The organism is Anabaena cylindrica UHCC 0172, from assembly GCF_034931625.1.
Lineage (GTDB): Bacteria > Cyanobacteriota > Cyanobacteriia > Cyanobacteriales > Nostocaceae > Anabaena > Anabaena cylindrica_A.
Genome location: NZ_JAYGGY010000107.1, coordinates 1 through 43,072, shown reverse-complemented (window position 1 = coordinate 43,072; position 43,072 = coordinate 1). Strand labels below are relative to the sequence as shown.

30 protein-coding genes and 2 pseudogenes are annotated in these 43,072 nt (G+C 39.9%); 14 read left to right on the top strand and 18 right to left on the bottom strand.

Features of this window, described 5'->3' with window-relative positions:
• The 7 genes from VB713_RS24120 to VB713_RS24090 all read left to right on the top strand — a co-directional run.
• On the top strand, positions 1–2,433 hold a 2,433-nt coding region (locus tag VB713_RS24120), incomplete at its 5' end, for a Tn3 family transposase (protein ID WP_323314036.1).
• Between the two features lie 752 nt (positions 2,434–3,185).
• On the top strand, positions 3,186–5,069 hold the full coding sequence (mobV, locus tag VB713_RS24115; protein WP_323314035.1) for a MobV family relaxase: 1,884 nt from the start codon (positions 3,186–3,188) through the stop codon (positions 5,067–5,069).
• A gap of 251 nt (positions 5,070–5,320) precedes the next feature.
• Positions 5,321–5,542 carry a hypothetical protein gene (locus VB713_RS24110; protein WP_015214243.1) on the top strand — a complete coding sequence of 74 codons (222 nt, stop codon included), beginning with the start codon at positions 5,321–5,323 and terminating at the stop codon, positions 5,540–5,542.
• Positions 5,529–5,951, top strand: coding sequence for a putative toxin-antitoxin system toxin component, PIN family (locus tag VB713_RS24105; protein ID WP_416242479.1), 423 nt, complete (start codon positions 5,529–5,531; stop codon positions 5,949–5,951). The genes VB713_RS24110 and VB713_RS24105 overlap by 14 nt, the downstream gene beginning before the upstream one ends.
• 379 nt (positions 5,952–6,330) lie before the next feature.
• Positions 6,331–6,621, top strand: a complete 291-nt coding sequence (locus VB713_RS24100) for a DUF2281 domain-containing protein (RefSeq protein WP_323314034.1) — start codon at positions 6,331–6,333, stop codon at positions 6,619–6,621.
• A gap of 7 nt (positions 6,622–6,628) precedes the next feature.
• Complete coding sequence (locus tag VB713_RS24095; RefSeq protein WP_323314033.1) at positions 6,629–7,072, top strand: type II toxin-antitoxin system VapC family toxin; 444 nt, start codon at positions 6,629–6,631, stop codon at positions 7,070–7,072.
• 142 nt (positions 7,073–7,214) lie between these two features.
• Positions 7,215–7,490, top strand: coding sequence for a hypothetical protein (locus tag VB713_RS24090; protein WP_323314032.1), 276 nt, complete (start codon positions 7,215–7,217; stop codon positions 7,488–7,490).
• A 180-nt stretch (positions 7,491–7,670) separates the two neighbouring features.
• Here the strand turns inward: VB713_RS24090 and VB713_RS24085 are convergent, their stop codons facing one another.
• The 10 genes and pseudogenes from VB713_RS24085 to VB713_RS24040 all read right to left on the bottom strand — a co-directional run bounded on the left by VB713_RS24085 (position 7,671) and on the right by VB713_RS24040 (position 20,250).
• The gene (locus VB713_RS24085) at positions 7,671–8,423 is read right to left on the bottom strand and encodes a DNA-binding response regulator (protein ID WP_323314031.1); all 753 of its coding nucleotides are present in this window, start codon (positions 8,421–8,423) and stop codon (positions 7,671–7,673) included.
• Between the two features lie 506 nt (positions 8,424–8,929).
• On the bottom strand, positions 8,930–9,949 hold the full coding sequence (locus tag VB713_RS24080; RefSeq protein ID WP_323314030.1) for a tyrosine-type recombinase/integrase: 1,020 nt from the start codon (positions 9,947–9,949) through the stop codon (positions 8,930–8,932).
• A 458-nt stretch (positions 9,950–10,407) separates the two neighbouring features.
• Positions 10,408–10,872, bottom strand: coding sequence for a hypothetical protein (locus tag VB713_RS24075; protein ID WP_323314029.1), 465 nt, complete (start codon positions 10,870–10,872; stop codon positions 10,408–10,410).
• Positions 10,873–11,051: 179 nt separating this feature from the next.
• A complete protein-coding gene (locus tag VB713_RS24070) occupies positions 11,052–11,903 on the bottom strand; it encodes a ParA family protein (RefSeq protein WP_323314028.1) in 852 nt (283 codons plus the stop codon).
• A gap of 109 nt (positions 11,904–12,012) precedes the next feature.
• Positions 12,013–12,186: pseudogene (locus VB713_RS24065) on the bottom strand (Tn3 family transposase); the annotation flags it as partial.
• A 103-nt stretch (positions 12,187–12,289) separates the two neighbouring features.
• Positions 12,290–12,469 (bottom strand): annotated as a pseudogene (locus VB713_RS24060) (IS5/IS1182 family transposase); the annotation flags it as partial.
• A gap of 413 nt (positions 12,470–12,882) precedes the next feature.
• Positions 12,883–13,848 carry a hypothetical protein gene (locus tag VB713_RS24055; protein ID WP_323314027.1) on the bottom strand — a complete coding sequence of 322 codons (966 nt, stop codon included), beginning with the start codon at positions 13,846–13,848 and terminating at the stop codon, positions 12,883–12,885.
• A 499-nt stretch (positions 13,849–14,347) separates the two neighbouring features.
• Positions 14,348–14,989 carry a 4Fe-4S single cluster domain-containing protein gene (locus VB713_RS24050; protein WP_323314026.1) on the bottom strand — a complete coding sequence of 214 codons (642 nt, stop codon included), beginning with the start codon at positions 14,987–14,989 and terminating at the stop codon, positions 14,348–14,350.
• Positions 14,952–18,734 carry a tetratricopeptide repeat protein gene (locus VB713_RS24045; RefSeq protein ID WP_323314025.1) on the bottom strand — a complete coding sequence of 1,261 codons (3,783 nt, stop codon included), beginning with the start codon at positions 18,732–18,734 and terminating at the stop codon, positions 14,952–14,954. Before VB713_RS24045 ends, VB713_RS24050 begins: the two co-directional genes overlap by 38 nt.
• Before the next feature lie 52 nt (positions 18,735–18,786).
• A complete protein-coding gene (locus VB713_RS24040) occupies positions 18,787–20,250 on the bottom strand; it encodes a molecular chaperone (RefSeq protein WP_323314024.1) in 1,464 nt (487 codons plus the stop codon).
• A gap of 673 nt (positions 20,251–20,923) precedes the next feature.
• On the opposite strand from VB713_RS24040, the gene VB713_RS24035 reads away from it, so the two are divergent.
• The 4 genes from VB713_RS24035 (at position 20,924) to VB713_RS24020 (ending at position 27,745) form a co-directional block, all read left to right on the top strand.
• Positions 20,924–22,168, top strand: coding sequence for a CHAT domain-containing protein (locus VB713_RS24035; RefSeq protein ID WP_323314023.1), 1,245 nt, complete (start codon positions 20,924–20,926; stop codon positions 22,166–22,168).
• Between the two features lie 222 nt (positions 22,169–22,390).
• Positions 22,391–23,872, top strand: a complete 1,482-nt coding sequence (locus VB713_RS24030) for a hypothetical protein (protein ID WP_323314022.1) — start codon at positions 22,391–22,393, stop codon at positions 23,870–23,872.
• A gap of 18 nt (positions 23,873–23,890) precedes the next feature.
• Entirely contained in the window at positions 23,891–26,446 is a 2,556-nt protein-coding gene (locus VB713_RS24025) for an AAA family ATPase (protein WP_323314021.1), read from the top strand.
• A 456-nt stretch (positions 26,447–26,902) separates the two neighbouring features.
• A complete protein-coding gene (locus tag VB713_RS24020; protein ID WP_323314020.1) occupies positions 26,903–27,745 on the top strand; it encodes a hypothetical protein in 843 nt (280 codons plus the stop codon).
• 53 nt (positions 27,746–27,798) lie between these two features.
• Here the strand turns inward: VB713_RS24020 and VB713_RS24015 are convergent, their stop codons facing one another.
• The 5 genes from VB713_RS24015 to VB713_RS23995 are packed head-to-tail and all read right to left on the bottom strand — an operon-like array spanning position 27,799 to position 33,338.
• Complete coding sequence (locus VB713_RS24015; RefSeq protein WP_323314019.1) at positions 27,799–29,274, bottom strand: hypothetical protein; 1,476 nt, start codon at positions 29,272–29,274, stop codon at positions 27,799–27,801.
• A complete protein-coding gene (locus VB713_RS24010) occupies positions 29,267–30,247 on the bottom strand; it encodes a hypothetical protein (RefSeq protein ID WP_323314018.1) in 981 nt (326 codons plus the stop codon). Before VB713_RS24010 ends, VB713_RS24015 begins: the two co-directional genes overlap by 8 nt.
• Before the next feature lie 32 nt (positions 30,248–30,279).
• On the bottom strand, positions 30,280–31,287 hold the full coding sequence (locus VB713_RS24005; protein WP_323314017.1) for a TRAFAC clade GTPase domain-containing protein: 1,008 nt from the start codon (positions 31,285–31,287) through the stop codon (positions 30,280–30,282).
• The gene (locus VB713_RS24000) at positions 31,278–32,411 is read right to left on the bottom strand and encodes a hypothetical protein (RefSeq protein WP_323314016.1); all 1,134 of its coding nucleotides are present in this window, start codon (positions 32,409–32,411) and stop codon (positions 31,278–31,280) included. The genes VB713_RS24005 and VB713_RS24000 overlap by 10 nt, the downstream gene beginning before the upstream one ends.
• 42 nt (positions 32,412–32,453) lie before the next feature.
• A complete protein-coding gene (locus tag VB713_RS23995) occupies positions 32,454–33,338 on the bottom strand; it encodes a TRAFAC clade GTPase domain-containing protein (protein ID WP_323314015.1) in 885 nt (294 codons plus the stop codon).
• A 1,246-nt stretch (positions 33,339–34,584) separates the two neighbouring features.
• Between VB713_RS23995 and VB713_RS23990 the strand changes: the two genes are divergently transcribed.
• From VB713_RS23990 to VB713_RS23980, 3 genes are all read left to right on the top strand, one after another.
• Positions 34,585–38,802, top strand: coding sequence for a DUF3854 domain-containing protein (locus VB713_RS23990; RefSeq protein WP_416242480.1), 4,218 nt, complete (start codon positions 34,585–34,587; stop codon positions 38,800–38,802).
• Between the two features lie 201 nt (positions 38,803–39,003).
• Positions 39,004–39,207 carry a hypothetical protein gene (locus VB713_RS23985; protein ID WP_323314013.1) on the top strand — a complete coding sequence of 68 codons (204 nt, stop codon included), beginning with the start codon at positions 39,004–39,006 and terminating at the stop codon, positions 39,205–39,207.
• A 680-nt stretch (positions 39,208–39,887) separates the two neighbouring features.
• On the top strand, positions 39,888–40,826 hold the full coding sequence (locus VB713_RS23980; RefSeq protein ID WP_323314012.1) for a hypothetical protein: 939 nt from the start codon (positions 39,888–39,890) through the stop codon (positions 40,824–40,826).
• Between the two features lie 163 nt (positions 40,827–40,989).
• Here VB713_RS23980 and VB713_RS23975 read toward each other — a convergent pair whose 3' ends face one another.
• From VB713_RS23975 to VB713_RS23965, 3 genes are all read right to left on the bottom strand, one after another.
• Positions 40,990–41,226, bottom strand: coding sequence for a hypothetical protein (locus VB713_RS23975; protein ID WP_323314011.1), 237 nt, complete (start codon positions 41,224–41,226; stop codon positions 40,990–40,992).
• A gap of 228 nt (positions 41,227–41,454) precedes the next feature.
• Positions 41,455–41,841, bottom strand: coding sequence for a hypothetical protein (locus VB713_RS23970; RefSeq protein ID WP_323314010.1), 387 nt, complete (start codon positions 41,839–41,841; stop codon positions 41,455–41,457).
• A 201-nt stretch (positions 41,842–42,042) separates the two neighbouring features.
• Complete coding sequence (locus VB713_RS23965; RefSeq protein ID WP_323314009.1) at positions 42,043–42,513, bottom strand: hypothetical protein; 471 nt, start codon at positions 42,511–42,513, stop codon at positions 42,043–42,045.
• Positions 42,514–43,072: the final 559 nt, after the last annotated feature.

The following is a 43,072-nucleotide window of genomic DNA, read 5'->3' as shown; positions in this document are numbered from 1 at the left end:
TATTTAGACCAATTACTCGTGGTGATAAACAATGAGGAGGATAATGAAAATGCCACCCTGAATTTATTAAAATCGCCACCTAAAAGTGCCAAACTAAATGGGATGAAACTCCTGCAAAACAAGTTTGATATGCTCATGACTTTTGGAGATGCCAAGCGATTACTACAAAATATTACTCCTACCAAAGTTAGACATTTTGCTGCTTATGCTAGAACTTTAGATATCACGGAATTTCAAGATATTAATTTACCCAAACGGCGGACATTGCTATTATGTCTATTGTACGAGGTACAGGTAAAAACTCGTGATTATTTAGTCGAGATGTTTATTAAACGTATTCTGAAGATTCAAAATAATGCCAAACTGCGATTGCAGGAACTCCGGGATAAACATCTGACAGAAACATCAGAGTTGTTAGCGACATTGGGACAAGTATTACAAGCATCCAAACAAGCCAAGGAAACTCAGGATAATGCTGTATTTGGAGAACAGGTGCAGTCAATTTTGGATGAACATGGTGGGGCAGAATTGCTGATGCAAAAATTAGATGAAATTGCGGCATACAATACCAACAACTATTTACCATTGATGTGGCGGTTTTATGCTGCCAACCGCAAAGCACTGTTTAGTTTAGTGCGTTCTCTAGATATTCTCTCTACTTCTGCGGATGAATCAGTTATTGAAGCTTTGCAATTTGTGTTGGAGCATGAACACAAACGCTCTAAATATTTAACTTTTGATATTAATTTGGATTTTATTAGTAATAACTGGCGGGCGTTAGTTGTCGCCGAAATTGATGGCACTGAGGTTTTGGTACGTCAGCAATTAGAAATTTGCATCTTTTCCAATCTGGCGACTGAATTTAAAACGGGAGATGCCTGTGTTGTGGGGTCGGAAAGCTACGCAGATTTCCGCGAACAATTATTAAGTCCTGTCGAATGTGAACCATTAATAAAAGATTACTGTGACTTAATTGGTTTTCCGGCTAATCCAACGGATTTTGTCGAACATTTACGCTTATGTTTAACACAAGTTGCTTTTGAAGTAGATAATATTTGTGCTGTCGATAAACAATTTACAATTAATAAGGAAGGCAACCCTGTATTAAAGAAACCGCCATCATTTACCCAACCTCCAGAGGTAGATTTATTGGAGTCGAAAATCCGGGCGCTGATGCCGGAACGGAGTATTTTAGATATATTATGCAATGTTGAGCATTGGTTAAATTGGACTAGACATTTTGGTTTAATGTCGGGAAGTGAAGCCAAAATATCTGAGCCTGGGGAACGTTATATTTTTACTACTTTTGGTTATGGTTGCAATCTCGGACCTAATCAAATGGCTCGTCATTCGGGGGGTATGGTGACTGCCCATGAGATTTCTTATACCAATCGTCGCCATGTTAGTGCTGCCAAGATTGAAGCGGCAATTCGGGATATTATTAATGCTTATAACCGTTTTAGCTTACCTTCTTGTTGGGGGACGGGGAAAAAGGCGGCGGCAGATGGTAGTAAGTTTGAGATATACGAGAATAATTTACACAGTGAATATCATATCCGTTACGGTGGCTATGGTGGTATTGCTTATCATCATGTCTCGGATAAATACATTGCTTTGTTTACTCATTTTATTACTTGTGGGGTTTGGGAAGCGGTTTATATTTTGGATGGGTTGTTGAAAAATCTTTCGGATATTCAGCCAGATACGTTGCACGCAGATACTCAAGGTCAATCTGGACCTGTGTTTGCTATTTCCTATCTTCTGGGTATTAAGTTGATGCCACGTATCCGTAATTGGCAGGATCTTAGTTTTGTGCGTCCTGGTGCAGATGTGAGCTATCAGCATATTGAGCCACTGTTTAAGGGGGTTGTCAATTGGAGTTTAATTCAGACTCATTGGTATGACATGATGCGGGTGGTGCTGTCAATTAAGGCTGGTAAGGTGATGCCTTCGACGCTGTTACGTAAGTTGGGGAGCTACAGTCGGAAAAATCGTCTTTATCAAGCTTTTCAAGAGTTGGGTAAGGTGGTACGGACTATGTTTCTGCTGGATTATATTTCTAATGTTACGTTGAGACGGGAAATTACGGCGGTAACAAATGTTGTGGAGATGTACAATGGTTTTCTGGATTGGGTGTTTTTTGGTAAGCAAGGGATGATTACTGAGAATGACCCGATTGAGCAGGAAAAGCGGTTAAAGTATTTGGATTTGGTGGCGAGTGCGGTTATTTTGCAGAATACTGTGGATATGTCGTTGGCGATTCAAACGTTGATGTCACAGGGTGAGGTGATTCCAATGCGATACCTTGCTGCTTTGAGTCCTTATATTACAAGACATATCAAAAGATACGGTGATTATGTGGTGAATTTACATAATATTCCTCAACCTTTGGAGGCGGCTATTAATCTCCCTCCAGAAATCTTTGAAATGTAGATACAGTAAGCGTTTCCAGACCATCTTGTAGGTTTTTACACGTATCTCGGCTCAATACCAAAATAGTTGTACTTACTACGGTTTTTTAGGTTTTTGGCAATGAGCGAGGTTTTTGTAGGAAGTTACTGGCTGTGTTTGGCACAAAAAGCCTATGAGTAGGTTCAGAGGTAGGCTTTTTTAGGTGATTTCTAAAAATAATCTTACCAATTGGAAGGCCAACAACCGTTTACCCATACGGTTCACTCACAATCCAATGGTAATTTCTATTCTGGAAATCTTCTTAGCGATTGCCTATGGCTTAATGCTGCGCTATCGGCACTGCGCTGAGTCCTTCAGACACGATTGCACGTTAGCGAAGCGCTCCGAATCGATCGCTCAAAAAGCCGCAGGCTGGGGTCAGTCGATAGCTTTTTACGGACTGTAATTGGGGTTAACGAATACCTATGATACCTTTTGGGGGGTCTTGTAGATGGTTTTTATTTAGGACTTACGCACACTCGGCGAATTCTTCTAGATGTTCTTGGCGGTTCGATAAATTAAGCTTTTTGGAGATTTTTGCTCCTGTCTTGTTATTGTCTGCGGCGCGTGTCGAAAGGATGGCTTTCATCGCCTTTGAGTTGGTGATACAGGTGGTTTTTATTGCTCGTGAGTGAAAGAACGCAGATAGGTTTGAGTCGGCGTTGTGTTCTACGGATGGCTGTTGTAGCCTCTCTGGGTTTCGTGAGGAACGGAGATGAAAGGAGGTTGGAGATATGGCTGATGCGATGTCTACGGCGGCCAGTTACGCCATCGCCAGAGTGAAAAAATTGAAACGAGCCAATATTGCTGGGAGTGCAGCCCACACTTCAAGGCAGAGAGAAACGCTCAATGCTGACCCCAATCAGAAAAATATTAGGTTTATTGGCAATACTGAAAGAGAGGAAAAGTTAGAGGATTTGGTGTTAGCGAAGATTGGGCAGTATGAGCAGAAGCGGAAAATTCGCACTGATGCGGTCTACTGTGTGGAGATTTTGCTGACTGCTTCTCCTAGTTACTTTCGACCGCTTGACCCCACGGCTGCTGGGTATTATCAAGATGAGAGGTTGGCTGATTGGTTGTCGGGAACTCGACAGTGGCTAGAGGAGGAATATAGCGATCGCATTGTCAGGGCTGAATTGCACTTGGATGAAGTGACACCCCACATTCATGCTTATTTTGTGCCACTGGATGAAAACGGGCAACTGCGGTGCAATCACTTTTTTGATGGTCGGCAGAAGATGCGAGATTTTCAAGAAAGCTACTTTGCATCTGTGCAGCACCTGGGGTTAGAGCGTGGGATTCGAGGTAGTGTAGCTAAACACCAGGACATTAAGGATTTTTATCGCATAGTTGAGTCAGGAAAAGACCTTAATTCTGACCTAACTATTGCACAGATGCGGGCTAAGGCAGCAGATCGAGATAGGGCAGTGCAGAGTAAGAGTTCTATGGAGCGCACTGCTAAAAGGTTGGTGAAGGAAAATGAATCTCTGCGACAAAGGATTCAGGAACTGGAAGCGTCCAAGGAGCAGTTGCAGCAGCAGGTTGAAAAATTAAGTGATTTGCCCCTAGAAGATGTGGCTTGGCATTTGGGACTAGATCAAGACACTAGCAGCTATCGCTGCTGGAAAGGGGGTAAACACATTATCTATATAAATGGCTCTCAATGGAGTCACCTTGCAGCCGATACTCAGAAAATAGGTAATGTTGCAGCCAACTCCCAAAAAACTAGTGCTAGTCCTGGTGCTGTGGCGTTGGTGAAACACGTTAATGGGTGCAATTTTAAAGAGGCTTGCATCTGGTTAAATGACCGATTTGGTGAAGATGGGATGCAGATGGCTGTCACTCACTATACTAGGCAACAGGCGCAAAAGGTTGTTCAAGAGGAACAAGCACCACAGTTTGTCCCACCAGTACCGGACGAATCGAACTGGCATTTAGTACACAACTATTTAACTAAAAACCGGGGATTGCCTCAAGATTTGGTGCAAGAACTATATCAGCAGGGGTGGGTTTATGCTGATGATAAACAAAATGCAGTTTTTTTGTTGAAAAACCTCAATGGTGAAACTAAAGGTGCGTTTTTGCAGGGGACAAGAGCAGAAGATAATACTTTAGAAAAAGACAATACTTTTACAGGGAATGCTACTGTTTTTACAGGATATGCCATTGGTACTAAACGCAGTGATGGTTGGTTTTATCTCCAGTGGGGAGGACAACCTACTGATGAAATTCAAAAAGTGGTGTTGTTGAAGTCACCCCTTGATGTGCTGTCTTTTGCGATGTTGGAAGTTGAAAGACACCGAGGACTACCAGGAGGAGTACCACAAGAAAGAACAATGTACATGACTGTAGATAGTCCCAGGGGTTTACCTATGGAGTTATTGCCAGATATCCCTGAATTAGTTTGTGCTTATGATAACAATGCTGCTGGAGATGAGATAGCAGGTGCTATAGGTGAATTGTTACCCCAAGCTACTAGAGTTAAACCACAAGCGCAGAATTGGCATGAGGAATTGTTGGCACTACTACGGTGGCAACAGAGGGAACGAGAGTATCAACAACCACAAAAGCAACAACGACAACGTGAGCGTAAACGGGAGTCTGAACTGGAGTTATGAGCAGTATCGCTGAATCACAATATTGCACTCGTTTTCTACTACAAAAGTAGTTTTCAAAATACAAATTAATAAGTATAATTGCTTAAATTTTAGTTTGGGTCAAAAGTGGTCACGCGACGAGAAATTGATGAAATAGTGTATAAATTGTATGGGTTAACAGAGGAAGAGATTAGAATAATTCAGGATAGTGTAAAACAGAAATAACTGGCAATTGCTATAATAAACAAAGACTAATTAACTTGTAATTTATCATGGAAAACATTACCATTCAAGTTGAGCCAGAAATTGCCAAAGCGTACCGAGAAGCAGAACCAGAAAAACAGCAAAAAATCCAAATATTTCTCAATATAATGCTGCAAAAAGCAGTCAGTCAAAAACCACTCTTAGATATCATGGAAGAAGCGAGTCAACAAGCCATTGCTAACGGAATCACCCCAGAGATTTTAGAATCAATTCTCAATGATGAAAACTAACCGTTTCGTAATTGATACAAATGTAATTGTTAGTGCATTAATCTTCTCTAAATCTACGACAATGCAAGCTTTTAGAGAAGCCAAACAAAACGGATTAATCTTAATTTCAGCAGAAATTTTATCAGAATTAATTGATGTACTCAGTCGTCCAAAATTTGACCGCTATCTATCGAAAGAAATTCGTGAAGACTTCTTAGCCAGTTTAGCCAGAGAAACAGAATTAATCACAATTAATGAAACAATAGATATTTGTCGAGATCCTAAAGATAATAAATTCTTAGAATTAGCCATTTCTGGAAATGCCACTCATATTATCACAGGAGATAAAGACTTGTTAGAACTGCATCCTTTTCGAGATATCTTGATTGTTACACCTAGTCAGTTTTTAGATAGTTTATCTTCAAATTAAACCCCAAACCAGGAAATAGACACCACAAAATTAGAAATAAAAATTGATGAAATAGTGTATTAATTATATGACTTAGTGTGACTTGTGACTTCGCTATAAGGATGCAGTAGCAAGGGAGAAACAGCAATGACACAGGAACCCGTTTTTGAAGAAAGCAGTGGTAACATAGTTGGGTGTTTTGGGTCAGCAGCGTTTGCATAGTTTTCTTAAAAAAGCTTATGAAGAAATTGGCAAAGCGCAAGTATGGAATGTGGCTCAACCGGCTAATAAATTCTCAGTAGATATAGCCTATTTTGGTAGCCCTCAAAGAAACTATTGTCATAATGAAGATTGATGCAGCTATTCAAGAATGTTCTATCACGTAGAGGAGAGATGAAGAATGATGCTCAAAGAACTACTTCTCCAAGAAATTGAATCCACTCCAGATAGCATTCTGGCTGAAACCCTAGACTTTTTACGCTTTCTCAAAGCCAAGGAAACCCAAACACAGCCCAAAGTAGAAGTAGCTGAAGAACCTACTCACACAAGAGTAAATTCCACAGGTAATTCACTCCTAGAACACTTGAAAACGATTGGTAAATGGGAAGGTGATGATTTACAAGAGTGCCTCCAGCTAGTTTATGCCACTCGTGGCAAGGCCAAATTTGATGACGATAACCCCTTTGAATAATGTACCAATGTACCTACTAGATACAAATCACTGTAGCCTGGCAATCCTCGGTGATGCCAATGTGCTTCGTCACCTTGCTGAGATGGAAAATTCTTTAATTACAACCTGCGTCATTGTTCAAGGTGAACTGATAGATATGGCAGAACGTTCTCAACGCAGGGAAAGTAACTTAGCTCTGATTCACCGTTTTCTACAGGGTATATACATTTACAGTATTGATGGATTTACTGCTACTATCTACGGACAACTGAAAGCCGCTTTGTTCAATCAATTTGCACCGAAAGAAAAAAGCAAGCGGAGAAAAACGAAAATCACTGATTTAGGCTTTGATGAAAATGACCTCTGGATTGCTGCTGTAGCTTTACAACACAGTCTCACTGTCGTCTCAGCAGACAGTGACTTTCAGCGTATTATACAAGTACGACCATTATCTGTTGAATCTTGGCTGTAAATCTGCACAAAAGAGAAGTGAAGGTAAATGAACAGCTTGGCTAAAGAGGAAAAGATAATGAGTGGAGTTTTTCAGATTTTAGAAAAGGTGAGAACTAAGCCAGGAATGTATATTGGTCGTCATAAAGGTGAGCGATTTATTTATGTTTTTGGTGGGGTATGAATGCGCCCGTAGTGAGTTAGGAATTGAAACCACTCAGGAGGATGATGATTTTTATGGTGAGTTTCAGCCTTGGTTACAGCAGAAGTTGGGGATAACAACCGTCAGTTCTTGGGCGAAGATGATTATGGTTTATTGTCAAGATGAAAAGGCAGGGTTTGAATATTTTTATAATTTACTAGATGAGTTTAAACAGGGAGATAAAAGTTTAGATAAAAATGGAGTTAAGGAAATATCTAAAACTGTCAGAAGTAGATAATATCAATTCTGACCCCACATTTAGGGAGAGAAATAATGAGCCTTTCAATTGAGCGATAGCTACGCTCACCGTATCCCTTACCGGACCGCAGGAAAGGTATCGCTCAATTAATGCGGACCCAGGACAGATGACTGAGATCAGTTTTGTGCAGTTTATAGAACAGCCCCAAATTAATTGCATTTACCAAAAATCATCTTCAATAGGGGCTGAACCAATCATAAAATCAAAATTACCTTCACCCTTGCTTTTCTTCAATGTTTCCATAATTTTTGTGGGGTTATCGTGGGGACCATTGACATAGAATGGTTTCCCGTTACGACCACATTCAATACGTATTATCCCATCCCATTCTCCAATATGCGCTCGCGTTTTTTCAAAGTCTTTGTGTGGTTGAAATCCTAAGCTTAGAGCGTATTCGCAAGCACTAAATATCATCCCTTGGGCAACTTCAAGGGGAACCTCTTGTGGTTTTCCGGGAAACAGATTGAATAATGCTTCTACAACTTCTTTAAACTTTATCCTGTCTACTGTACGTGGTGGCATGGCATCTTTAACACCCAAGCACCATATATCTAAAAGGTAACTACAAAGTGTGATTTGATTGTATCGAGCTTCCCTGGCAATCACTACCAATCCTAAACCACGATTAATATCGTCATTGTTTTTTACTCTTATGATTTTTGTCAGCAGATTTTCGATGCTGTTTTCAGATGAGATTTTCGGTAACAATTGGATAAGACTCTCGCTTGCTAAACACTGATATATGGGGTCTAATTCTCCTGAAGCTAATCTATCTAATGTGGTTTGCTCTGCTTGATTTTGAATCGCTGCATTAACTTCTGATACTTTGATACCTAATTTTCGAGCTATTTGTTTGGGTGTTAAATTCAATGCCCGTAAATTCAGGATTTCTTGTTGTTGTGTTGCTGTCATAAATTACTACTTTCTACAAAGCTGCGCTATCACATTTTCGGGAGCATCCACTTTTGGAAGAAACATAATTCTCGTACTCCAAAAACCCTACTAACCCAAGTTGCTAGTTATCTAGTTGAGGCTGGTAAGGGACTAGTACCGCAAGGCGGAAGTCAAAAGTCAAAACGAATACAGCGTAAGTTTTTCAGAGATTTGGAATGGTTGGTTTATTTACGCCGTGCTGTACTAAGTAGGTGGGCATAAATATTTATCGTTGAGACAAGGCAGGAGGCAGAAGGGAAGAGGTTTTTGGGCAAATTTACATTTCGTTGCATACTTTGGTTTTTTAGTGTCTACCTACTTAGCGTGAAAATAAAATACCAGTCGGATAATTGATATAAAAGAGAAAAGTCATAAATGATTGGTACATTATTAAATTGCAAGTCCCTAATGGGGAAAAAGGTAATTGGTGATCAAATCCCAGACTTCATCCTGTTCATCCTTAAATCCTATACCTGTTCTCATCATCACTCCTTATTATTTAACATCCCTGTCAACAATTCCGACATTTCCCATAAATCTTTATTGCGGTTATCATCATAAATCATCAACGTTCTCGGGTCAGCATGACGGCTCAACTTCTGCACCTTTCTAATATTCCCATCAGTGGCATCAAGCGCCGCTGTAATCGCTGAATGCCTGACCCTATGGGGTGACATAGGTTTCTTCACCCCCACCGCCTTAAAACTCGCCGACACAATTTTATAGATCCCATCCGCCGTCAATCTATGCCCAGAATTATGAAAATCCAACGCCGTAAAAATCGGTAAATTCTCCTGCACATCCCCCCTGGCTATCAACCACTGGGCAATGGCAATGCCCACATCCTTGGACATATCCAAATACTCTTCATTCGTTCCCTGACCCTTGCCTAAAATCCGTAACTTACGACCATAAAAATCAAAATCGCCCACATTTAACTGACAAACTTCATGACGACGCAACGCTAAACCCCAAAGCACCATAAAAATTGCATAATTGCGCTTACCAATCAACGTTTCTCTATCAAACTGCTGAATCACCTTGGCTATCGTCTTAGTATCAACACCCCGCGTATCACGATACGCCTTTACCTTTTCCCCCTCCACATCTTCCAGGGAATAATTGCACACCCCCAACTTCCGCCCCATCTTCGCCAAGGACTTAATCGCCGCCAACCGCCGATTAATCGTCGCCTCCCGCACCCCAGATTTAATCAACATCGCCTTATATTTCAGCACCACCATCACCGCTTGCTCTCGCTGCAAGTGCAGAAACTCCAGCACACTATCAGTAGATGGCGGCAAAAGAGTCATTTTTCCGAAAAAATCCCGAATATCCTTCTCATACGCCCTTTTGGTATTGGGATTGCGCTTATCCGCCAACAACTGCGCCAACACATCCGGGTCTTGGTCTAGCTGCGCGTCAAAATACCGAGTAATCTTGGCATCAAAACACGCTTCCAACTGAGGAACGATAATTTCTCCCATCCGTGGATCATTAGACATTTTTCCTCACTGGTTCGTTCGTGATAATGTATGTTTCCAATAACGTCTATCATAAAACAACAGGTCAAAACATTCCCGAAATAACTAAATACTCCTTGCGGAAGTTGTCAGGTGTCATTTGGCAATGCTATGTCTGTATTTACCTATTTTGATATCGAAGTTGATATCAGTTACTATATTTCTGTAAACTTGTTTTCCAATCTGTCAAAACCTTGGCAGAAATGTGTTTACCACGCTCCTGGATTAATTTATCAGCCATTGCTATTACCTCTACCACTGTTTTGTATTCTGTATACACCATCTCCGTTAATAAGCGCAGTGTTCTGGTGAGAGAACTTGTGAGAAATCCGGGATTGAGACAGGGTGGTGGAGTTCCCAGTGAAAGGAAGTAAAATTATTAACCTCACAGCAAAGCTGATTTTGCTCAACCTATCAATTGATCCGTCACAAGCATCCTGCTATTTTTGTTTTTTAGTTAAGTTAGTTAAGTTAGTTAAACGAGTAATGCTGGAGCGAATGTTACCTGCTTCTTTGCGATTTCTCAGTCTTTTTTTAGCTTCTTTTAGGACTTGTTTCATCACGGGATCTTTGTCTTTGCAGGTGATATAAAAAGCCTCTAATAAGGTTTCAATAGTTATTTTCTCTTGAGCGCAAAGTTGGTCTAGTTCTTCTTTTATTGGCACTTCTAATCTGACAGGGATACGTGGGGAAATTTCGGGAAAGCTGGCTAGTTTCTCGGCTAGTTGTTTTAGTTCTGACCCTTGATTATTAACGGTAGAGTTTTCTTCTATTTGAGTATCTGGAGTAATTGGCTGGGTCTGTAATAGTACATCTTGTCTTGTTGGCACTGTGGGTTGAGTGGCTCTGCGGCGGATTTCTTCTAACATATCCATGTTATTAACGTTCTCGTTTAAATTACTCATAAAAATGCTCGGTAAGTGGGAAACTCAGTGGCTTTAGAGAAAGAGAGAGAAACGACACGTAGCAAGATCCCAAAGGGTGCGGTTTAAACTGCTGTGAATCTTAAAATGCGTAACTGTAGCCATCGAAAAGATGGACAATTTTGCAGGATTACTGATGTTCTGCCTTTTAGTAATTATGATTAAGCTATTTCTGTGGGGATTAATTTGGCATATTTTTCTAGCAAGGCTGGTTTTAAACGTTGTGCTAAAATCTGAATCGCATACTCAAGTGATGCTTGTCCTAAGTCAGAAGGGCTAACCCGATAATTGATAGCATTTTTGTAGACATCTGACTCTAATATATGGGGCAACATCAATTCATCTTTCACTAACTGCCGCATGGTATCAATGCTGGATTGGGTGGCTTTTGTCGGATGCAGTCCAGTCCAGCGAGCGCGAAATGGGACTACGCCTAGCAGTTCGCCATAGGGTAGTGCTGGTTTAAATTCTTTGATTAGTTCTAATGTCCGCAAGAGTGATTGCACTCCCTTGACGTTAGATTCTGCGGGAATTACCCACTTATCCCCTGCCCCTAAGGATGTTTGTGCTAAATGCGACCTCTCTGGCGGTGGGTCTACAATTGCCACGCCAAAATTATTGATGATTGGTTGCAGGCGATTTCTGAGGATAAATAAGCTGAGTCCGCTAGATGCCAGTTTGTAATTAGCACTCTCAAGTCCATCATCGGAAGGAATCAAAAACAAGTTGGCATTGCTAATGGTGCGTTCTCCTATTTGTCCGTCTGGGACTGGGGCAATGGCATCAATAATTTGTGTTTTTTCCTCTGGCTGAGTCAAAACTTCCAGTAGTGTTGGCGTATTGGGATCTACTTTTACCCCCAAAAAACTAGTCAAGCTTGATTGGGGATCTGCATCGACAAACAAGACGGGAATTCCTAATTTCCCTAAATATCTCCCTAGCATCAGTGCTACTGTCGATTTCCCCTGTCCTCCAGCTAGACCCAAGGTAACAACTGTTGGCGTGTTTCTCATAGCACAATCACATATAAATACAAAAAAAGTTTTCTATAATTATATTACTATACTTTTGTTTCTTTAAACTAAAGTGCTTTTGTGCTTTTGTACAAAAGTGCAAGACTTATCGTAAAATGGTTGAGGCGGGAAATTTCCCCGCTTTAATTGAAAGAACAACTCGTAACATATCTGGCAAATGAGTCTCAATCAAATCCCAATCCACTACATCAGAAAAGAGACCATCAATATGATGGTAACGAGACTCTTTAGTAGGACGATACAACTTTAAATCATGCCAGTTGGGGTAAAGTTAGGTCGAGGGGGAGTATGATCTCCCGCCCCTCCCAATTAATTAGGGCTTGCTGAAAAAGTCATTCCAAGGAAAGAGAAGAATTGACTAAATAAAATGTTTTGGCTGGTGCGCCTATTTCTTCTGAAAATATGGCTGCATATTCTGATTCAAATTCCGACCAAGGTATCATTTTCGCCATGATTACCCAACGGTTATCTGATGCTAGTTGCTCCTCAAAGGGTAGTTCAAACTTTTCTGGTGCTATTTCCTGTTCTTGCGCTTTTCTATACATATTAATACGCCCTGATGCAAGGGGTTTTACCTATTTTAACTCTTTTTCTTGCACCTTTTTCACCTTCTATCTCCCTCAAATCATTGATTTACACTGGTTTCGTGTTTATTCAGCAAGCCCTAATTAGAGTCGATGCTCCTGTTACCAGGAGACACCTCTCCTTCAGAACGCGGACGTGCAGCTTTGACTGCATCCGGCTCCTAATCTGACACCTAATAAGTCGGGTCTATCCCGCTGTTCGGACTCTCACCCGACCATGAATGGTCTGATGCTGGGCTTAAAGGGGATATATGGATGTAAAAACGCAAGTTATGACCGTCTCAAGTATATGTGCAACTTTGGTTTTGGCTTCTTTGACTTTTAATCCTCTTGTTTCCAAGAAGTTATCAATGTATTCTCGGAGGAGTTTGGAGTCATCTCCGGGTTTCAGTTTCTCCAGAACGAATCGCACTTGCAGGTATCCCGGCTGCACCCCATGGCGGCAGGGTTAGCTTCCATAACTCGGCATCACCACGGGCAAATTGGCTTGCAGCATCATCCCCTTGTCCCAACAATCTCTGAAAACGCTCAGACAAGGCAGTAGCTACATCTTCTAAAGTAGAAGTTAACCAGTTCATCTTTGGTTCAGCCCATACCGTACCCCGCACAGTTATCGAATCAGTTCCCTTGAGCACTTTAAATACAATTGCAAATTTTGCTGTCCCAATTCGTTGTAAATTATCATCATTAATACGCCAGTAACACAGAGAGTTACCTTCACCGTTAGTGATAATTTCTGAGTAACCAAGTTGATAGTCGTAAGCTGGAACAGCAAGAAACGCCTTTAAATTATCCTTAGTTGACACGCTTGCTTTCAGATTATCGGGAATCGATGGTAATAATTGAGCTAACTGAGAGCTATCGATTCCTATACTCCATTCCAAGTCACCACCCAAGCCCACATCCATACCTACACCAAAACTCATCACTGAACGCCATTTATCGGATGGGAATAGGCTTTGAATAATTGGCTCTTTGCTTCCCTCCGTCCCAAAATCTAGCTCGCAGGTTAACCGCCAAAACTGAGCGCCTCGCTCAGGACGTAAATCTACGGTGAAACTCATGTAATAAAAATCGAACTGGTCGCGCATCTGCTGCTTGTAAATGTCAATCAGTACAGTACCGCTATTTTTAAATGTCTCCTCTGTGAGGCGAATTAACTTATCTTGAGGATTGCCAAAGCTAACCTTTGTTTTAAACAGGCTGTCAACAGCTTCCGCCCCAACACCTAGTTTTGTACCGCCAGCGAGAGTTCCTTCCCATTTTTGTACCTCTTTGAGCAGGTCGGATAATAAAGCATCTATCTCTTCTCCTTTTGGAGGGGTTAACTCATCGTTCATCTGCGCTGTCTCCTTTGTTAAAACTTCCGTTTTTACTAAATCAGCATTTGGCAGAATCGACTTCTGTAGATTCTGCGATTCCTAAATATTTCTTGACTCACAAGTATAATTTTTACAATACAAGAAGATTTTGGTAGCAGACGAAAAGTAATAGAAAGATATTTTTAATATTCTAGGACTAGCCCTTTCAAGGTGACTAACGGAAATACTTCATTAATACTTCATTTCATTACTATCATCTTGAACCTTTCGCTCATATTTTGGGTTTTTTGAAGCTTGAAACAACCAATCTTTGTTCCAAATTTCACCACCTTGAAAGGGCTAATATTCTAGGACTTACGCATTGACAAAAAATATCATCCATGTAGTCTAGACAATGGCATTCTTGTCTTTACCCCAAGAAAGGCTTAAATATTTTAGGTGATGATTCAGTCATTTAACTTAACCGACCCGTATTTAAAGGTAACTATGGTAACGGTGAGGAATTAACCAAAAAACATCAGGCACTATCAACTGCTAACTTGAAGTAGGGATAAAAGCGGTGTGGGGGAACACCAACCATTAAAGCTGAATCATTACAGAGATGAATTTCTACATCCCGTTTACGTTCTGTAAACAGACTAGCTTCACTTAAGTGGCGGGGTGTAAGAAAGTGTACAACTTGGTTAGAAGATCCACGCCACCCTTGATTGTCGTTTAATTCTGGGATATATTGACCATCAATAAGCACATCAATGAGAGTCAGCACTTGATCAATAGCTGGGTTAGACTTTGCTCGCAGATGTTCAAGTGTGAATCCAGTATAACAAATGATAGAAATGTCAAAACGTTGACGAAGATGGGCAAATAATTCGCTCAGGGCAGATGCTTGGAGCATCGGCTCTCCGCCGGAGACAGTCAAACCTTCTGTACAAGGAACTGATAGGATGTAATCACCAAGTTGCACAGGCTCGACTAATATGGCTTGTTTTTGAGGAATCCACTCTGGAGAAATGCAGTTGCGACAACTGAAGCAGCATCCCTGAACCCAGATAACAAAACGTTGCCCTGGACCAAGCGTGTGTGTAGCAGGGCAAATTTCCGCAATGTTGAGGAGAGGCTTCTTAGAAAGTGATGATTGATTTCTGCTGGGATCGTTCATGTTTAGTCCGTGCATCAGAAAGTTCTTGGTCTAGTTCACTTAGGCGATCGCAAATTATTTTAAGGATACTCTCTACTTTTTGGGAATCTAGAGGTAATAATTTTTCCAACAATTGCTGATCTGCCTGATAGTGAGTATGGAGATGAACAGATATTTCGTCTGTTTCTTCTCTATATTTATTAAATTGTTGAATAGCAATTTGTAGTTTTTCCCATGTTTGCTGATATTCTTTTCTTTGTTGTTCAAGGTCACTAAGAACCACAGACAGTGGTTCAGAAAGCTTTTCTAGCTCATCATGAGTTAAACTAATTAACTCGTTGGCAGCAATTAGGATATTTGATTGCTTATTTTGGTGTCTCTGTTTGTAGTTTTCGATCTCCCTGTTAATACTATTATGTAGCTCATCTAGCTGAATAAATTCAGATTCAATTTTAGCTTTTTGTCGTTCCAACGTTTTTATTTCTGATGCTTTAAGTTTCACAGATTTAGATTCATTGGCAACTTCTTGATTTAAAACTTCGACGAGATCGCTAATTTGCTCTTCATTTTTGTTTTGCTCCGATTCACTAAAATTGGGAATTATTTTTTTATCGCTATGCTGAGGTTCTAATAACAAATTTGCAGGTGCTTCTTTAAGATATTTCTTACTTTTACTCCAAGAAATATCTAGGTTGACTAAAGCGTTCTGTACAAAACGAACTTGATAATGAGAATTTCCATATTCATGGATTCTAATGTTTAATGCTTGACCATATAATTCTTGGGCTTCGGCAAACCGATTGAGCGATTGATAAATATATGCAAGATTAACCATGTTAGTAGCAATACTAGGATGCATTTCGTTAAATATACGTTTTCTCATCTCTAATGCCTCTTCATACAGTTTAATTGCTTCTTCATAACGCCACTGATCTGTACGAAGTTTACCCAGTTTGCTCAGAATTTGAACAATATTTGCATGATCATTTCCCAGTAATCTTCTGCTTGTTGCTAAGAGTCGTTCATATAAATCGCCCACTTCCTCATAGCGACGCTGAGACTCATACAATTCAATTAGGTTCATCAATCCTTCAGCAAAATCGGGATTAATTTTATCGTCCTGTTCATATATACCTATAGCCTGAGCATACATAGAGTCTGCTTCACTCTCCCTACCACGAGAACGGTATACTTCAGCAATAGAAAGAATATATTGACAAACATTTGGATTATCTTCTCCATATGCTTCCTTAGCTACTTTTAGCGATTTATCGAAAAGTGGTAGTGCTTCGCCGTCCTGGTTCTGACTAATGAGAAAGTAAGCTAGGTTGGATAATTTTTCACTAACTTTAGGATGAGTTGTACCCAGGGCTTCTTCAACCACATTTATAGCTTCACGAAATAGACTTTCAGCTTTTTCATAATCTTGTTGCTGGAAACGAACATTTGCCAGAATACACAGGAGTTCACTATATTGGGGATGAGTTGTACCTAATGTAGATTTGTACATCTCTTGCCCTCGTAATAATAGCGGTTCTGCTTGTTTATATTCATTTTGGGCAAGATAATTTATAGCCAAGTTAACTAGAGTTTCGGCAATCTGCATATGTTCTTGCCCAAAAATATCTTGCTGTATTTTTAAAGCAAACTTATAGAGTATTTCTGCATCCTCATGACGACCCTGTGCAGTATAAATCAAAGCGAGATTTTTCAGGTTAATAGCATGAGTAGGATGCATTGTGTTGCCTTTTGTTTCGTTGATTTCAATCGCTTTTTTGCAACATAGTTCTGCTTCTTGATGACGACCTTGTTTAACATATACTCCTGCCAGTTCACTTAAGCACATGGCATATATGGGGTGTTCATTACCTAACGAATTCTCTGCAACCTCTTTAGCTCGATCACATATCTGCTCTGCTTCATCGACAAGCCCTTGTTCTAACCAAAGAGTAGAAATTTCGATAATTACCAAAGGAGAATTAGCAATAAAGCTTTGCGACGATTCAAAATTAAATATTCTATCGTAGAGGGATTGAGCTTCTGCATACTGCCCTCGGATACGACAGACCTTTGCTAAAGCACTTAAGTTTAGAGCAATGTCAGGATTGTTTTCACCAAGTATTTTTTCTTGTATTGCTAATGCTTCTCTACAGTAATTCTCTGCCTCTTCAAAATGTCCTTGAGTAGCTAGCAAACTACCCAGATCGCTCAATATATGAGCTACAAAGCTATCCTCATCACCAAAAAATTTTCTACATAATGCCAGGAGATCAACTAGGTATTGTTCTGCCTTTCTCAAATTTCCTTGCAATACATACACATTAACAAGAAAAGCTTGATTGGAAATCCCAAGTAGATGTTCTCTACCAAAACGGGATATCATCTCCGATTCACATTTTTCACCCCAGTAAGCAGCTTGAGTATAAATTCCTAGATAAGTATAGATCGACAATAGCCATCTGTGAGAACTATATAGTTCCCAATCGTCCATCTGATAGGACAGAGTTGTTGCCATTTCCTCAATGTGAGCAACAATTATCATAGTTGAAGTAGTTTCTATTGCGTCGGGAGCTTTTCCGTCAAGTAGTTGGTTTGTTAAATTTGCCACTTCGTAGCAGAAACTCTTTTTAAGAGCTGCTGCATCATCTAAGTTATTGAGCTTACCTTGAATAAACTCACGAATGAGATGGTGGAATTGATAGAAGCCACGCTCTTGACGTTGCAGAAGACTAAATTTAAGCAGCCAGTCATCTCTTAGGTTCTCTATATTGTCAGGTTTCTGCTCGAACTGTAATTGTTCGACTAACCACCAAGGAATAGGAGCCAGAGCAAATAGACTTAGAAAGTAACTCAGCATTTTTGCATCTTCACTCAACTCCTGCCAGCTAAGTTCAAAAACAGTATTAATACCTCTTTCACCGTTACTCTCGTTAATAGCTTCTTGACTAAGTTTTTCGTTGTACAATCGTTGGAGCATTGTTGATAGAGATAAGTCCTCTTTCCGTGCTAAATAACGGCCGATTAACTCTAAACCTAGTGGTAAATAATCGAGCCATCGACAAAGTTCCTTAGCTTGATCGATTTCTTCTTCGATACGAATATCCCCTTCTTTAAGATTTGACCTCAATAGTTCTAACGCAACAACCTCACTCAAAACTTTGATCTCTAAAAACTTGATTCCAGACAAGCCAAATTGCAAGCGTGTGGTGATTAATACATGAAACCGCGGTTGTAAAGGGGGTAGATACGGCTGAATTCTATAAAAATCAGTCACATCATCAAAAACAATTAACACTTTACCTTCACGCCAATGTGACCAACAAAAATTAAGCTGATTCTTGATATCCTCTTTGGGAATTTCAATGCCGAGAGAAAAGCGAGCAAAGTTGATAATTTGTGCGCTCACATCTGTATCTCTAGATAATAGCCAGCAAATACCACCGCTATATTCTTCCAGATATGTGACTGCATATTTAGTAGCTAACTTTGTTTTCCCTACACCGCCTATGCCGTAGAGAGCGAACGCAGAAACTTGATTAGGCTGCATCAGTTGCTCATGGAGATATATGAGTTCTGCATCACGTCCTACAAAATCTGTAATTTCCTTGCGGGGAACATTATTGGGAATACCTGTTGTAGGTTGGGAAGATGAAGATTGTCCCACAAAAAGCTTTTCAATATTGACAGTACTATCTTTTGTAAAGACTCCTATTTTTTCCGTCGTATAATTCTCAGTATATTTTTTTTGTTCGTCGCTGTTAGACATAATTCTCTCCTTACTAGTTATTGGTATACTTATCGAAATGATAGATATAATCTTATTTTTCAGTTAATACTGTAATATCTAGTAATCTACCAACTTCATACTCTATAATGCTTTGATCTTGGCTATTATGAATAATCAAATATAGAGTATGTAACGTGTCTACTCTTATTCCCAGCCGCCAGAGATTATTAGCTGAATAGTTTGGTAATTGTATATTATCTAATTTTATATCTATAAATAAAGGTTCTTGCGTTGGTGAGTTTAAGCACAATGTAATAACCGGAAGACTTCCTTGAAATGCTGTCAATAAAGACATACTAGGAAAATGAGCTTCTAGTAAGCAATCTAAATTTGTATTAGCTTGAATGAGAGGAATTATTTTTTTTTCTCGTTCAGCATAGACATTCAGTGTTTCCGTTACAAATCCAAGTGCGTAAGGACATTTTTCAACCGGGTCAATTAGGCAATTTCCGATCAGGCAAGCACCGTAAGAAATTGCAAAATTACTGTGAGCATCGTTGAAAGTGTGATCAAAACGGGCATCATTATCTTGAATTTCTAGAGCTTGCAATATGGCATTTTTGGTAAGAATAAATCGGCAACCACCGCCTATGAGAAATAGGAAATCGAAAGATTGTTGATTAGACTGCATCCAAGCATTTAGGCGTTGTATAACCTCTTGAATTCCCTGTTGTATGGGGGCAAAAGCTTCAATGACTTGTTGGCATTTCACCGCATAACCACCACCAAAGCAATACAGGTTGTAATTTGCCATTGCTTCTGGCGCTTTTAAATATGTAATTAGCCTGTTAGTACTTCGTTGGTGAGAGTTAATTTTTTCCTGTTCAAAGGCTCTAAGTAAAGGGAAAAATTCAGGGGTGTCCTCGGTTAAAGGAAGACCATGCTTTTGGTCGTAAGCTAATTTTATACATTGCAGGTCGAAAACAAAGCCTGCCTGTGGTTGCCAGTCTGAATAAAGAATCTTAACTTTGTTTTCCCTACTGATGTGACACAGGCTGACGTTAAATGTACTACTCCCCATGTCACAAATCAATAGGTTACTATCCCATTTGGGTTTCTGCTGCTGCATCATCATCCATATCCAGTATGCGGCTGCTGCAACAGGCTCCCTGACCAACTGAAAAAGCTTGTCCTCTATGCCAAGTTCATGAACAAGTGAGTGTTCTAATCTTACTTTTGCCGCTCCGTCAATTGTTCTGTACCATGTCTCTGGAATGGATAAGACAAGACTTTCTAGTTTGCCCGTGTGCGGGCAAAAATTGAAACAATTCACTGCGGCGGAAAGTAGTGCCTCACACAGGTGTTCTGCTGGAACACCTAGAGGAATAGGTTTCTCCGGCTCATCACTAAAATGGACTGATGTTTGAAATAGTCGTTGTGTCCTAAAGCACTCATTCTTCCTGATGTCCTCAAAAACTTGCAGTTTACCATTCTCAAGGTAAGAAATAACTGGCTTTGCCGTACCAAAATCAACTCCGATCCTGTAATAGAGCATGACTATAGTGTATTAATATGGTCAGAACTTACTAATTTGTTTATTAACACAGATTTATTAACAGTTCAAATTTGCTCAAAATTTTGGGAGAGTTGACAGTGGAGGCAGAAAAACAATCAATTTTGATCCGCGATCTTGGGGTTTTTTGTACAAACCCTCGAAAAGAAGTATTAGGATTTTTATGACTGAGAAGCGGCAGATTTTCTAAGATAACGTCTCATTATTCTTTAGACTTTGAGAGAATTGCATTTTGAGACATAAAAAGAGACATGATTTGAGTATGTCTCAAAAAGTACAGTTTCTGAGACACGGTGGTGGGAAAAGCTTTGCTGATAAAGATTTGAAGATAATAATGCCAAACCTCGTTTTTGCTATTCCCCTTTTTCGAGGGGACGTACAAAAAACCCCATCTTAAAATTCCTATTGCACAGCTTAGTGAATTAGGTGCTGAAACGCTTAGAATTCCCTTGGTAATTCCAAAATCATGGTTTGAGCAACCCTGGAAACCCTTATGGAACAATAGGATTTTTGACTCACATAAGGAGTATTATCCAGCAACTAAAAGTTTGATACCTTAAAGGGTGCCGCTCTTTCCATATACTTATACTATCCAGAACTGAATACGCCCTATTTATGTAACAAAGGTTTTAAAAACATCAATTGAATATTATGTATGTCTAAGAACTATTATACTTATAGAATACGGATAGCTAACTATGAGCGTGTCCAAGTAGAGAAGCGAGATACTCAAAACCAACTTTTGGGTGAACCCTATGGACTGTTGCGCTACAAGGATAAGTTGGAGGAGATGATGCCCCTCTTGCAAATGGTACTTAATGATGGGCTGAAGAACTCAAAGCAAGCACGTACTCTTGGGGAAACGCTGTTTAAAGTCCTATTTGATGATGTACTCTGTCAAGACTTTGTTAATTTTCACTATCAAGTTGTGCAGCAAGAAAACCATTTTCTGCGGGTAGAACTAGATATTGATGAGCAACAAATGCCTGATGTATCTGCATTACCTTGGGAATTCATGTGCCTACCTATAAGTGCGAACTTGGGTGAAATTTGGATAGGTACAGACCCTAACTTGGTCTTTTCCCGCCGCCGCGCCCAATGGCATCCGTCTCCACCAATTCAATTAGCTCAAGGTGAAAAGTTGAGAATTGCACTGGCGATCGCAGCACCTAATGATTTAGGTCTAGTTGAATTTGATACAGTACAGACATTTCTTAATGATCTGGCAAATAATCAGTCAGAACATATCGAACTGTTGCCAGTTTTGAATCCAGCCACTCCCAATGCCATTGATCATCTACTAGCAAAACAACCTCATATTTTTCACTTTATCGGCCATGGTCGTTTGCAGAATGAGGATGGAGAAGTAGGAGGAGAAATTGCTCTAGTTAAAAAAGTCCTCAATAAAGCACTATGGGTGGATGCTAGTTTCTTCAGTGGTCTATTTAATCAACATCGTCCAGGAATTGTATTATTACAAGCTTGTGAAAGCGGAATGCAATCTGATTCTCAAGCTTTTGTTAGTATTGCGTCTAGAATTGTACAGCAAAATATCCCAGTTGTTGTGGGAATGCAGTATAAGATTTCAAATATCGCCGCTAGTCAATTTGCTTACGAGTTTTACGAACGGTTGGGTCAATATGAACCAGTTGATATTGCTGTTCAGAATAGTCGGCGCACACTAGCTTTGGAAACACAGTATCGAAAACCTGATTTTGCCACTCCTGTGATTTTCATGCGTGTACAAGATGGGTATTTGTTTAAACGACAAGATATTGACGCTGACGAAAAAGCTGAAATATTGCCAATTTCATCTAAATATAATACTAGAAAAGAACCGAATAATATTGGAGTGTATGTTGATAAAGGTGATGTTACAATCAAAGATTTTCGTATGTAATGGTATAAACAGGCTGTGAGCTATATATTCTTCATAAAAGTAACGCAAGAGCCATATTTATTTTTGGCGTTGCATAATTGAGGGATAATTTGAGAATTTGGATCAATACATAATCACCATCTCTCCGTATAAGAGCGTCTCCGTATCAGCCCCAATCATCCCATTATTCAGCAACGCCTTATTTTTTTAGAGTTCACATAAACTATAGGGAGGTTACGATCAATGAGTGGAGAAAAGTGTCGCTTTGTAAATGTTGAACAACAGGAACTGCGCCGATTACGCGAACAGGATAGTCGATTGCGCTCATTACAGCGAGACCTCCCAGAACGTCTCAATACTATCCGAGAAGAAGGAAGGCGTGAATTACAGCAACGTCTTGAGCCGTTGGAACAAAAATCCCAGCAACAGGAGCAGGAAGCTAAAAAACTAAAAAGTAATTTGGCTAGTTTGGAGTTGGAAACTCATCGACGGATGCAGCAGCAGCGAAAAGAACTCCAGAAAGCGATTCGGGAATCAGAAACTAAGCAGCAACAAGCATTGGAATCCGAAGTACAACGCTTAGAAAATGCGATGCAGGATGGATTTTCTCAACAACGTAGCTTGCTTCTGGAGATTACGGCAGAACAACGGCAAGAATACCTGGCGCTTAATCAACATATTGATGAGAAGTTTACACAGCTGATAGCAGAAGAACGTCAGTCTCGTCAGCAGTTGCAGCAACGCCTAGAAAAGGAGAAGCAGGATAAGAATAAACTAGCGCAGGACTTGCTGGATGATGTGGAAACGATTTGGCAGCAAGTAGACCGTGACTACCAGCATCAACGCTTTGCTCCTGGTAAACTAGCTAATCTCAGACGAGAAATTGATCTGACTCGCAATAATATTCAAGCAGGTGTGCCAGAAGCAGCGATCGCCACTACTCAACAAACTTATCTTGCTCTTGCTGATTTGCGGTGGGAGTTACAGCAGAAAGAGCAGCAATGGCAAATCTTTTACAATGCTGCTTTAGAAGATTTGCAATGCCTAATTACAGAGGTGCAAGCTAATCGGGAATGTCAAATCGAAATTGGCACAGGTGATGAATCCGAAAAGTTTCTTTTGGAGGTGGATTATTGGACAAACGGCAGCCTGAATCAATATGAGCAACAATTACGGCAGATTGAAACCCAGATCCGAGAAAGTGAATTGTCCCTGACGACAGAAGAAATTGGCCAAATTTCTCAACAAATTGAGAACTTACGTCCACGTTTAGGCGAGATTGTGGAACAGGCAAGGGTAGAAATTTTGAGTTCACAGTTAAGAGCAGAAATTGCCGATAAAGTAGCGGATGTTCTCAGTAAAATGGGATACCTTTTGATTAATCCTCAAACGGATGCAATTTATGAAGGAGAAGATCAGCGTCAGGCTTATGTATTGAAACTCCAAGATGCTAATGGAGGGGAAGTAGTTACCATTATTAGCCCAGAAAAAGAGTTTGGTAAAAACCAAGTTTCTATCAATTCCTTCGGCAAAATCTTACAAGATGAAACGGCACAAAAACAGAATGCTGACGCGATTTTTCAAACCCTAGCATTGGATGGTATAGAAATCAACAGTCCCTTAGAGTGTAATGACAGTCCGCGTCAGGAATATTACGATATGGACAAAGTTAGGCAGAGACAACTAAACAAACCAGTGCAAGACATTGAAGCATCACAAGGTTAATGAAACTGGCAGATAACTATGGAGAGAGTTACGGCAGGGTTAAATTTGGCAGTGGGCGATCGCTTTATGATTCTTTATGGTGCAAATACCAGCGATACGTTTTGCACACCAAAGTTGGTGCTGTATGATATAGAACAGGTTTTGCACCAATACTTGAAATCTCAAGGATATCAGCGCATCCTCTTCTACTCTGGAGTGCGTAAGCTGTATTTCCTAGATACTGAATCCCGCGATTACTGTTTACCCTCCCGTGTAACTACTAATACCCCTGCATCAATATCGAAAGATGAACTCAAGATTACACCTGGCCCACTGGGACGCAAAAAAGGGCTGTTAAGTAAGCGTTCTGCCTCTTTACCATCTACCCCTCCTCCCACAGTCTCAACTCCTCCATCGCGTCCAGTCATGCAGGACATTACAGTTGTTCCCTTCTTTGAGACAGTAATGCAAGATACAGGGCAAAAATCTGCGATCATCTTTTCTAACGCAGAAGACCTACTGAACTTTGCTAACCGACGGGAACTCTTTGGACGTGTTGTGGACTGGTCGCGTCTACCACCAAACAATCGCAATTGTTGTATCTTCGTATTTCATCATGAGACGCGAAATGCCCTGCAACAATTTTGCCAAACCATTCAGTTTACCTACTTAGAAAGCCTATTGTGCAATCGAGAGCAGGACAATCATTCGTTCAATATTTCTAGTGTGGGTGCACCTATTGCTGATGAAATTGAGCATTTAATTCACTATTTTCGTCTCGCAAAACATAAGTCCGTTGACTGGAAAAACCTTCACTCCTTATCCAGTTGGATGGCGGCGGAAAATCAACGGTTAACCTATTGGTACAATTGCTTCCAAAATGCCGAAGAAATCTCCGTTACAGAAGCTAGAAAACAAAAATGGTTATCCAGCAATGTGTCTAATGAACCGGCTTTAGAGCGACTCCAGAAAATGATTGGTTTGCAATCAGTCAAAGAAGTTATCACCCAGCGTGTGGGGCGATTGAATATTGAGAAAATACGCCAACAGCAAGGATTAGTTACCGAGCCACCCCGATTGCACCTAGTCTTCAAAGGCAATCCTGGAACTGGTAAAACCACAGTTGCCAGACTTATTGGTGAAATTTATCGGGATTTAGGGTTGCTGCAAAGAGGACACGTTGTAGAAGTCGGTAGACAAGATTTGGTAGCAGGATTTGTCGGACAAACGGCGATGAAAACTGACAGTATTGTAGACAATGCCCTTGATGGTGTTCTGTTCATTGATGAAGCTTATACCCTCAGTCAAGGAGGGAATAATGATTTTGGACGGGAAGCTATAGACACTTTACTCAAACGCATAGAAGACGAGCGGCATCGTCTGGCAGTAATTGTTGCGGGTTATCCTGACAAGATGAATGAGTTTCTGGATGCTAACCCAGGACTAAAGCGACGTTTTGCTACGCAAGTCTTGTTTGAAGACTATACACCAGACCAACTGATGGCAATTTTTTGCGGACGGGTTTCACAGGTGCATGGCGAGATTGCACCTGATTTAGAACCGCCTCTGCTCAATCTATTTACCAGACTCTATGAGGAACGAGATGCCACTTTTGGTAATGCTGGACTAGTCGAGAATTTGTTTCAAGATATGGACGATCAACGCGCCCAGCGTATTCATAAGCAGAATCTAGACCCTTTACACGAACCCTTCCAATTAAATGACCTACCACCCAAAGAGCGAGAAATCAGCCAACAGGGAGCAAAAGATACAGATAACCTAGAGTATCTCTTGCAAGAACTGGACAGTATGATTGGCTTGCAGAGAGTGAAACGAAAAATTCGTGAGCTTGTGGATACTGAAATTGCCACCCAGCGCCGCAAGACCGCAGGCTATGATTCCAGCAATGCTGTGGAAACCAGACATCTGCTGTTTATTGGCAATCCTGGTACGGGAAAAACCACAGTTGCCCGGTTAGTCGGTAAGATTTTTAAAGCTTTAGGATTGCTGAGAAAGGGACATTTTATCGAAGTTGATCGCAGTAAACTTGTTGCTGGTTATGTTGGACAAACTGCAATCAGAACCAAAGAAGTTATTGAATCCGCATTGGATGGTGTTCTTTTCGTTGATGAGGCTTACGCACTAGCTCGTCAAGGTGAGGCACAGTCTGATTTTGGACGAGAAGCAATTGATACTTTAGTTCCGATGATGGAAAATGAACGCCATCGCCTTGTAGTTATCCTAGCTGGATACTCACGAGAAATGGCGGACTTTGTAAATGCTAATTCGGGTATTGCCTCTCGAATTGGCGAGACCATTGAATTTCCTGATTATAACGGTATGGAACTGTTCGAGATTTTTATGGGGCTGTGCCAACGGGATCAACGTGTCTGTCGTGATAATGTTGTCAATCGATTAAAGGAGATATTTAACAAAATGTATGTCAATCGCAGTCGTAATTTTGGCAATGGGCGAGACGTGAGGAATTTTTACGAAAAAATGGTTAGGCAACAAAACAGTCGCATAGTGCGTGAAAATCTAACCGATGAAGCGATGAATATGTTTTCAGTTAGTGATATTCCAACTTTAAACTAGGAAGATTTTATAATAGACCTGCCTTGAAAATAGGGAGTAGGGAAAATAAATTTTCATTGCTCCTTGTGATCTCAATTCATGGAGTTTCTTGCAAAATTATTTTGGCTATATAGCAATTCTAAATCAGATGTAAAAACTTCTTTTTATTTTATTGTCACTCTTGGTGTCTTTTCTACGAGAGGCTACGCGAAGGCAGTTCGTTCATTTTGATAATTCAGATAGGATTGCTATATGCCGCATCTTCATACAGAATTAGTACAAAAGTGTTGAATGTTAAGATTTTGAGCATTGTAGCCAAATTGTGTATGGGCGTTGGTGATACCAAATTTGATCAACTAATGACTCTATTCTCAATAAACAAGCAAAATCGGCTGGGTAAAACACGAAGTTTGTAAAGTTTTGTTTCAAGATTCAACATTTCTGGAATTAGTATAACTCAACCAATGATGAGAAAAAATGAAACATTGTCCTGTTTGTAACTCTGAATATATTGAAGATATAGCAATTCAATGTTCTAATTGTAGCTGGGACTTGATGCCATATCCTTTGACATTTCTGGGACAGATACCAGATGATTACATTACCAAAGAAAAAACTAAATTAAACTGGGCAAGAGATATCTGGAGTAAATCCCAGCAATCAGTTTCCTTGACACAAGTAGAACTTGATCAGTTGCAACAAGAAAAAATAGGACTAGAAACATCTGTGCGAGAACTCAATTTGCAACTTGCACAAAAACACTCAAACTTCCAATCTCAAATTACTACTCTTAATCAAGATAAAAATGATTTGACTACGAAGATAGTGCACCTTGAACAAGAGAAAAAGCACTTGCAATCACAAATTACTAATCTCATTAGTGAGAAGAGTGATCTATCAAACAGGGTCAGACAATTTGAGCAAGAGCAATTACAACGACTAAACCAAATTAAGCAAGTGACTCAAGAACAAGAGCGTTTATCACAGAGAGTTGGAGGATTAGAGCAAGAGCGGTCGCAATTACAATCAACTGTAAAATCTCTAGAACAGCAGCGTAGTAAGTTTCAAGAACAAGCTAACAAATTTGCGATCGAAAAATCAGAATTAGAACTTGAGAAAAATCGGGCACAAATTCAACTCAAAGCAGAACTTTCTCAAACCCAAGCAAGGCTAATCAACCTTGAGCAAGAACGTAAGCAATTAGACGCACAGCTAAAACAGACGCAAACAGAACTTTCTCAGGCTAAATCTGAAGAAAAACGACTTCGTGACAGGTTATCAGGAACAAATAATGGAAAGGATAAGATTTGGGAATTGTAAAGATGATTAGTTTCCTAACTTTTAAATCAAGATATAAAAAAGAACTGAGTACTTTATAACTCCCAAATATCCTTTGATTTGGATGACTCTTGAGTATTAGTTTCACCACTTAGTTGTTTATTTCCCCTAGATTCTTCTCCACTTGGCTCTTTTTCTCTAAATCCAAAATTTGGATCTGCTTGGTATCTTTTATCAGTTCGTGTTGTTTGAGTTGGATGATCTTCTCTATGAGAACGTGATTTTGATTTATTGATACGAGCAAGCAATTGTTGAGCCTGTACCAATTTTGTTTTTGCATTCTCCAAATTTTCACTTGTTCTGTAATGTTCAGCTTGTTTTTGTGCAAGTTTATCACCTCCACCCTGTTTTTTTAGTTCTTCTATCTCTGCTGCTAAATGGTGTAATTTATCTAAGTCTGCATTTATTGTCTCAATTAACCTTTTTTCCCATTCATCTAATTCTGTTATTCGTGCATATATTTCATCAATAGTTTCATTACCTAGTAATGGTGTAAATACATTAAGCATGATTTCGTCAACTTGTCTTGTCGCTCCCTCTCCAGCAAATGCCTCAAAAAAACTTCGAGATGCCTTAGAGAAATTAACAATTAAATCATCTCTAAAATTACTGCCATGTTGTGTGCGTTCACGGCGATGATCGGGGTTGCCGATTTGACGAGGGGAACGAGCAGATGGATTTTCTTGAGAAGGTTCAGAAGGTTCTCGATTTTCTGAGGGGGGGAGAGGTTGTGTGTCTACAACTTTAATCCGATTTTCTTCTTCTCGATATCTTACTTCCTCAATTACAGCATTAGAAAATTCAGAAGTAATTAAGTCTCGCTTAGTTAAATTTCCAGAACAAACTGATAAATTCCTGCGAGATTGTGCAACGGTAAACCAGATATTTTTGGCATGAGAAATGTTCCAAAATATGATTGAATCATCACTAAATGGGGTCAACTGTTCAATAGGAATTATATCCTGACCTGGATCTGGTGTTGCTAATTCTTCCACTTTAAATTCTTTAACATATTCAGATTTAAAGTCTTGAGGAGTTTCCTGCTTACTACCAAGGTCAGCATAGATTTCCTGCCATTTATGCGGGATAAACTCTTTGTAAGGCTCGGCAAAAAGTTCCAGATTCATCGCTGGAATACCAGATGGTGTCGAATCCTCAGAAACATAACCAACAAAGGCGTATAAAGGTCGTCCAAGTTTATCTCTGGTTAGGTCTAGGTCTTTCGAATCTTTACTAATATGAGAACCGATTAAATCCTTGACCATACAAGTCACGCCAACAATACAGTGTTTTTTTATTTTGATAAATAACCAGCGTGGTTTCCCTGGTAAATTTTCTGCTGAACGGGTTGTAAATTTGATATATTCCCATACAAATTCTTTATGCTTCTCCTCAAAGTTGTAAGGAGTAACAATAAAGCGGAAATCTACAGCGTAAGTTCGACCGTAGATAATCGGTGCCCACTTCGATATATCTGCTGATAAAGTTGTTTCGGATATTTGTTCAGACATCTACCTGTATCTCCTTTCCACCACGGAATATTTGAGCATGAGTTAACTCTTGTGACAATAAAGCCATTTTCTTTTGAATATCTTGCAACTGAGCTTCAGTAGCTTGTAAAGATGACTCAGTATTCTGCATTTCATCTCCCGCTAACAATCGTTGAAACCAGTTTCCACCTCTTAAAATATCCAACTTAATTCGTGCCTCATTCAACCGTGCTTGCTCAGTCATTGCGTATTCACGGAATCTTGCATACAGTGCAAATACTAGGGGTAAATGTAAATTTTTTGGATCGATTTCACCTTCATCACGATTCGTTGCCAAATCTTTACCCAAACTTACTGGACAGAGCATTATCAACCAATCTTGATTTGGCATAAACAATACATTGAACATTTGTTTAATGTCTTCAATAAGCTTTTCCTTAGTTCTTTTCTGGCATTGATCATATTTAGTAATAAGAATCACAATCGGAAATGGTCGTTGGCTATCGCTCAGATTATTTGTCAGGATGGTCAGAAATTTATTCATTCTGTCAATTCCTGACTTTCGAGCAATATTCTTCAGTTCTATAGGGCTACTTACTTCTTCTTTTAAGTCTTCCCCAGAAACACATAAAAATATACAATTTGATCCTCGTAGGCGTTTTGTTAGTACCTGGACATCATCTTGTGTAGAAACATCCTTCATAGCTCCACCTCGATAGTCTAACCAATCAAAGCTAATTAAGCGCCTCATCCCGTAACAGAAGTCAAACTCATATTCATGAGGTTCACTTGTTCCCGCTGGCCACCGATCTTCCCCCTCGCTATCAACCATTCTTTCCCACAAACTGGTTAACCTCAAATCCTCGTCCATGTCAGTAGTTGTTAAAGTGAACCCCTGCAAGCCCAGTTGCATAGTTGAATAAAGTCCCAACATATAGCAAGTCTTCCCAGCCCCAGAGACACCTAACATTGTGATTTTAACTTCAGCTGCCATGAATATTATCTCCTTGTAGATTAATAGTGCGATCAATTAAAAATAGAAAACGGATCAAGACTTTTCACAGAATCTTTCAGAACTTCACTGCTACCTTCTGAGAGGATTCGCGCATAATCACTCAAGGCTAGGTCAGATTTAATCAGAGGTAATTTCTGTACATAGCTATATAATGACATAGCCGGTTCGTAAATTTCCTTAAATTCTCGTTGCTTGGTGGCTGCTTGTTTTTTCTCCTTAGCTGCCATTTCTTTATAGGTTGATTCGTTATTGATTTTGCTGACAATCCAATCAACTGCTCCAGTCAATCCTTTACTTAAAGTCTCGTAGGATTTAGCACGGTCTGCGTAAGACTCAGCGGCTGCGTAACTAGTTGCTGCGTGAAAGACGACGGTAGTATGCAGTGCAAATAACAAAGGCATTGATACATTACGTAACTTTGTGCCGCAGACTATGGGAATTAATGCGCCCAAAACAAATTCACTGGCATTGATGGCCATAATCAATCCGTTGAGGCTATTGAGTAATTCGGCTGAAAAATTTTCTATCAAGTCAGTCTTGGTGAGGATAATTGCCAGGGACACAGGACGGTCTAATTCTAAAAGTGCCTGACTAGCTAGTGCTGTCATCCTACCGATTTGATTGCTGCGGATGTCACCAGAGGCAAGAGCATTACAGTCACAAAACAGCATAATACCATCTGCTGCTTTCAGATCCTGAAGCAGAGCTTTTGCTTGTTCGGTATCTTGAGTTTCCCGAATTGCTCCACCCCGATAATCTGCCCAAGTAAACTCTAAGATGTTTCTTCCTTCATATCGCAAATAGAAATTGTATTCTTGCCGTTGATCTGTGGGCATAGGATATTCACCCTGTTGAATTCCCTCAGCCATTTCTACCCAGCGCTTATGATCTTCCGGCTTGACTGCCTTGAGCCGAAACCCTTCTATACTTTGTTGCATTACCCCATAGAGCGATGCTACGTAGGTTGTTTTGCCTACTCCTGTGTGACCCAGCATGACGATTCGCATACCTATTTCCATCCCATAAACTCATCTTCCTCGGTCTGATCCGACTCGGCTTTTTCTTTGAAGCCCAACATTTTATCCTCAGAAGATAGATGATTTGATGCATCACTATTATCACTATTGTTCAGCGATCGCGCCAGATGTTGTGAGGATATTTTTCTAGTCAGAAAATAGCTAATAATTACCAAAATCCAACCAACAACTCCTCCACCAAAGAAGTAAATTGCTATCTTAATTAAACTAAATCTCAGTAATTTTGCTAGGAGTAATCCAATGAACACGCCAATGAATACACCGCCCAATTGCAATATTAAAAAATTCAAAGGTCGTCTTTGCCCAGTAGTGACCTGTTGGTTCAGTGCTGGTTCACGCAACTCAGGAACACTTTCCGGCAGAGGAACAAGCGCGGCTTTTTTTACCCTGGCGATCTTTTCCTTTTGGCTGACATCAGTTGCAGTTGCATTGAAGAAAGCACCGTTAGTAGTGTCACTTCGCAAAGCAAGTCCTAGACATAAGGAAGCGTTGTTTCCTTCACAAATTTGCAAAGCAGCAGCTATCCAAAGGTAATGCCGTTCTTCTTGAGTATCACACCAAAGATACACAGCTTCATCTTCTGCCTGATTCAAGGCAAAATACTCTTGATCTAAGTCAGGAGGAATTATAACTGTGGGGTAACTCAAAGGTTGGTACTCTGTGGAAATCGCAATCCGGCTCCTCTCTTCATAAGATTTAGCTCGCCAATTTGCAGAAACGTACTCTTCATACGGATACCTAAACAAACTCAAGTCTTGATTTAAGTAAGCAGGTAGTTCAATTTGCTCTTGATCGAGTCTTGTGGCATAGCCTACAAAAACAAATAATGGGCGACCTCTTTGATCTCGTGTCAGATCCTCTTCATTGCCTTTGACTTGATCTATCAAGTTAATCACGCTACAAGCAACACCAATCACACAAAGCCGATTATTTTTGAACACTGCCCAACGGGGCTTGCCCGGTAAATCCTCTGGCGATCGCGTCATCACCTGAATGTGTGCCATCGCCCAGTCTTGTTCTGCCCGCTCAAAGTCATGGGGAAGAGCGAGAAAGCGAAAATCTATTTCGTAGGTTCGACCATAAACAATTGCTGCCCACTGAGACATTTGTTACCCTCCATACAGTACAGTGTTTGTCATTTCATATTCTTAGTCATCAATAGAGAGATACTTTCCTAATGCTTCAACAGGTTGAATAAAAGCTTCTAATTCTTTATATTTTGTAGTCACCTTCTCTATTCTGGTTTGAGCCATTTCTCTATAAGTTGTATTGCCTTGAACGGTATCAAAAACTTCACGGAAAAAACCACCAATACCTGTGGTTTTACTTTCATAGTATTCAGCCATTTGTCTATGTTCCTCGATTTCCTTAGCCAGATAGTTTGCTTGCAAATAGACACCAATGTAGAGGACAAACAACAGAGGAATTTGAACATTGATTGGGTTCTGTCCGCACGCAACTGGAATCATCTTACTGGCAATAAATTCACTAGTCATCACGGCTTGAGCTAATCCCTCTAAAGGCTTAAGATCATCTTCATTTAAATCATCGACAAGATCGGCTTTGGTCAGAATCACAGCCAATGCTATTGGACGATCTAGATTTCTCAAGGCATTTGTAATCAGTGCTGTCATCCTACCAATTTGATTTCTTCGCATATCTCTGCGGACAAGAGCCTGACAATCACAAAACATTAAAATTCCGTCAGCTTGTTGTAAATCCTTCTGTAACAATCTCGCCTGCTCATTGTCATGAGTTTCACGGATAGCTCCTCCCCGATAGTCTGCCCATGTAAATGGAAAAATATCTTTATTTTGATACTGTAAATAAAAGTTGTACTCACTTCGCTGATCTGTAGGAGCAGGATAATTACCTTGTTCAATTTCCTTTGCAAGTTTTAGCAGCCTGTTGTGATCATTAGTCTGATTTGCTCGCAAACTGAATCCTTCAATCCCCTGCTGCAAGATATTATACATAGATGCCATGAAAGTCGTCTTACCCACACCTTCATGACCAATCTCAACAATTCGCATATTTTAGCTTTGTAATATGGTTGTAAATAAGACACTACTTGGAAGGATTAATTTATGGTATTGTTAATTTACAAAATTTTATATTTAATGCTCAAGTAGCTAAGAGAACCTAATTAACTTGCATGACCGCATAAACTTGAATTTGAGCAAAAGTTCTACCACTACAAGTTAATCACAGCTTGTATAAACAGATTTAGCAAAATTAAAAGTTAAAAATCTAACAAATGTTAGAGTGCATGAGACCAAAACTTCTGTATGATCTTGCTAATGCGTAAATAAAACGAGTAATGGAGGAGAAGATATAGGTGAAGAGATAACATCGCCAAAAATGCCAAAAGGACAAAAAGCATACTTTTAGTACACGCTTTGTCCCTTCATACAATTGGCACATCTGACTTTGCTCAATCAATCAGAGCGGGGTAAATTTCAAAGAAACCGAAAAAGTGGCTGTTAGTTTGGCGACCGACTCCACCAATTGGCTTTCCTGAGATTAAATTTTGCTGCTCTCTAAAGGGGAGTGCAGGGGGCATCTTCTATATTATATTGATTACTGCGACATGAAAAGCCTTCCGACTGGAATATTTTTGGAAAATAAATGATCTGACTTAGGATTTACGTAAGAAAATTACTGATTTCGTCAGAGTGTAATGATAGATAAGCGCCATATAGCAAGAGTTTCAGCGTTTTCTCTCCCCCGCTACACACTGCTCAAACCCCAGATTTTTATTAAACGACCTACGTAAATCTCAGATAATTTATTTATCACTCCAAATAGCCAGATCAAGGAACGCAGCAAATCTCATAAATATGTAAGAGCAGCACGATTACCCCCTCTGATACTCACAAAAACCAAGTATCCGAGGAATCTACCGTGATCAACGACAACAGCCAAAGCCAAACATTCTCTACCTCCAAAATTTCTCCTTCTAATAACAGCGAGTCTCCTTCTCCACAACATCCAGAGCAGCAAGCAAGTAACAACCAATCTCCGGCTCCACAATATCCAGAGCAGCAAGCAAGTAACCAATTTCCTGTTCAACCCCCCAACAACCTCACAGAAGCCGAATACCACGAACTAGCAGTTAGCAGCGCCATCCATCCAGAACTGATAGAGCGCAACTTCATCCACATTGCAGGCGAAACAGTTTTCAACTACCTGTTCATCTCCAATACCATCCCCCGCCTAAACACAGGTAGAGTCGCAAGTTCCTTACTCAAACTGTACCAATACGCCATAATAGGGGGAATGTGGATATCGGGACTTGACCCCTTTAATAACTGGCAACGCATGGAGTGGGGAAGATTCAAGCCTACTCAAGGGCGTATTGACAAAAATGGCAAATTAGTTAAATACGAATCACCACCGAAAACACCCAACCGCGTCACCTATTTTGATGTCCCCTACTGCATTTGGGACTTCGTGGCTCGGCGGTACAACATCAAACGTTATCATTCTCCTTTAGTACAGCGACTACAAGATAAATTAAATCCACTTTCGTTTTGGGAATGGGTGCAGAGACACCCAGAAATCCCCATTATTCTGTGTGAAGGCGAGAAAAAAGCAGCTAGTTTATTAAGTCAGGGATTTGTAGCGATCGCACTCCCCGGCATCTGGAGCGGGCGGATTGGCAAAAAAGACTTTGACGAACGCCTACACCCCGATATCATGCCTGTTGCCCAACCAGGGCGTAAATTCATTATTCTCTTCGACTACGAAACCAAACCCAAAACCCGTTGGTCAATCTTCCAAGCCACCTTGCGTACAGGTAAAACCATTGAAGCTGTAGGCTGTACCTGTGAAGTCGCACAGCTACCTGGACCTGAAAAAGGCGTTGATGATTTTATTGTTGAACGCAGTAAATTAATCGAAAGTGGACAAACAGTTAAATACAGTCAATTCATTGAGCATAGTCGAACTAATACCCGCAATCAAACAATTAATCAGATTGCCTCAGTTGAAAACAATCAACTAATCAATCACAGTCAAGTCATAGAATATCATCAGGTAATTAATCAGAATTTACCATATCAAGACACTCAACAGACGAATAACGGACGAATAATAGATGGTAATCAAGTAATTAACCTGACTCCACCAGTTGAAAGCAATGAATTAACCAATAACGGTCAAAATATAAAATATCATCAAACAATTAAACACATCTCATCGGCTCAACAATCAACGAATAATGGTCAAGTCATAGAATGCAACCATGTAGTTCATCCTATTTCACCACTTGAAAACGTTAATCAAAACTCACTACTTGAAAACGTTAATCAAAACTCACAAGTTGAAAACAATCAATTAACAGAACCTAGTCAATTAACAGAACAACATCTTGCAGTTAATCAGAAATCATCAATTCAAATCAATCAAATAAATGTCTTACTAACCACCATCATTGATGATGCCATCAGCCTAAAACAATACCAACGCTCATTCCACACTAGGCATCGGGGACTAAGCAGCAAATACAAACCAGATATTCGCGTCAACGTCAAATACCTCTCAGAAGCTGTAACACTTCCCTCTTCTGGACTGGTAGTATTGTCCAGCGACATGGGGACAAACAAAACCGGACGCATGGCTCAATGGCGTGAAGCAAATCCTGATGTCAAATTCCTCAACACCGGACATCGGGTTAACCTGCTGAAAAACTTAGCAAACCGTCTCAAAACCGAGATGTACTCTGATTTAAGTTATGCAGGCTTAGTCAAATCACAAGCCTTAAGCATTACCATAGATAGCTTACACAAGCTTAACACACAAATGCTTAACTACGGCTGCGTGTTTATTGACGAAGCTTGCCAATACTTAACTCATTTACTGCACAGTAAAACCTGTAAAGAATATCGAGCGCAAATATTAGCAGTGTTGGAATATATCGTTTATAACGCCCCGCTAGTAGTCATCGCTGATGCTCATATGGACGACATCACAGTAGACTTCTTCCGAGCCATGCGTCCATTAGGGGAAAAACCATTTATTCTCAAAAACGATTGGCGAAATGGCGATCGCTTAATCTATTGGTATGAAGGTAAGAATTCCTCAGCCATAGTTGCTCAGATTTCTGCCGCACTGATGAACAAACAGAAAATTATGGTAGCTTCTGACTCTAAGCGGTTCATCAAAAAACTGGAACAATCCCTTACCATGAAGGTACGGGTAGAAGAGGCAGGGGGCAGGCTTGCCGTGAGCGTAGCCGAACGGGAGCAGGGGAGCAGGGGAGCAGAGGGGCTGGATATCTCTGCGGTAGTTAAAGATTGCAGTTCCCAAATATCACCGTTAAACTCAACATCATCTGAGGCAATTAACAATTGCAGTTCCCAATTATCACCGTTGAACTCAACATCATCTGAGGAAATTAACAATTGCAATTCTCAAATATCACCGTTAAACTCAACATCATCTGAGGAAATTAACAATTTTATTTCCCAAATATCACCTATAAACTCAACATCAGTTGAATCTGAGATAGTTAAAGATGAAAATTCTCCAACTTTGTCACAGGTAAATTCAGCATCATCTGCAACAGATAAAAATGAAAATTATCAAATATCACAAGTAAATTCCACATCATCAAATCATTCCCCCACACCCGACACCCCACACCATTCAGACTTCGGCGTGAACGCTCAGTCCAACGCTAACACTCACATAAGCACCACACCCAGACTGAGATTATGGTCTATTCACTCAGACAACTCAGGTAGCGAAGAAAACGTAGCCTTCATCAAAGATATTACCAACGCCGTCAAAGATGTTGATGCCCTGTTAACTTCTCCCAGTCTCGGTACAGGAGTAGACATCAACGAATATCACTTTGACGTAGTATATGGCATCTTTCACGCCAAATCCCAAACCGCCACCGAATGCGCTCAACAACTCTACCGCTATCGTCCCCACGTCCCCATTCATGTTTGGGTTGCACCCCGTCCTCCCTTTGGTTATCAAGAAACCAACGCCCAAAAAATCAAAGCACGGATGCTGCACACCAACGAAGCTACTGCTTTCCTCATCCGCATTGACAGAGAAACTGGACGCAGAGGAGTAGAAAAAGATTGGGCGTTGGAAGCTTACTGTCAAATTCTCGCTGCCCGTAACCGTTCTATCAACAATCTCCGGGTTGATTTACATGATCTGTTAACGGAGATGGGGAATAAAATCATCTCAATGGGTGGTGATGATGATATTTTTGCCCTAGAGCAGATGAAAAATGCGGCTACGGCTTTAGATACTGCTTATTATTCCTCTGTGACTAGAGCTAAGAATATATCCGCTACTGAATATCGCACTCGTCAAAGTAAAGATTACCTTAAACCTGAAGAAGTTTTTGAATGTGAGAAATTCCGCATTCAAGATGCTTATGGAATTGAGGTAACAGAATCATTAGTAGAAAAAGATGCTGGTGGTAAATTAAGTCGAGCGATTTCCGCATTTGAGGCCATCCTCAAAGAACCAGATGGAACAATTTTTGACACTAACAGCAATAGACAATACCCAGCCCCACCGTCAATTGTGGCAGAGAAAGACCGCCAAGAGCGAGAACATCTGCCTTTATGTATGGACTGGGGTAATTACTCTGCTAAATGGTTAGCCAGGTTTAATTTAGGACTGCATGACATTTTAAAACGGTTAGTAGCAGGAGAGGAAGTTACTGCTCGTGACCCTGATTTATTGAGAATGGTAGCACTTGCGAAAGAATACGGGGTGTATATAAAAACGATTCTGGGCTTTACTGTTCCAGATAAATGTCAACCGATGTGGTTGTTGGGGACTTTATTGGACCAATTGGAATTAAAGTTGGTTGACCGCAAGGAGGGTCCACGTGGTAAACAGGTAAAAGTTTTCTCGCTTGGACAGGTGGAGTTGGATTTTGCGCTGAAGGTCATAGAGTACCGTGAGCATAAGCGTGATCTGAAGCAGGAAAGGGCGAGGCAAAGTCAGGATGAACAACGGCGTTATCAGGCTAGAATACAGGCTCTGTATGGGGTTGCGCCGCCACCTGACCCGGTATCCACTCCCCCCCCTAATGGTATAGGGAATCCTCTAGGGGAGGGGGTGAATACTACGGCTGATGGAGTTGATTTTGCAGCTTGTTCTAGAGATGCTAATGACTCTTCTTTAGTTAATGATGCAGAACAAGTCAATTTTGCAGCCTTGCAAACAGATGGTAATGACCTTGCTTTAGTTAATGGTGCTGATAGAGTTGATTTTAGGCAGTTTCAACCTGATGATGGTGATGAAACTCCCTTGATTAATTGTGTTGAGGTACTGAGAGCGAGTTTTAATAAGGGGGTAGAGGCGATAAAGTTGGTTCTTCGTTCTTGGAGTGAGGATAGAAGATGGGGGACTGTGTTGTTGCTGGAGGAAATTGCTGCTAATGAATTGCGCTCTCTGGAACAGTTGATGCCACAGTTTTATGATTGGCTGAGTGAATCGGTTTTACCAATGGACTGTTAACTTGATCAGGACGGGAACTTGCAATGGAGATTCTTTGTTCAATCATCCATCTAACTAAGAAACGGCAAATTTAAGTAAGGCGATAGCCGCAGATGATCAACCAAAGATTCTGGGTTCAATCATAAGAATACCTGGTAGGCGGGAAACGAGCGCGGCTTTAGCACTGAGAGTGTCAACTACACCAGAAACGGCAAACTTAAAATGCTTAGGTTTTTTGCTGGTTTGGGTAGTGTCTTTTTAGTAGAGAGATACACATTGCGACATAGCTTGCTACTCGCCAAACGTTGTTTTTGGGCGGCTCGAATCAACAATTTGAGTGGCGTTAATTTGGCATTCAATTGGCATTCAATTGGCGTTGGATTGGCATTTTTTGACCATTATTTTGTCAATAAGCCTTTTTATTGACAGGTTAAATATATACTAGATGTACTTAATGGTGTAGTATTGGCGTAAGTTTGGCGTGGTATTGGCATTGAAGTGGCGTTGAGTTGGCACTGATTTGGCATTCAATTGGCGTTGAAATGGCACATTTTTTTGATGAAACTGTTTCATTAAAAATGTGAGTATGATTGATTCAACTTGAGATTTTTTTGTTGAACTTGTAAATGCTCGTGAGAAAAGTTGAAATTTTATGACGATGATTTTTACTGGTCAGATAATAACGTGATTAAAGAAATAAAATTGTAAGCATTCAGCTATCAGTGGTCAGCAGTCAGCTAAAGCCGGATTTTAGGGGTTTTGAAGTGGGGAGACTGACATCAGTAATTAATATTCAGAATGCTTATCAATTCAATTCTTGCTGACGGCTGAATGCTTGCATAAAATTATCTTTTCAGTAGTGCAGTGGTACAAAGAAGCATCTACATTAAAACAACAAACCATACCAAGGGACTTCCTCGCAAAATTAGAAAAGCAATTTACAGAAACTACCAAATTAGAGGCAATGGTTCGGGAGAATATGCGCGGGTTGGGATATCATATAAATATATGATGGGTTTTTCCTAAAATTACCCAACTCTTGAAATTGTGCAAGTACCTCTTGCACAAATAAATATGAGAAAAATATTGACACTATTTAAATTACAATGACGGAAATTACAGCTAACTATGATGAAACCTGGAAAGAAGCAATAGGAGATTATTTTGATTCATTTCTCGCCTTCTTTTATCCAGAAATCTATCAACAAATAGATTGGACTAAAACCCCCATTTCTCTAGATAAAGAATTAGAACAGATTACCGCATCTGCCGACAGTAAAACCCGCCACGCTGATAAATTATTTAAAGTGTGGTTATTAGATAATCAAGAGGTTTGGATATTAATTCATGTAGAAGTACAAAGTCAATATGATAAAGAATTTTCCCAAAGAATGTTTATCTACAACTATCGTTCTTTTGATTTATATCAAAAACCAGTGATTAGTTTAGCCATACTAGGAGATGGAACTAAAAGTTGGCGACCTAGTTCTTACCAGTATGGTTTAGGAAGTAGTCAATTAATCTTTAATTTTTCTATCGTCAAGCTTCTAGATTATCAATGGGAGGAGTTAGAGCAAAGTAATAATATTTTTGCTATAGTGGTAATGGCACATTTAAAGACTAAAGCCACTAATAGCAATTTGTCAGCTAGGGAACAGTGGAAATGGAACTTAGCTAGATTACTTTATGAAAGAGGTTATAACCGTAAAGAAATTGTTGATTTGTATAAGGTCATTGATTTAATGATGGCTTTATCTGAAGACTTGCAATTAAGTTTTGAAGAAAAATTAGCTAATTATCAAGAGGAACGAAAAATGCCATTATTAACCAACATTGAAAGACGGACTATAGAAAAAACTCGGAAACAAGATATTATCAAACTTGTACAAGTGCGGTTTGGTGATATTCCCGAAAATTTGATTGCCAGCATTAATCAAATTGATAAGACATCTTTTTTAGAACAACTTCTAATATCAACAATTAGTATTAGTTCTTTAGAAGAATTTGCACAGCTTGTTAATTCTAATTTACCAGAATCAGATTAATAGATGTAAGTTGGGTTAAGCAACAGCGTAACCCAACAAAAGTATTGTTCAGGTGGAGTTCTTTCATAGAAGATCAAAATAATTCGTAATTGATAATAGTGCCTCCGCGTAGCAGTATTATGTTAGCGTAGGGTTTCCGCCTGAAATATTAGTAATTATTCAGTCATAAATAAACTTGCAGCCAAGATTGATAGAGTCTAGCAAGTTCCTGAAGGAAATTGAGTTCTTCACCCTCAAGATTATTAAATAGGTTGTGATATTGCCAACCACGCTCATAGCGACTTAACATTTCTTCTGGAGTAAACCGATAAACATCTGCCGTCTGCCAACAGATGGACTCCAGAAACGGGAGCTTTTCTGGGACAATAACAGGATTAATTATTGATGTTGCGGTTGTCATATATTTTCATCAACCAATGCAATACTCTCTCTAATTTTAGATTATGTTTATGTATTTTGAAATTTAATTTCATTTCCACGCTCAAATATTCCATTGAGTAAACGGGTGATATCGCACTCAATTAAGTACATTATTTATGCCTGATTGAAGTCATCATCGAATTTGGCTGTTTAGTCTTTGAGTTTTCAACTCATCTCATTAGCTAAACTTAGTTAAACGCATCAAACATTAAATTTTGAACACCTGGTATTCTCTATCTGCTTTAATTGTAATTGTTAAATTGTTCTCACTATCAACGATAGCAGTCCATGTATATAACGCTTCAGGCATCATAAAATGTTTCATTATCTCAACAGCTTGGCGCTTGAGGAAGTCAGCGATGATGTAGAATTCTTTTGCAGTAGTATCGTCAGTTTCACCATACCATTGGACATCAAATCGCTTGTTTTTTAAAGTGGCAGTTCCTCCGTAATCACTTTTAGTAAATTCATCTTTTACCTTGGCAAAAATTTTGTAGGCATCCGCTTCTAATTCCACACGGTAGGAATTAGGTCCAAGATTTCTAGCTTGTCCGTAATTAGCGTCTAAAAGTTTCCGTCGCTTTGCTTCTCCCATATATCCCTCCTGTATGAACCTATCTTCTGTTTTTTATTTTGTTTGACCTTGCTTGTGATCGGTTCTATCATTGGGGGTTTGAATGCTACCCAATGAGTTATTACCACATTGTAATGCCACTAAATCAACTATCACTACAGTAACAGTAATGAGTGCAGTTTGCTTCTAGTTCTGACCACTGGTGACAGTAACATTTTTATGTTAAGCATCCCCAAACAGTCCATCTAAATCCTGAGATGAAGCCTTACCTTGGATCAAAGTAGAAGGACGCTGCTTTTGTTGCTCTTCTACCAACGTATCTGACTCTAAATCTGTCATACCATTGTGGGTACTAGTATTAGCTGAACTCATCACTGGAGCAACAGACGGAACATAATTTGGCAGCACAAACTGTGGTTGTTCCACACCCAAAGCCAAGCGCAGATTACTGCCATGTTTATTTAAAACATCCTGTGATTCCCAACAAGCAAACCGCAATTGCTCCGGTGTACACTCCCCACTGTGATATCGAGCCAAAGGTAACAAAGCTGCTACCAAAATATCTGACACCTTGCGATTAACCTCTTCCTTTGAGAGAGAATTCAAATAATCAACCACTTCCGCCATTGGGTCGCCTTCATAAGGCTGAAGACGCAAACTCAAACTCTTACGTTTTTTCCTGATTTTATTCATTGACCCTTGCTTACTCCCTGCTTTAAACATCAAGTAAATCTATTTCTCGATGCAAGTGAATTTACTTCATGATTAAAATGAATCTGTTTTCAAAACAACCACATATAAACCTAAACTTATTTGTGTTGTGGTTATTCTGCCTTATTCAATTTGAATTTTCGTATTTGAAATATGTCCAATATTTCCATCTTCCCTCCTTTTTATTTGCCTAAAAACAGACGATTAATCAAAATAAAAAACAGCTAACTATTTCCTGGGAGCAGCGCGATTTTGTGAGGTGCAAAAAATTGGTAATATAATTTACATGATTTTTTAGCGATCGCTACCTAAAGGAGATAAAAATGGGAAAATCAAGACCTATTTATTGAGAATAACCCGTGGTAATTGAGAATTAAATCACGACCTCACAAAATCGCATTGCTCCCCTATTTCCTTTGTCCAGCAAATAATCAAACATCCCAAAGCAGTCAATTAGCCTTTGAGACATACATTGCTCACCATCTATGGTATTGAGCCGAGATACGTGTAAAAACCTGCAAGATGGTCTGGAAATGCCTAC

Coding starts and splice junctions, on each gene's coding strand:
- VB713_RS24050 (WP_323314026.1), bottom strand. CDS start 14,989: ATGAACGATCCCAGCAGAAATCAATCATCACTTTCTAAGAAGCCTCTC.
- VB713_RS23990 (WP_416242480.1), top strand. CDS start 34,585: ATGTGGATATCGGGACTTGACCCCTTTAATAACTGGCAACGCATGGAG.
- VB713_RS24105 (WP_416242479.1), top strand. CDS start 5,529: ATGATGAAAACTAACCGTTTCGTAATTGATACAAATGTAATTGTTAGT.
- VB713_RS23965 (WP_323314009.1), bottom strand. CDS start 42,513: ATGAATAAAATCAGGAAAAAACGTAAGAGTTTGAGTTTGCGTCTTCAG.
- VB713_RS24025 (WP_323314021.1), top strand. CDS start 23,891: ATGGAGAGAGTTACGGCAGGGTTAAATTTGGCAGTGGGCGATCGCTTT.
- VB713_RS24090 (WP_323314032.1), top strand. CDS start 7,215: ATGTTTTTGGTGGGGTATGAATGCGCCCGTAGTGAGTTAGGAATTGAA.
- VB713_RS24005 (WP_323314017.1), bottom strand. CDS start 31,287: ATGGAAATAGGTATGCGAATCGTCATGCTGGGTCACACAGGAGTAGGC.
- VB713_RS24015 (WP_323314019.1), bottom strand. CDS start 29,274: ATGTCTGAACAAATATCCGAAACAACTTTATCAGCAGATATATCGAAG.
- VB713_RS23985 (WP_323314013.1), top strand. CDS start 39,004: ATGCTTAGGTTTTTTGCTGGTTTGGGTAGTGTCTTTTTAGTAGAGAGA.
- VB713_RS24045 (WP_323314025.1), bottom strand. CDS start 18,734: ATGTCTAACAGCGACGAACAAAAAAAATATACTGAGAATTATACGACG.
- VB713_RS24080 (WP_323314030.1), bottom strand. CDS start 9,949: ATGTCTAATGATCCACGGATGGGAGAAATTATCGTTCCTCAGTTGGAA.
- VB713_RS24010 (WP_323314018.1), bottom strand. CDS start 30,247: ATGGCAGCTGAAGTTAAAATCACAATGTTAGGTGTCTCTGGGGCTGGG.
- VB713_RS24055 (WP_323314027.1), bottom strand. CDS start 13,848: ATGAACGATGAGTTAACCCCTCCAAAAGGAGAAGAGATAGATGCTTTA.
- VB713_RS24020 (WP_323314020.1), top strand. CDS start 26,903: ATGAAACATTGTCCTGTTTGTAACTCTGAATATATTGAAGATATAGCA.
- VB713_RS23980 (WP_323314012.1), top strand. CDS start 39,888: ATGACGGAAATTACAGCTAACTATGATGAAACCTGGAAAGAAGCAATA.
- VB713_RS24110 (WP_015214243.1), top strand. CDS start 5,321: ATGGAAAACATTACCATTCAAGTTGAGCCAGAAATTGCCAAAGCGTAC.
- VB713_RS23970 (WP_323314010.1), bottom strand. CDS start 41,841: ATGGGAGAAGCAAAGCGACGGAAACTTTTAGACGCTAATTACGGACAA.
- VB713_RS24100 (WP_323314034.1), top strand. CDS start 6,331: ATGATGCTCAAAGAACTACTTCTCCAAGAAATTGAATCCACTCCAGAT.
- VB713_RS24030 (WP_323314022.1), top strand. CDS start 22,391: ATGAGTGGAGAAAAGTGTCGCTTTGTAAATGTTGAACAACAGGAACTG.
- VB713_RS24075 (WP_323314029.1), bottom strand. CDS start 10,872: ATGAGTAATTTAAACGAGAACGTTAATAACATGGATATGTTAGAAGAA.
- VB713_RS24040 (WP_323314024.1), bottom strand. CDS start 20,250: ATGCTCTATTACAGGATCGGAGTTGATTTTGGTACGGCAAAGCCAGTT.
- VB713_RS23995 (WP_323314015.1), bottom strand. CDS start 33,338: ATGCGAATTGTTGAGATTGGTCATGAAGGTGTGGGTAAGACGACTTTC.
- VB713_RS24085 (WP_323314031.1), bottom strand. CDS start 8,423: ATGACAGCAACACAACAACAAGAAATCCTGAATTTACGGGCATTGAAT.
- mobV (WP_323314035.1), top strand. CDS start 3,186: ATGGCTGATGCGATGTCTACGGCGGCCAGTTACGCCATCGCCAGAGTG.
- VB713_RS24000 (WP_323314016.1), bottom strand. CDS start 32,411: ATGTCTCAGTGGGCAGCAATTGTTTATGGTCGAACCTACGAAATAGAT.
- VB713_RS24095 (WP_323314033.1), top strand. CDS start 6,629: ATGTACCTACTAGATACAAATCACTGTAGCCTGGCAATCCTCGGTGAT.
- VB713_RS24070 (WP_323314028.1), bottom strand. CDS start 11,903: ATGAGAAACACGCCAACAGTTGTTACCTTGGGTCTAGCTGGAGGACAG.
- VB713_RS24035 (WP_323314023.1), top strand. CDS start 20,924: ATGTCTAAGAACTATTATACTTATAGAATACGGATAGCTAACTATGAG.
- VB713_RS23975 (WP_323314011.1), bottom strand. CDS start 41,226: ATGACAACCGCAACATCAATAATTAATCCTGTTATTGTCCCAGAAAAG.